The following is a 57,671-nucleotide window of genomic DNA, read 5'->3' as shown; positions in this document are numbered from 1 at the left end:
GATCCTGGTCAACTCCCGCGGCACCGCGGGCAGCATCGACTGGGTGCGCAGCAACGCCGGCGACCCGGACATCGTGAGGGCGAGCGAGCGCAGCAAGAAGGCCTTCGTGGGCCACGAGGCCATCGGGCGCAAGGCCGGCGTCGTGGGCCTGGGCGCCGTGGGCTCCAAGGTCGCCAACGCCCTCATCAACCTGGGTCTGGACGTCTACGGCTATGACCCCTACCTCTCCGTCGAGCACGCCTGGCAGCTCTCTCGCGAGGTCAAGCGGGTGGACAGCCTCGAGGAGCTCTGCCAGGGGGCCGACTACGTGACGCTGCACGTCCCCTCGAAGGAGGACACCGTCCACATGCTGGGAGAGGAGCAGGTCTCCCTCATGGCGGACGGCGCGATGCTCCTCAACTACGCCCGCGCGGACATCGTGGACGAGGACGGCGTGGCCAGGTCCCTCGAGTCGGGCAAGCTCGGCTGCTTCGTCTGCGACTTCGCGACCCCCAAGACCACCCGGATGCCCCGCACCCTCATCACGCCCCACATGGGGGCCTGCACCGACGAGGCAGAGGAGAACTGCGCCCGCATGGCCGTGGGCGAGATGAAGGCGTACCTCGAGGACGGCACCATCAGGAACTCCGTCAACTACCCCGACTGCGACATGGGCCCCTGCCAGGGCCAGGGGCGCTTCGCGGCGCTCCACGCCAACGTCCCCAACATGATCGGCCAGCTCACCGCCGCGCTCGCTGGCACGGGCACCAACATCCAGCGCATGAGCAACGCCTCGCGGGGCGCGCACGCGTACACGTTGGTGGACACCGACTCCCCCCTCGACCGCCAGACCTACGACCGCCTGCGCGCCATCCCCGGCGTGTACCGCATCAGGGTGATCAGGCCGGCCCAGGCCTAGCGGCCCACGCGGGCACCGCCTGACGAGCTGCAAGGAGGAATGCAGATGAGAGCCGAGCCCATGAGCTGCCTGCGGCCCACGCCGGAGCGCGCCGCCAGCTTCGCGAGCCTTCCCTACGACGTCTTCGACCGCAGGTCCGCCGCGGCGTACGTCGAGGCGCACCCCGACTCCTTCCTCGCCATCGACAGGCCCGAGACCGCCTTCCCGCCCGACCAGGACATGTACGCCCCCGAGGTCTACGCCAAGGCGGCCGAGCTCCTCAGGGCGCGCGCGCAGGACGGCACGCTCCTGCGCGACGCGACCCCCTGCTACTACGTCTGGCGCCTGGAGCAGGGCGGGCACGCGCAGACCGGCATAGCCTGCGCGTGCGCCGTGGACGAGTACCTCGATGGGACCATCCGCCGGCACGAGGGCACGACCGCCGCCAAGGAGGCGGACCGCATCGAGCACATCCGCGCGACGGGCGCCCAGACGGGGCCGATCTTCCTCTGCTATCGCGACAACTACGCCATCGACGTCCTCGTCCGCGCCGCCACGCAGGCGAGCCCCCTCTACGACTTCACGGACGGAGAGGGCGTCCGCCAGACCATGTGGCGCATCGCGCGGCCCGCTGCCGTGGAGGCCCTGCGCGCCTGCTTCCAGACCGTGCCCTGCGCCTACATCGCCGACGGCCATCACCGCGCCGCCAGCGCCGTCCATCTGAGCCTCGAGCGCAGGCGCGCCGACGGGCGCCCCGAGGGTGCCTGCGCCAAGGGCGACGAGAGGCCCTACGACCTCTTCCTCTCGGTGCTCTTCCCCGCGAGCCAGCTCAGGGTGCTTCCCTACGACCGCGTCCTGTTCGACACCGCCGGACTCACGCCGGAGGACCTCCTCCGGGGCCTCGACCAGGCCGGCTTCGACCTCATGGGAGAGGGCCCCTCCTTCGCGGTCCCGGGCGCGCGGCACGAGTTCGGCCTCTTCGTGGGAGGCTCCTGGCACGGCCTCAGGCTCAGGGACCCCGAGACGCTCCCGGAGGGTGACCCCGTGGCGCGGCTCGACGCCGGCATACTCCAGGACCGCGTCCTGGGGCCGCTCCTGGGCATCGACGACCCGCGCACGAGCGAACGCATCCGCTTCGTCGGCGGGGTCGAGGGGACGGGCAGGCTCGAGGAGCTCGCCGGCGCGGGTGGGGCGGCCTTCTCGCCCTTCCCCACCTCGGTGGGCGAGCTCATGGCCGTGAGCGACGCGGGACGCCTCATGCCCCCCAAGTCGACCTGGTTCGAGCCCAAGCTCAGGAGCGGGCTCCTCATCCGCCGGATCTAGCCTCCGGCCAGAGCCGCCGCCCCGTATGCACCCTATGCAATCGCCCCAAAACGACCGAATCCGGGGAGAGGCGCGGGCTCTGCGTGTTAGATTGATTGAACATGTAGGGCACCAACGCAGCAGANCCATCCGCCGGCACGAGGGCACGACCGCCGCCAAGGAGGCGGACCGCATCGAGCACATCCGCGCGACGGGCGCCCAGACGGGGCCGATCTTCCTCTGCTATCGCGACAACTACGCCATCGACGTCCTCGTCCGCGCCGCCACGCAGGCGAGCCCCCTCTACGACTTCACGGACGGAGAGGGCGTCCGCCAGACCATGTGGCGCATCGCGCGGCCCGCTGCCGTGGAGGCCCTGCGCGCCTGCTTCCAGACCGTGCCCTGCGCCTACATCGCCGACGGCCATCACCGCGCCGCCAGCGCCGTCCATCTGAGCCTCGAGCGCAGGCGCGCCGACGGGCGCCCCGAGGGTGCCTGCGCCAAGGGCGACGAGAGGCCCTACGACCTCTTCCTCTCGGTGCTCTTCCCCGCGAGCCAGCTCAGGGTGCTTCCCTACGACCGCGTCCTGTTCGACACCGCCGGACTCACGCCGGAGGACCTCCTCCGGGGCCTCGACCAGGCCGGCTTCGACCTCATGGGAGAGGGCCCCTCCTTCGCGGTCCCGGGCGCGCGGCACGAGTTCGGCCTCTTCGTGGGAGGCTCCTGGCACGGCCTCAGGCTCAGGGACCCCGAGACGCTCCCGGAGGGTGACCCCGTGGCGCGGCTCGACGCCGGCATACTCCAGGACCGCGTCCTGGGGCCGCTCCTGGGCATCGACGACCCGCGCACGAGCGAACGCATCCGCTTCGTCGGCGGGGTCGAGGGGACGGGCAGGCTCGAGGAGCTCGCCGGCGCGGGTGGGGCGGCCTTCTCGCTCTTCCCCACCTCGGTGGGCGAGCTCATGGCCGTGAGCGACGCGGGACGCCTCATGCCCCCCAAGTCGACCTGGTTCGAGCCCAAGCTCAGGAGCGGGCTCCTCATCCGCCGGATCTAGCCTCCGGCCAGAGCCGCCGCCCCGTATGCACCCTATGCAATCGCCCCAAAACGACCGAATCCGGGGAGAGGCGCGGGCTCTGCGTGTTAGATTGATTGAACATGTAGGGCACCAACGCAGCAGAACGGAAGCGGTCCCATGAGCAGCACTCCCCACCCCCGCAAGGGAACCACCCGCAGGGACGCGGACNCGCACGCGCCAGGCACGAGTCGAGGGGAGGGGCGACGAGACGCCCCTCCCCGACGGAGGCGACCCCGAGGCCCCCGGCGCCCTCGACCCCCTCGCCTTCCGCACGACACGCGTGCGGAAGGACGGGCAGGTCGTGGCACGTCCCTCGGGCCTCGAGCTCTACCTGGCACGCAGGCTCGAGGAGGCGGGGCTCTTCTCCAAGGACGTCCGCCTCCCACAGGTGGACGTCGCGGTGCTCTCGTCCACCCAGGGCATCTACCTGCGCATCCTAGAGCCGGAGCTTCCCTATCTGGCAAAGCTCCGCGTGCTTGCCATCGAGGCGGCGCTCAACTCCGTCCGCTATGCGGCCAGCTACTTCGACGAGCCGGGCAACGTGAGCGTCGAGGACTGCTACAAGCTCGACCGCGAGCTGGCGAGCTCCATCTGCGCCCAGATGCCGCCCCTCGACCAGCCCGTGCCTCTCCAGGAGGGCGAGCTCCCCGACGGCGAGTGGACGGTGCGCAGGGCCATCTCCTCGGCGATCGAGAACCTCCAGCTCCCCTACCGGCTCGAGGCGGACTTCCGCTGCAACGTCTCCGACGGCAACGTCGCCATCCAGGTCGAGCTCACGCCGGAGTCGGTGTTCCCCTCGTCCATGTTCGTGAGCGGGCTCGGCGTCGTCCCCAGCACCCGCCAGATGCGCCGTCAGGCGGCCTCTGACTATGCCAGGCGCCTTGCCATCCTCCTCGCCGCGGCGGCCTTCCGGAGCTCGTCCAAGGTCCTCCACGTCTGGTTCGCCGGCGTGGTCAACGGCGCGAGCACGCATCGCTGCTACATCTCGGTCGACTTCGACCGCTGGCGCTTCGCGCGGCTCGACCTCGAGCGCCTGGACGACCTCGAGCGCAGCTTCCGTCCCTTCGTCCCCGTCATACGCGTGGAGGACGGCGTCCTCCGTCCCGTGCGGCAGGGGTTCAGCCTCGCCGAGGGGCGCTTCTGCCCTCCCATGCGACACCTCCCGCCTTCGCTCAGCACCCGCAGGCTCAGCAAGCCCGTGGCCCGCGCCCTGGGCTGCGAGCGCGTCTACGGGCTCTCCATCGAGGAGGGGGACAAGCGCAACGTCCTGGCCTTCGACATCATGAGGAGGCTGGTCCCCGCCTCCCAGGACGGCTCGGTCGAGAAGAACGTCAAGACCATCCTCGAGCTGGCGGGCGACGACCCCGACCCGTTGGTGAGGTCCGCGGCGGAGCGCTGTGTCACCAAGNCATCGACCCTCGACTCCCTCCCGCCCTGCTGGACGTAGGGGCGCAGCAGGTCTCCCGCCCAGTCCGTGAAGCGCACGACGGTCTCGTCCGTCGCGTGCGAGGGAAGGAAGAGGTAGCTCCCGCCGTCCAACTGGGTGGAGCGGACCTCATGGCTGCCCCCCTCGCTGCCGACCGATGCCGCGGCGCAGGTGGCCGCCCCATACCAGGCGACCCCCTCGCCATTCCATCCCACGGAGGTCAGGTGGGAGTCCTCGTTCCTGGAAACCGTGAAGTTGTGCGCGCCCGCCTTCGCGCTGGGGTTGTACTCGCGCAGGAGGGGAACGCCGCCCTTCCCTGCCGAATGCCAGCCCACGCCCTCGTAGCGCCAGCCCACGTGCACGAGCGTCCTGCGCTCCTCGTCGCTCAGGGTGTAGTGGTGGTCGCCGACGTTGGGGTTGTAGAGCCTGAACACGTCGAGGCCCGTCCTGGGCGCGATCCAGCCGACGCCCTCGTAGCGCCAGCCCACGTGCACGAGGTTGTCGCGCTCCTTGGGCGAGGTGGTGTAGAAGTGCTCGCCGCTGTTTGGGTTGTAGAGGCGGTGCACGTCGTCGTAGGAAAGGGTCGACTCCTTCCCCTCGGCCAGAGCCTGCTTGGCGGAGGGCTGCGCGACGGGCGCGGTCGGCGCCTTCTTCGCCGACTGCGCCGTGGCCGTTGCCCGCGACGTCGCCTTGGCCTTGCCGGAGTTCGTGGCAGGGGCGGCGAGCTCGCGCGCCATCAGGACGGGCTCCTTGGCCTCCATCGGCTCGGGGGCAGCGGAGGGCCGCGTCTCCACGACGCCCCCCTCGGGAGCTGTCGCCGCCTCGCCCTCGGCCACTTCGGGGGCAGTGCCTTCGGTTGCGTGGCCTTCCCCCTCGTCGGAGGCTGCGTGGCCTTCCCCCTCGTCGGAGGCTGCGGGGCCTTCCTCCTGGACGGGCGCCACGTGGACCACGGCATCCTCCGCCGTGCCCGGCGCACCCGCCCCATCCCATGCCTTCGCGTCCCCCTGGGGGGAAGCGGCCGGCCCCTCAGGCCCGTCGGGCCGGTTGAGCTCGTCCGGAATCGTTGCGCCCCCTTCCTCGTCCGACGTCGTGGGGGCGGACGCCGTGACCTCGCCGAGGCCTCCCGAGGCCGGTGACGCCGCCGGCTCGACGGCACACGCGAGGGACGTGGGCAGCAGCAGCGCCGCAAGAATCGCACCAGAGATGCAGGCAAGCCCCTGAGCACCCTTTAAGCGCATGTGAGGGTCCTTTCGATCAAAAAATTTTCCACACCTCTCCTAGTATAGGCCGTGGCATGAAAATGACAGGAACCATTCAGCCAAACGGCGCGGCCGAGGCAGGACGATTCCCACCCCGGCCGCGCACGCGTGAGGCCACGTCTTGGCCGCGCCTCTAGAACTCGAGCTCCATGAGCCTGGCGATGCTCACGATGTAGATCTCGAGAGCGCGCTTGAACTGCGCCTCCTCGAAGCCCTCGTCGGCGCTGTGCTCGGCCCCGACCCAGTCGGGCATGGGGAAGTGCGGGTCGTTGGGGCCAAAGGCGCCGCCGGCCTTGAAGTGGCGCGCGTAGGTCCCGCCTCCGATGGTGTAGGGCTGGTCGTTGCGGCCCGTGTACTCGTTGTAGGTGCGCACCAGGGTCTGGATGCCCTCGGCGGCGGGGTCGGTGTAGAAGGGCACCATGTCGAGGTCGACGGTCAGGCTGCAGTGGTGTGCCTCGCAGAGGGCGCCCACCTCAGCCGTGATCTTGTCGGAGGTGATGGACTTGGGATAGCGGGAGTCGATGGTCTGCTCGAAGACGCCGTCCTTGGTGCGGATGGTGCCACCGATGCAGGTGAGGGGGTCGAAGAGGTCGTCCGTCGCGGCGATGTTCAGGGTCGAGCCATCCGTGGAGCCAAAGACAAGGCGCTCGAGCTCGAGGAACTCGCGCTCGCCCTCGCCGCAGAGCCCGTTCTGGAGCAGGTAGTCGACNCTGTTAGGGCTCCCCCCCCGCCTCGACCTCTCGAGGCTCGCCCAGGCGCAGGGCATGGGGCTTCAGGGCCTGGCGCTCGTCGGCCTGGGGGGACAGTTCCAGGCGGGCGACCCCGAGGCGCTCCTCGAGGAGAACGACATCCCCCTCGCGCCCACCCCAGAGATGAGCAAGGCGTTCCAGGACTGCGCCCGCGCGTCCGTGGACGCGGAGGTCTTCCCCGTGGCGCGTAGCTTCGTGAGCATCCTCAACCGCTTCGACCCGAGCGACGTGCTGACGGGCATCCTGCGCTCCCTGGAGGACGCTCCCGACGCATAGCCGAGTCCCTTCCCCGAGCGCATCCGTCGACGCAAGCCCCCCGCCCATCCCAAGGGGTGGGCGGGGGCTTCGAGGCCATGCCAAGGGGCCTGCTGCTCGTTGGGCTCCGAAGTGGAGAGCCTAGCGGACGGGGCGCGCCTCCTTGAAGCCAAGCTGGCAATAGTGGCGGTAGTACTGGGAGAGGTCGTTGCCAAAGGCCCGGTCGAGGTCGGGGTTGGCGGCACGGTAGGCCCTCACGTCGAAGTTGCGGCTCGACCTTCTCCCCTCCCTCATGCCGAACTCCGCGAAGTGGGCGAGCGCCGCCTCGGGGCTCCCGCCGAAGGCAGCCCTCAGGTCGGGGTTGGACGCCAGGTAGTACTCGCAGTCGAAGACCATGCCGTAGTCGAAGCCCTGGTACACGAACGGCGCGTTGGGCGAGCCGGCATGGGAGATGCCATCACGCAGCCAGTCATTCCTGTTCCTGACCCAGGTCGTCAGGTAGTCGACGTTCCCGGCCCAGCTGTCAAAGGGCCTCACCGTGTTATCGAAGTGCGTGATACCGAAGACGGTCTCGTTCATCCGCTCTGAGGCGGCAAGCTCACCGCGATAGAAGGCGATGGAGCGCAACTGCCCTTCCCCACCCCGGGCGGAGCCGCCACCCAGCAGGACCTTGTCGACCAGCGGGGAGAGCTGGCCCCCATAGACCTCCCCCATGCGTTTCCGCACGGCCGCGATCCTGGGCACCCAGGCCCCGTTGATCAGGCTGAAGCCCTCATAACGCGAGAACTCCGAGTCATAGTGGTCGGTGCGGGTGCCGCCGCAGCAGTCGAAGTCCCAGACGGGGGCCCAGACGAAGGTCTTGCTCCCGGCGTCGAGATAGCAGTAGGTCGACGTCCCAAATGCGTCGACGTTCTTGAGGAGCTCGTTCAGCAGGTAGGTCTTGGCGAGGGAGTCGAGGTCGAAGGAGTAGCCGTCACTCAGGTTGAAGCGCCCCTTGTCGGCGTTTGCCATGGCCTCGCGCATGGCGGCCGCCACGTGGAGCACCGCCTTCTCCGAGGCCACCTCGGGGTTCTTCAGCACGAAGTGGCCATGCTGGGTCGAGAACCAGCTCTTCTCGCCCTTGTGCCAGGCGTCGTCCAGCTCGAGCAGGTAGCCGCCGCTCAGGTCCTTGGGGTCGCGCACCCCCGGCACGCAGGAATACTCGAGGCCGCCTGCGCCCTTGCGTATGGCGGCAGGGAGGGAGTCGAGGTCAACGCCCTCGTTTGCCTTCTTGTAGTCGTCCTCGAGCTTGTGGATGTCCACGCGGCCGGACCCGACGTCGACCTTCTCGGTGAGGAGGTAGCTGCCGCGGTACTCGCCGTCGTAGTACAGGTCCACCGGGGCGCACTCCACGCCCAGCATGCCCAGCTCACGGGCAAGGTCGTAGGCTATGCTGCTGCGCATGAGCGTGGGGTCGGCGGCGTTTGCGAGGAGCACCCACTTCTTGGACTGGTTCTCCTTGTTGCCCGTCGCGAGCAGGTCCGCCTTCTTGCTGAGCGAGACCTGGTACGGCTTCTTGTTGCCGATGCCCCAGGTCGAGTTGCCCCTGCCCTTCACGGTCGAGAGCTTGCCCTTTGACGCGTCGTCCCTCTCGTATATCACGCCACCACGGGCGTCGACCGCGCTCACGACCACCTTCGCCTTGCGCTCGTGCCTGGGGTCGGCCTCGACGTAGGCACGGCCCCTCGCCTTCGCGTCCTCGCTCGACAGGTAGATGGTCTCGATCCTGGCGGAGCGCATGATCGTCAGGCTCTGGGGGCTCAGCCTGGGCGCCATCCTGAGCGAGAGGGACAGGTCCCCCTGGCCGTTGGCGCTTCCCAGCCTCCTCAGCGCCGCGAGCGTGAGGGGGCCATCGACCCTCGACTCCCTCCCGCCCTGCTGGACGTAGGGGCGCAGCAGGTCTCCCGCCCAGTCCGTGAAGCGCACGACGGTCTCGTCCGTCGCGTGCGAGGGAAGGAAGAGGTAGCTCCCGCCGTCCAACTGGGTGGAGCGGACCTCATGGCTGCCCCCCTCGCTGCCGACCGATGCCGCGGCGCAGGTGGCCGCCCCATACCAGGCGACCCCCTCGCCATTCCATCCCACGGAGGTCAGGTGGGAGTCCTCGTTCCTGGAAACCGTGAAGTTGTGCGCGCCCGCCTTCGCGCTGGGGTTGTACTCGCGCAGGAGGGGAACGCCGCCCTTCCCTGCCGAATGCCAGCCCACGCCCTCGTAGCGCCAGCCCACGTGCACGAGCGTCCTGCGCTCCTCGTCGCTCAGGGTGTAGTGGTGGTCGCCGACGTTGGGGTTGTAGAGCCTGAACACGTCGAGGCCCGTCCTGGGCGCGATCCAGCCGACGCCCTCGTAGCGCCAGCCCACGTGCACGAGGTTGTCGCGCTCCTTGGGCGAGGTGGTGTAGAAGTGCTCGCCGCTGTTTGGGTTGTAGAGGCGGTGCACGTCGTCGTAGGAAAGGGTCGACTCCTTCCCCTCGGCCAGAGCCTGCTTGGCGGAGGGCTGCGCGACGGGCGCGGTCGGCGCCTTCTTCGCCGACTGCGCCGTGGCCGTTGCCCGCGACGTCGCCTTGGCCTTGCCGGAGTTCGTGGCAGGGGCGGCGAGCTCGCGCGCCATCAGGACGGGCTCCTTGGCCTCCATCGGCTCGGGGGCAGCGGAGGGCCGCGTCTCCACGACGCCCCCCTCGGGAGCTGTCGCCGCCTCGCCCTCGGCCACTTCGGGGGCAGTGCCTTCGGTTGCGTGGCCTTCCCCCTCGTCGGAGGCTGCGTGGCCTTCCCCCTCGTCGGAGGCTGCGGGGCCTTCCTCCTGGACGGGCGCCACGTGGACCACGGCATCCTCCGCCGTGCCCGGCGCACCCGCCCCATCCCATGCCTTCGCGTCCCCCTGGGGGGAAGCGGCCGGCCCCTCAGGCCCGTCGGGCCGGTTGAGCTCGTCCGGAATCGTTGCGCCCCCTTCCTCGTCCGACGTCGTGGGGGCGGACGCCGTGACCTCGCCGAGGCCTCCCGAGGCCGGTGACGCCGCCGGCTCGACGGCACACGCGAGGGACGTGGGCAGCAGCAGCGCCGCAAGAATCGCACCAGAGATGCAGGCAAGCCCCTGAGCACCCTTTAAGCGCATGTGAGGGTCCTTTCGATCAAAAAATTTTCCACACCTCTCCTAGTATAGGCCGTNACTGGCGCGCACGACGGCCGCGGCCTCGCCGGCGACGGCGTTGCCCACCGTCCCGCCGTCGAAGTCCACGATCACGTCAGAGACCCTGCCCGAGCGGATGGTGGCGGAGTAGCCACCCTTCTCGCCGCAGATCAGCGGGAAGTCCGCGTCGGGCGTGAAGAGGAACTCGGGCTGCTCGAAGTTCTCGATGTACCACTCGACGTCGCGCATGTCGGTCTCCTCGTTGTTGCCGAGGATGCAGCGCAGGGTGTAGGGCAGCCTCCTGCCCGTGGCGACCACCTTGTCGACGAAGTACTTGGCCGCATAGAGCGAGAGGACCGTGGGGCCCTTGTCGTCGAGGACGCCGCGACCGATGAGGAAGCCGTCCTTGCGGGTGACCTTGAAGGGATCGTAGTGCCAGCCGGTCCCCTCGGGGACGATGTCGGTGTGGCCGATGGTCGCGATCTGCTTGGGCGAGTCCCCCTCGAGGTCCGCATAGCCGATCCGGCCCTCGCAGTCGTGGGCGTCAAGGCCCAGGCGAGAGGCGATCCGGAGCGCCTCGCTCAGCGCTTCGTAGGGTGCGGGGCCATAGGGCATGCCGGGCCTCGCGTTGCCCATGTCCTCGACGGACCTGATGGCCACGAGGGACTCGATGTCCTTGACGACGTCCTCCCAGACGTCCTCGACGTACTGGTGGACCTCCTGCTTCAGCTCTTCGTCGCCCATCCTGTCTCCTTTCGCATAGAGACGCCTCGTTATTGCAAACACTGCAAGGGTAGCATTGACGGCCGGCATGTCCTGGCGACCTCGCGCGCGGTACGGCAAGCGGGGGCCATTGCGCCCGTCGGCGCGACCCCTTGGCGAAGCTGCCGCTACAATGGGTCGCACGCCCACGCGACAGGACGTCGCGCAAGAATCCGAGAGGAGCCCCATGGCACCGCAGGAACTCTGGCCTCCCCGCTTCTCCGTGGCGATATTCGACTTTGACGGGACCCTAAGCGACACGGCAGGCATCTGGCGACAGGTCGACGAGGTCTTCCTGAGCTCGCGCGGGCTTCCCTACGAGGAGGACTACCCCCAGGCCATGAACGCGCTGGGGTTTGCGGCGGGGGCAGCCTACACCATCCAGCGCTTTGGCCTGGAAGAGACGGTGGAGGACATCTGCGACGAGTGGAACCGCCTGGGCCGGGCGCTCTACGAGACGCAGGCGAGCCTGAGGCCCGGCGCCCTACGCTACCTGCGGGAGCTGAGGTCCCGGGGGATCCCCCTGGGGCTCGCCACGACCAACGACCCCGAGGTGCTCCTGAGCATGCAGAGGGTCGACCTCCGGTCCCTCTTCGACGTGCTGGTCACGAACCGCGAGGTCGAGGTGCCCAAGAGTGAGCCCGACATCTACCTCGCCTGCGCGGACGAGCTCGGCGGGGAGCCGCGGGAGACCATCGTCTTCGAGGACATCGTGCCCGGCACGCGCGCCGCGCGCGAGGCTGGCTTCCTCACCTGCGGGGTGCGCTGCGACGACCCGACCCAGGAGGTCGAGGCGCTCAGGGAGTCTGCGGAGCTCTGGCTGGACGATTGGCGCGACATCGAACTGTAGGCGACCCTCCCGCACGCCCAAGCGCACGGGAGGGTCGCAATGAGGCAGGCTCGTCCGGGAATGCCGGCTTCGGCTAGTCGAGCTGCATGAGTCTCCAGATGGCAAGGACGTAGACCTTGAGCGCACGGCGCAGGCTCTCTTCGCTCACGCCCTCGTCGGCCCCGTGCTCGGGTCCCACCCAGTCGGGGACCTCCTCCTTGGGCTCGTGGGGACCGAAGGCGCATGCCCTCTCGAAGAGGCGCGCGTAGGTGCCTCCCCCGATCACGAAGGCCTCGCTCCTGCCGCCCGCGTAGTCGTCGTAGCTCCTGAGGAGGCACTGGACCTCGGGGCTCTGGGGGTCGATGTAGAAGGGCACCTTGTCCTGGTCGACGGCGAAGCTGGCACCATGGGCTTCAGCGAGGGCACCCAGGCGCTCGCGGATGGCATCGCCGTCGATGCTCGTGGGATACCGGCTGTCCACGGTCTGGACGAGACGGCCACCCACCGCGCGCACGGTCCCGCCGATGGCGGTGAGGGGGCCGAACTTCTCGTCCGAGGTCTTGATGCCCAGCACGGCGCCATCGTGCCCCGAGGCGCAGAGGGCGTGCTGGAGCTCGAGGAAGCCCCTCTCGCCCGCGCTGCAGATTCCGTTGTCGAGCAGGTAGCCCACGAGCAGACCGATGGCGTTGAGCGTCCCCTCGGGAAGCGACGCGTGCCCTCCCCTGCCCGTGGCGACGATGCGGACGAGGCCCGAGGGCTCCTCCCTGAGCTCGATGCCCTCGGCCACCGGAAGGGCGGGGGCGTCGGCACGCACGAGCGCCTCGGCACGACCGGGGATGGCGTTGGCGACGGTGCCGCCATCCATCCAGGCGATGCGGCTCTCCCCCTCGCCCCCAAAGGCCTCCGCGGAGGTGAAGTGGCCATGGAAGACGCCCTTCTCGCCGCAGATCAGGGGGAAGTCGGCATCCGGCGAGAAGCAGAAGTCGGGCCCGTCGTAGTGGGCGAGGTACCACTTGAGGTCGCCCATCGTGGTCTCCTCCGCGTTGCCCACGATGCAGCGAAGGGTGCGGGGCAGCCTCTTGCCCGTGCGATCGGCAAGGCGCTTGAAGAAGTGCGCGGCATAGAGCGAGAGGACCAGGGGGCCCTTGTCGTCGAGGACGCCGCGGCCGATGAGGTAGCCATCCCTTCGGGTCACGTCGAAGGGGTCGACGGTCCAGCCCAGACCCTCGGGCACGACGTCGGTGTGCGCGATGGTGGCGATCTGTCGCCTCGAGTCGCCCGGCAAGTCCGCATAACCGATGTAGCCCTCGCACTCGTGGGCCTCCAGGCCCAGGCGCTCGGCGATCTTGAGGCCCTGCACCAGGGCGTCGTGGCTGGCCGGCCCCCAGGGCATGCCTGGCGCGGCCGCCTCGAGGTCCTCGACGGAGCGAATCCTCACGAGCGAGCGGATGTCCTCGACGGCATCCTCCCAGACCTCGTCCACATATGCGTCAAGCCGTTCCTTGAGCTCCTCTTCGGTCATACGTCCTCCAAAGTCGACGTTTGCTCAGCGACCTGAGTCTACCCTCTGGCAAGCGACGCGTGGCACGCCGCGCCAGTCGTCGGCCGCACAAGGGCCAAGGTCCAATTCTGGACAAGGAACGGGGACATGGCATTGCACGCCCTCCGTTGGCCGCGTGCGACGATACAACCCCGGCACGGGCTCGTCTAGACTGTTTGGGACCGTAGACTTCGAACGGAGAGCCCCACATGCCCAAGGCGTCCATAGCCATACCCTGCTACAACGCGGTGCGGCACATCGAGCAGACGGTGGCCTCCGCGCTGGCCCAGACCATGGGGGACTTCGAGCTCGTCCTGGTCAACGNTCGGGAAGCGACGCGTGCCCTCCCCTGCCCGTGGCGACGATGCGGACGAGGCCCGAGGGCTCCTCCCTGAGCTCGATGCCCTCGGCCACCGGAAGGGCGGGGGCGTCGGCACGCACGAGCGCCTCGGCACGACCGGGGATGGCGTTGGCGACGGTGCCGCCATCCATCCAGGCGATGCGGCTCTCCCCCTCGCCCCCAAAGGCCTCCGCGGAGGTGAAGTGGCCATGGAAGACGCCCTTCTCGCCGCAGATCAGGGGGAAGTCGGCATCCGGCGAGAAGCAGAAGTCGGGCCCGTCGTAGTGGGCGAGGTACCACTTGAGGTCGCCCATCGTGGTCTCCTCCGCGTTGCCCACGATGCAGCGAAGGGTGCGGGGCAGCCTCTTGCCCGTGCGATCGGCAAGGCGCTTGAAGAAGTGCGCGGCATAGAGCGAGAGGACCAGGGGGCCCTTGTCGTCGAGGACGCCGCGGCCGATGAGGTAGCCATCCCTTCGGGTCACGTCGAAGGGGTCGACGGTCCAGCCCAGACCCTCGGGCACGACGTCGGTGTGCGCGATGGTGGCGATCTGTCGCCTCGAGTCGCCCGGCAAGTCCGCATAACCGATGTAGCCCTCGCACTCGTGGGCCTCCAGGCCCAGGCGCTCGGCGATCTTGAGGCCCTGCACCAGGGCGTCGTGGCTGGCCGGCCCCCAGGGCATGCCTGGCGCGGCCGCCTCGAGGTCCTCGACGGAGCGAATCCTCACGAGCGAGCGGATGTCCTCGACGGCATCCTCCCAGACCTCGTCCACATATGCGTCAAGCCGTTCCTTGAGCTCCTCTTCGGTCATACGTCCTCCAAAGTCGACGTTTGCTCAGCGACCTGAGTCTACCCTCTGGCAAGCGACGCGTGGCACGCCGCGCCAGTCGTCGGCCGCACAAGGGCCAAGGTCCAATTCTGGACAAGGAACGGGGACATGGCATTGCACGCCCTCCGTTGGCCGCGTGCGACGATACAACCCCGGCACGGGCTCGTCTAGACTGTTTGGGACCGTAGACTTCGAACGGAGAGCCCCACATGCCCAAGGCGTCCATAGCCATACCCTGCTACAACGCGGTGCGGCACATCGAGCAGACGGTGGCCTCCGCGCTGGCCCAGACCATGGGGGACTTCGAGCTCGTCCTGGTCAACGACGGCTCCACCGACGGCACCCTCGAGCTACTCGAGCGCCTCGCCTCCACCGACCCGCGCATCCGTGTCATAGACCAGCCCAACGGCGGCGAGGGCGTGGCCCGCGACGCCGGTCGCGCCGCCTGCAGGGGAGAATGGCTCTACTTCCTCGACTCGGACGACCTCATGGAGCCCACCCTCCTCGAAGAGGCCATCGCCCGCGGGGAGGAGACCGACGCAGACCTGGTCGTCTTCCGAACGCAGGAGCTCGACGACCAGACGGGCGAGCTCAGGTACTTCCACTGGTGCTTCGACGTCGACTGGATAGGCGCGGACGTGTTCGACCCTCACGAGCACCCCCAGCGCATACTCAACTCCTTCCAGAACTGGGTGCACAACAAGCTCTGGCGAGCGAGCTTCGTGCAAGGGCGCGGGCTCCGCTTCCAGCACGTCCACCGCACGGCCGACCTGCTCTTCACCTGCAGGGCCCTGACCGAGGCGCACCGGATAGCACTCCTTGACCGCCCCCTCCACCGCTACCGGGTGAACAACCCCGGAAGCGCCCTCTTCACGAGCGACTCGTACCCCCTCGACTTCTACGACGCCTTCGTCGAGCTCAGGGACCAGATTGACGGGGAGGGTACCTGGGAGCTGTACGGACAGTCCTTCGTGAACTGGGTCACGGAGGGCGTCGCGATGAACCTCCAGCGCGCACGCTCCCTCGAGGGCTTCTCCGCGATCTACCAGAAGATGCACGACGAGGGCTTGCGCGAGCTGCGCTTCGACCAGCTGGCACGCGAGGACGCCATCAACCCCGACCGCTGGGACCGCTGCGAGGCGATTCTCGAGCTGCCCCTGGACGAGCTCCTCTTCCGCTACTTCGCCCTCGAGAAGGAGGAGGTCCGGCGCTCGCAGACCGACCTCTCGTTCGCCAGGCTGGGCCTTGACGCCCTGGCGGGCGAGCTGGAGTGCGTGACCGGGTCGCCCTCCTTCAAGATAGGCAGGGCGATCACCTCTCCCCTGCGAGCGTTCAGGGACGCCACGGGCGGGGCGGGGCGCTAGGCGCGCCCGGGCGGGGCGGCACCCTCGGGGCGGCACCCTATGCCTCGTCGTGCCTCAGCTGGAAGTAGTCGCTGAAGCTGTCCAGGTTGGGGTCGACGGCAGAATCCCCCTTCGCGAAGAAGCCAGGGTGCTTCCGTACGACGAGGGCCTTCTCGCTTAGGTAGCGCTGACGCATGCCCACGTCCACGGACTCGCGCCCGCGTGACGAGAACTCCCGGTGGCGCAGGCGGGCATACGGCGTGTACGCGACCACGTAGCCCGCCTCGCGCGCCCGCAGGCAGAAGTCGCCGTCGTTGAAGCCCACTGCCAGCTCCTCGTCGTAGCCCCCCAGCTCGTCGAAGACCTCGTGCCTCACCGCCTGGCAGGCGCCCGTCACCATGGAGAAGTCGCCGGGCAGGCCGGCGGAGTAGCCGTATCCCAGCGCGTCGGCCGCCAGGTTCTGGTTGACGTGGGCGAAGTCGCAGTTGGCATTGGCCACCATGCCCGCATGCTGCACGAGGTCGTCCTCGTAGAGGAGCTTGGCCCCCACGACTCCCACCTCGGGCCTCCCGAGCTCCCCCACCAGCTCCGACATCCAGGAGGGGTCGATGACCTCCGTGTCGTTGTTGAGGAAGAGGAGCACGTCTCCCAGGGCGTGCGAGGCCCCCAGGTTGACGATGGCGGAGTAGTTGAACTCGCCCTCGTGGCGCGGCTGCCAGCTCACGACGCGCACGCGCGGGTCCTGCCGAAGGCTCTCGTAGAGGTCGAACGTCTCCTGGTCGCAACTCCCGTTCTCCACCACCACCAGCTCGAGGCGCGGGTAGTCGGTGCGGTCGAGCAGGCTCCTGGCACAGCGCCCCAGAAGCCCCGCGTGGTCGCGGTTGGGCACGATGACGCTCACCAGGGGCGGCTCCTCGCCCAAGTCGTAGCGGACGCGATAGGTGTAGGGCAGGGGCCCGTCGCCCACGCTCGCGACGAGACCGCGGCGGGCAAGGTGACGCTCGAGCGCGATCCTGCCTGCCACGTGGGCGTAGGGCTTCTGGTCGCCACCTCCCGCCGTGGAGCCTCCGTGCTCCCTCCAGTGGTAGAGCACCCGCGGGACCCGCACGACGTCTCGCGCGACCTCGAAGGCCTTGAGGGTGAGGTCGAAGTCCTGCGCGCCCGCCACGTCCGCGCCAGAGCGCTCCGTGAGGTCGAGGACCCTCCTGCTCACCATGAGGAGGTGCGTCACGTAGTTGTGGCCGTGCAACTTGGTCAGGCTGGGAGGAGACTTGAAGGCAGGCCCGTGCAGGTGCCCGTCCCTGAGCCTGTCCTCGTCGCAATAGAGGAGGTCGACCTCGGGGTTGCTGGCGACCTCCTGGGCATAGCACCAGAGGCAGTCTCCCTCCAGCACGTCGTCATGGTCCATGAAGCCGACGTAGTCGCCCGTTGCGGCAGCTATACCTGCATTCGTGTTCTCCGCGATCGAGCGGTTCTCCACTTCCACGACCTTTATGCGGGGGTCGTCGATCGCACCCAGGACCTGGTCGACGGAGCCGCAGGGACCGCTGGCGTTGACCAGCACGAGCTCCCAGTTGGGATATGACTGCGCGAGGACCGAGCCCACGGCCTCGCTCAGGAAGCTGGCAGGCGTCCTGTACACGGGCATCACGAGCGAGACGAGTGGCGCGTCCGGGCCAAGGGAGTCCCTCCAGCCCCGGCGCTGGCGGCCAAGCTCTGCGTCGCTCGCGCGGTGGGCCTCGAACCAGCGCTCGTAGGCGGGATCGGCGTACGCCGCGCCCAGGCGCTCGTTCGTCCTGGCCCAGTGGGAGGCGGCGACGTTGGGGTGCATGCCCGCGAAGCAGCTCCTCTCCCCCACGCGGACGACCACGCAGAAGTGGTCGAGGCTGCGAGGAAGCTCCAGGGAGAAGCTCATGACGCGGTGGGAACCCACCACATCCCTCACCAGCTGGTCCTCGAGCAGGTGCCATCTGGCATGCACCTGCCGAGAGGCGTCGGACGAGAGGACCTCGAGCTCGGGCCCACTCGCACCCTCCCCGGGGAAGGTCGCGCCCAGCCGCCACACGGCGACGTCATTCCCCTTGGACCAGACCTCCCTGACGCTGAGGGAAGCGGTCGCCCCCGAAGCCCTGCGCTCGATCCCGCGAAGGGCCGACGCCACCTGGGGATGGCGCATGGTGAGGAGGCGGGACTGCAGCTTGGAGCCGCAGACGGAGAACCTCAGGCGACCCTTCTCCCCAGAGGGAGACTCGAGCGCAATGTCGCAGTCCGTGGAGAGGAGGGGGAGCACTACGACCCATACGCAACCTGCGGCGGCATGGTGGCAGAGCGTCTCGCGCACGCCCGGCCCGACGGGAAGGCAGCGAGAGGGGACCTCGTCACCAGCATGGGTGGATACCCTGGCCTCCAGCATCCCAGCCGGACGGTCGAGGAGGACGCAGGCGTAGCCCACGCCCAGGCCCCTGCACATCGCAACACATCTCACGCTTCGCTCCCAGTCTGCCGTCGCCGCTCAAGAAGAAGTATATCCGCCCCAAGCGAGGTGTCCCCCTCCCGGCAGAGGTCGGAGGTCGGAGCTCGGGCGGGCAGAGGCCGGCGGCGTCCGACGCGTCTCTCGATGTAACGACTACGTCCGACGCACCTCTTGGCGTGACGACGACGTCCGGCGCGTCTATCGACATGCCGACAACGTCAAACGCGTCCCCCGAAACGGCGAAAGCGTCCGACGCGTCTGAGGCCACCGCGTTTGCCCAGTTGGCGCGATTGTCTCAGACGCGTTCGACGCTTTGGGGCAAGAAACGCACGCGTTGGGCGCTTCGGGACGAAATTGGCACGCGTTGGGCGCTTTGGGATGCAACTATCACGCATTCGACGTTTTGAGACGAGAGGCGCGCGCGTTCGACGTCACAGGTTTGCGAGAGTCGAACGCATTCGACGTCGTGAGCGTCGCCTAGCCGACGGATGGACGGAATCACGACGCAAGAAAGTGCCCCAACCCGCCGTGATGGGCGAATTGGGGCACGAAAGCTTTATGCAAGCCTTCTACCTGCTGTTTTGCAGGGCACTTACATCTTGTGAACGTTGGAAGCCTGGAGCTTGCCGTTCTGGCCGGTGGTGATGTCAAACTCGACAGCCTGGCCCTCGTCCAGAGTCTTGAAGCCGTCCATCTGGATCTCGGAGTAGTGGACGAACAGGTCGTCGCCATCCTCGCGAGAGATGAAGCCATAGCCCTTGTCGGGGTTGAACCACTTAACAGTACCCTGTGCCATGTCGTGCCTTTCTTTCTTGCCCCGAGGGGCGAAGCGCTGCGCTGTCGCGCGATACATTGTGACGCCTAGTCACAAGAGCTAGTGTACCCCATTGCCATGAGGTTCTGGGCAACAATCGTGCGGGCCCAAGAAAATGGGGCATTCCCATGGAATGCCCCACAAATCAGCCCCCTGGGAAGCGAACCCTACCTGCCGTCGTACATCCTCGCGTAGTACTCCTGGTAAGAGCCGCTGGTCACGTGGTCGACCCACTCGGGATTGTCCAGGTACCAGCGGATGGTCTTCACGATGCCCTCCTCGTAGGGGGTCTCGGGGTACCAGCCCAGCTCCTCGCGGATCTTGTCCGGCGCCATGCCGTAGCGGCGGTCGTGCCCGGCGCGGTCGGTGACGTGGCGGATGAGCCCCTCGTTCACGGCTTCGTCGCCCGTGACCTTGGCCACCTCGGCGATAATCGTCTTCACGATGTAGATGTTGGCGCGCTCGTTGTGTCCGCCCACGTTGTAGACCTCGCCCAGGCGGCCTCCCGTGGCGACCATGTCGATGGCCTTGCAGTGGTCGTCCACGTAGAGCCAGTCGCGCACGTTGAGCCCATCACCATACACGGGAAGCTCCCTGTGGTTCAGCGCGTTGTGGATCATGAGGGGGATGAGCTTCTCGGGGAACTGGAAGGGCCCGTAGTTGTTGGAGCAGCGCGTGATGACCGCAGGGAAGCCGTAGGTGTCGTGATAGGCCTTGACGAAGAGGTCGGCAGAGGTCTTGGACGCGCTGTAGGGGCTGTGCGGGTTGAGCGGCGTGGTCTCGCGGAAGTAGTCGGTATGCTCGGGGTCGGCGGGGCTCCCGTCAGGGTTGATCTTCTCCGGGATGGCCAGGGTGCCGTACACCTCGTCGGTGCCCACCTGCAGGTAGCGGTGGTCGCCGAAGCCGCCCTTGCCGTCGTCCCAGGCGGCGCGGCAGCAGTTGAGCAGGTTCACGGTGCCCATCACGTTGGTGTCGGCGAAGATGCCGGGGTCCGCGATGGAGCGGTCCACGTGGCTCTCGGCGGCGAAGTTGATCACGTAGTCGGGCTGGTAAGTGGCGAGGGCGTCGCTCATGGCCTTCTCGTCGCGGATGTCCGCGTGCAGGAAGACGTGGCGGTCGTCGCCCTCGATGGAGGCGAGGTTCTCGAGGTTGCCCGCATAGGTGAGGGCGTCCACGTTGACGATGCGGATGTCGTCGTGCTTGCGCAGCATGTACAGCACGAAGTTCGATCCGATGAATCCGGCGCCGCCGGTGACGAGGTAGGTCTTCAAGGGGGTTCCTCCAAGCGTTGATCGGGAAGCTGGCCAACTTCGGGCGGTCTCTCTTCCCTAGATTCTACGGACGCAGGCCATCACGTGCAGAGACGAACACAAACGCCATGCTCGTCCTGCGTCCGCACCTCTCCAGGCCATCATGCGTCCCGCGATCGTGCGCCACGCCCATGGGCTTATCCGGCAAGTTCGTCGAAGTTCTGGCGATAGGAGCGCAGCGCCTCCCTCCATGGCCTCATCTGATTGCCAATGGTCGCCTCCAGACGGGCGTTCCTGAGCGCCGAGAAGCGGGGACGATCTGCGGAGGCGGGGTTGGCCCGCTTGTATTCCTCGCTCGTGCAGCGGACGACATCGCAACCCTTGCCAAACTCCTCGAAGGTCGCCTGGGCGAAGTCGGCCCAGGAGCAGGTGCCCTCGTTGGTGCAGTGGTAGATGCCGTAATCCCCAGTCACCGCAAGCGAGAGGATCTCGTGCGCAAGGTCGTTCGCGCTGGTGGGGTTGCCCATCTGGTCGTCGACGACGGTCACCCGGTCGTGCGTCTCGGCGAGGCGCAGCATGGTCTTCACGAAGTTCTTCCCCACGTAGCCATAGAGCCAGGCCGTGCGGAGCACGAAGGTCCTGGGGTTGGCAGCGAGGGCAAGGCCCTCCCCCGCCAGCTTCGAGCGCCCATAGGCGCTGATGGGCGCCGGGACGTCGGACTCGAGGCGCTCGCCCTCGACGTTGCCGGGAAACACGTAGTCCGTGGAGACCTGGACGAGCGTCGCCCCCTGTCGCGAGCAGGCGCGGGCGAGGTTCATGGGACCCAGGGCGTTCGCCGCGAAGGCGGTCGGGAAGTTGGCCTCGCAGCCGTCGACGTTGGTCATCGCGGCACAGTTGATGGCGAGGTCGTATGGCCCATGGGCGTCAAACCAGGAGTCGACGGCCGCCGCATCGGATATGTCCAGGTCCTCGATGTCTATGTAGTCGACGTCCGCGCCCGCGTAGGCCTCGGGAATGGGCCCGATCTCGGAATGGCCCTCCTTGATGAGGCGGCGCAGCTCGTTGCCCAGCTGGCCGTGGGAGCCGGTTACCAGAATCTTCATGGGCGTTCCTTCCCTCGCTAGCGGGCGATGCCGCGGGCAGAGCAGTAGTCGGAGAAGCTGGGATGCCTGGTGTCCTTCTCGGACAGGTTGACCTCGACGCCCTCGACCAGGGGCCACTCGACCCCTATCGTCGGGTCGTCCCACATGAGGCCGCCCTCGTCGTTGGGATGGTAGACGTCGTCGCACTTGTAGCAGAATACCGCCGTCTCGCTCAGCACGTAGAAGCCGTGCGCGAAGCCGCGGGGGACGAAGAACTGGCGGTGGTTCTGGGCCGAGAGGACCACGCCCTCCCACTTGCCGAAGGTCGGGCTGCCCTCGCGCAGGTCGACGGCGACGTCGAAGACCTCCCCCTCCACGACGCGGACCAGCTTGCTCTGGGGGTGGTCGATCTGGAAGTGGAGGCCACGCAGCACGCCCTGGGTGGAGGAGCTCTGGTTGTCCTGGACGAAGTCGGCGTCGATCCCGCCCGCCACGAAGTCGAAGCGCTTGTAGGTCTCCATGAAGTAGCCGCGGGCGTCACCATAGGACTTGCAGTCGACGACGGTCACTCCCTCGATGGACGTGGGAGTGAAGGTGAAGTTTCCGGAGCTGACTGTCTCTTGCATGAGCACCTCTCAAGTATGGGGCGGGATGGTTGCGCCCCAAGAGTGTAGGACAAGGCACCGCGTGCTGGCCAAACGGGCACGAAGGCACCAGAACGGCAGGACGAACGTCAGGGCCTCGACGTCACGAACTCGCTATACCTGCGGGCGATGAAGCAGTCCTCGTACTCCCCCAGCCCCGCGATGGGCTCGCCGAGATGTGCCCTCAGGTGGTTGGCGACGCAGTCGTACGCGGCCATGCAACTGAACTTCACGCCGCCCGAGAAGCGCGGGTTGCACTCGAGGAAGCGGTATGCCCCCTCCGCCTCCTCTATGAACTCGAAGTTGACGCAGCCCACCACGCCAAGCTCGTCCGCCAACCCCTGGCAGGCGGCAACGAGCGCGTCGTCGTGAAACATGCGCACCGACGTTCCCGCCCCGTTGGGCGTGCGCAGGAGCTCCCTTCGCGGGACGGCGACGACGGCCGATCCGCACTGGTCGCGGACGACGTCCACGGTGACGACCGGCCCCTCGACGAGGGGCTGCACGATGTAGCGCTCGGGGTCGGGAGGGCAGACCGCACGCCAGTCCTCCGGCCCCCTCACGCGCGTGAGACCCTGGCTGCTCCTGCCGTCGAGCGGCTTCACCACCACGGGATGCCCTGGATAGCGCCCGTCCAGGGGTGCGAGGGGGACGGTGGGGATGCCCCGCACGCCGGACTTCGACCCCTTGAGGAACTCCGCCATCGCACGCTTGTCGCGGCAGAGGGCGAGCGCGGACGCCGGGGAGATGAGCACCTTCGTGCCCAAGTCAGCCAGCAGGTCGCGATGGGCGTTGAAGAAGTCCACCTCGACGTCCGTCAGGGGGAGAAGGAGCCCCACCCCCTCGCTGGCGCAGACCTCCCGCACGAAGGCGGAGTACTTCGCCTCGGACGAGGCGAAGGGGGCCTGGCGGAAGGAGTCCACGAAGAGGCTCTGCGCCACCCACTCCCGTGGGTAGACGTCCACGCCCACCACCCTGACGCCCTGGTCGTGCAGCCCCTGGACCACTGCCTCGGCCGAAAAGGACCCTATTGCCGTGACGAGCGCGACCCTCTGCTCCATGGGTGCCCCTATTCGAAGAAGTCGAGCACGGCGCGGATGACCACGTCGCGGTCCGTGGCGGACATGCCAAAGTAGAGGGGAAGCCGCACCAGGCGCTCGCTCTCGCTCGTAGTGTGCAGGTCCTCGCCGTCGAAGCGACCGAAGCGCAGGCCAGCAGGCGAGCTGTGCAGGGGGATATAGTGGAAGACGGCCATGACCCCACGCTTCTTGAGGTGGGCGATGAGCTCCTGACGCTGCCCGAGGTCGCGGCACTTGAGATAGAACATGTGGGCGTTGTGGACGCAGCCCTCGGGGACGACGGGAAGCTCCACGAGCCCCCCCTCGGCCAGGGGCGCGAACGCGTCCCGGTAGGCATGCCAGGTGGCAAGGCGGTCGTCGTTGATCTGGTCCGCCGCCTGGAGCTGGCCCCACAGGTAGGCCGCGTTGAGGTCGCTCTGGAGGTAGGAGCTGCCGCGGTCCACCCAGGTGTACTTGTCCACCTGCCCGCGGAAGAAGCGCTGCCGGTTGGTGCCCTTCTCGCGTATGATCTCGGCCCTCTCGATGTAGGCGGGGTCGTTGATCACGATGGCGCCGCCCTCGCCCATGGAGTAGTTCTTGGTCTCGTGGAAGGAGTAGCAGCCAAAGGTGCCGATGGTCCCGAGCGCCCGCCCGTGGTAGCTGCTCATGACGCCCTGGGCGGCGTCCTCGACGACGAGGAGGCCATGCCTGCGGGCGATGTCCATGATGCGGTCCATCTCACAGGAGACTCCGGCGTAGTGCACGGGCACGATCACGCGGGTGCGCTCGGTGATGGCGGACTCGACCCTCTCCTCGTCCATGTTCATGGTGTCGGGTCGGATGTCCACGAACACGAGGGTCGCGCCCACGGCCTGGAAGGCCGTGGCGGTGGACGAGAAAGTGAAGCTCGGCAGGATCACCTCGTCACCCGGCTCGAGGTCGCAGAGGACGGCAGCCATCTCGAGGGCGGAGGTCCCGCTGGTGGTGAGGAGGACCTTCTCCGCGCCGAAGCGCTCCTCCATCCACTTGTGGCACTTGAGCGAGAAGGGGCCGTCACCGCAGATCTTGTGGTTCCTCTCCGCCGCCTCCCTCACGTATTGCATCTCGGTTCCCACGTAGGGGGGTACGTTGAAGTCAATCATCCTGTGAACTCCTGGTGTCTTCGTGAACTGGGCGAGAGGGGACGCATCGTGGGGCCGGCAGCCTAGGCGGTGCCCTCCGGGACCTTCCGCCGGTTCCTGAGGAGGAGCTCCCTCCCCTGCCCGTCGGTCATGCTCGCGCTCTGGAAGAGCTCGTCGGTCCTGCGGTCGAGCTCCCCGCGGTCTGGGGAGCAGAGGTACACGCGGGCGGCATAGGGCTTGTCGCCCACCTGGTGCGAGATGATCTCCCCGGGCCGGTAGTAGACGATCGTCTCCTTGACGAGGGGGTCGGACTCGTCGGGGAGCCCGCCCACGGAGACGACGCGGCCGTCCCTTCCGTGGAAGTAGAGGCCCGCCGCGACGTCGGCCAGGTGGGGGTCATGCCCCTCGAGGCGGGACGAGACGGCGACGGGGTCATAGACGTTGTCGAGCAGGAGGTCCTCAACGCAGACGGCCCCGGCGCTCGCGTACTCGAGCAGCTCGTGCTCATAGCCGAAGATGCGTCCCGCGCACTCGCAGACCCTGACGCCCCTGCCGGGAGCCCAGAAGAACTGCATGCACAGGGGGCCATTGAGGAGCCCGACGTAGCCTGCCACCTTCTGGAGCATCTCCGTCGCCTCGCCCAGGACGTCGTCCGTGTGCGCGCTGGGGTAGACGATGCGGCTCACCCAGGGGACCGTCGCCTCGCCGTCGTCGCTCTTCTCCCGGTCGGCGACCTCGAGCACGACGGGACGGCCGTCCACGACCCACGACATGAGGTTGAACTCGAGCCCGTCGTCATACTCCTCGACGAAGATGTAGGGAGCGTCCGAGTAGCCGGCCACCTCGTCGTAGGCGGCCTCCACCTCCCGCGCGTCCCCCAAGACCCTCACGCCATGCGACCCCCAGGCGTCGGTGGGCTTCGTCACGCAGGGGAAGCCCATGCCCTCGAGGTCCTCGCGGACGTGTCCCCTCCTCACCCTGGCGGTCTTGGGATAGGGAATCCCCAGCTCGTCGAACATCCCCTTCATGAGCGACTTGTCACGCAGGTATGCGAGGCGGTCGGGAGGGAGCGGGCAGCCCAGCCCAGCACGCTGTGCGATGTTCGCGCAGCACTCCGCGAGCAGGTCCGAGTACGAGCTCACGATGCCGTCGGCGCCGACCTCGGCGCAGAGGCGCGCCACGGCGTCCGCGTCGCGCGGGTCGACGTCGTACGACTCGTCGGCGATCAGCTTTGCGGGGGTGTTGGGATACCCGTCGCAGACGATCGTGTGCCAGCCGCGCTCCCGGGCCTTCCTCACCAGCGGGACGAACTCGTCCATCGACCCCAGCACGACCAGACGATGTCGGTCTTCTGACACTGCGCGCTCCCATCACCGCATGGACAGTCGGATGGAGAATATGATAGCAGTGATGAATCCGCGTCCCCCTTCCTCAGAGGAGCATCCCATTGAACTGGGCCGACTACACCTTCGAGCTTCCCATCTCCGCCCTCTCGCTCCTCCTCGCGTCGCTCGCGCCGCGCCTCCTCGCGCGGGAGGGGGACGTGTCGGGAAGGCGCGACGCACGCGAGCTGGCTGTCCTCTGCTGCGGGCTCGCGCTGGGCGTCGCCCTGGTGTATGGCGCCATGCTCATGGGCGGCAGGCTCTTCGTGTATGGGGCGGGGGACGCGGGGACGGACACCATAGACCAGTACGTCCCCTTCTACCTCAACCTGATCGGCCGCGTGAGGGAGGGGTCGGCCCTCTCCTTCAACTTCGACTACGGCCTGGGAACGGGCGTCACCTCGTTCCAGTCCTGGCTCTTCGACCCCTTCAACCTCGTCCTCGTGCCCCTTGGCCTCGCGCTTGGGGAGGGAAGGCTCGCCCTCGTGCTGGTCGTGGTGCAGGCCCTCAGGATAGTCTGTGCCGGACTGCTCTTCGACCACCTCCTCGTGGGCTTCTGTGACAGCAGGCTGGCGCGCGTGCTGAGCTCGCTCCTCTATGCCTTCTCCGGCTACCTCGTCCTCTGGGGGCAGCACTACTGGCTGGGATCGGCCTTCGTCGTCTTCACGGCGCTCGTCCTCGTGCTCGAGCTCCTCATGCAGAGGCGGACGTCGGTACGCCTCCTGCTCGTCTCCGCCGTCGTGGCAGTGGCAGTGGGCTGGAGCGCCTACACGGCGTTCATGTCGCTCGTCGCGGCAGCGCTCTATGTGCTCCTTCGCCTCCCCNTCACGATGCCGTCGGCGCCGACCTCGGCGCAGAGGCGCGCCACGGCGTCCGCGTCGCGCGGGTCGACGTCGTACGACTCGTCGGCGATCAGCTTTGCGGGGGTGTTGGGATACCCGTCGCAGACGATCGTGTGCCAGCCGCGCTCCCGGGCCTTCCTCACCAGCGGGACGAACTCGTCCATCGACCCCAGCACGACCAGACGATGTCGGTCTTCTGACACTGCGCGCTCCCATCACCGCATGGACAGTCGGATGGAGAATATGATAGCAGTGATGAATCCGCGTCCCCCTTCCTCAGAGGAGCATCCCATTGAACTGGGCCGACTACACCTTCGAGCTTCCCATCTCCGCCCTCTCGCTCCTCCTCGCGTCGCTCGCGCCGCGCCTCCTCGCGCGGGAGGGGGACGTGTCGGGAAGGCGCGACGCACGCGAGCTGGCTGTCCTCTGCTGCGGGCTCGCGCTGGGCGTCGCCCTGGTGTATGGCGCCATGCTCATGGGCGGCAGGCTCTTCGTGTATGGGGCGGGGGACGCGGGGACGGACACCATAGACCAGTACGTCCCCTTCTACCTCAACCTGATCGGCCGCGTGAGGGAGGGGTCGGCCCTCTCCTTCAACTTCGACTACGGCCTGGGAACGGGCGTCACCTCGTTCCAGTCCTGGCTCTTCGACCCCTTCAACCTCGTCCTCGTGCCCCTTGGCCTCGCGCTTGGGGAGGGAAGGCTCGCCCTCGTGCTGGTCGTGGTGCAGGCCCTCAGGATAGTCTGTGCCGGACTGCTCTTCGACCACCTCCTCGTGGGCTTCTGTGACAGCAGGCTGGCGCGCGTGCTGAGCTCGCTCCTCTATGCCTTCTCCGGCTACCTCGTCCTCTGGGGGCAGCACTACTGGCTGGGATCGGCCTTCGTCGTCTTCACGGCGCTCGTCCTCGTGCTCGAGCTCCTCATGCAGAGGCGGACGTCGGTACGCCTCCTGCTCGTCTCCGCCGTCGTGGCAGTGGCAGTGGGCTGGAGCGCCTACACGGCGTTCATGTCGCTCGTCGCGGCAGCGCTCTATGTGCTCCTTCGCCTCCCCTTCCACGTCAAGTCTCCCGGGGTGGCGGCGTACCTCAAGGGGCTGGCGTGGGTCGCTGCGGCGGTCGCCTGCGGGCTGCTGCTCTCGGGCGCGCTCTTCCTGCCCTACGCCCTCTTCCTCCTCAACGAGACGGGCCGCGTCACGGGAGGCTCCCCCCTGCCCGCGCGCCTCGCGGCCGCCCTCGCGCCGGTGCCCGCGAACTGGCTGCCCTACGTCCTCAGCCGCTTCCTTGGAAGCGGGCTCGTCAACACGGGCGCCGTGGGCTTCACCCCCGACGTGGTCGACCTCGCGAGCACGAACTTCCAGCGTGGCTTCGCCTACGAGTTCCCGGCGCTGGGCTACTCCGCCGGCTGCCTCATGCTCCTCGGGCAGTTCTTCTCCTGGCTCCATGACGAGGGGAGCCGCAGGGAGCGCGTCCTCTGCACGCTCTCTGCGGTCCTCGTCGCCCTCTACCTCTTCGACCAGCTCCTTCCCACGCTGCTCAACGCGATGGCGTACGTGAACTACCGAAGCAGCTTCGTCCTCGCCCTCCCCGTCTGCCTCGCCATGTCCGTGGCGGTGGAGAGGCGCGTGCTTGCCGGGCGCACGTCACGCCCCCTCCTTCTCGCCTCCCTGGCCCTGACCGCTCTCGTCGTCGCCTGGTCGCTCGCGCACACCCTCAACGGCAGGCTCGTCTGCCTGCTCTTCGCCGCGGCGTCGGCGTGCGTCGCCGGAAGCCTGTGGGCGGTGGGGAGGTCCGGCTGGGACGGGGCGGGTCGTCTTGCCCAGACCGCGTTGGTCGCCGCCCTCCTCGCCTCCTCGGTGGGCGACGCCTTCTTCGTGACCAACCTGCGCGGCACGCTGGAGCCAGACGCCATGCCGAGCCTTGGCGCCAAGGACAAGGACACGCTCGACGCCTTGGACAAGCTAAGGGAGGAGGACCCGGGAGTCTGGAGGGTGGACAAGCTGTACGTGGACTGGACGCACTACAACGACTCGCTGGCGCAGTCGTACCCCTCCGCCACCACCTACAACAGCACCATAGACAGCGACCTCAGGGAGTTCCTCGACAGGCTGTGGCCCGAGGCCTACGGCCAGGGCAGCATAATGGAGTACGCCTACAGGCACGCGCCGGACGCCGACGGGGTGCCCGCCCTGCTCAACCTGCGCTACGTGCTCTCGAAGGAGCCGATGCGATCGAGCTGGGCGTCGCTGCGCGAGCGCATAGGCAGCGTCTACGTGTACGAGAACGCCCAGGCGAGCTCCCTGGGCAGCCTGCGCCAGGCGGTCGTGAGCGAGGGAGAGGCCAACGCGCTGCCCGATGCGGGCGAGAGGCGCGCCCTTTTGGAGAGGGCCGTGATCGTCCCGGACGAGGTGGCCTCCACGGAACAGGCAGGCAGGCTTCCCGGAGCCGACGAGGGCGACGGGGCAGCGGACTTCGGGGACTTCACGCGAGCCACGGACGGCTCGCTCGAGGCCAGCGCGTCTGCCAAGACGAATGCGGTCGCCTGCGTCGCCGTGCCCCACGCCGACGGATGGAAGGTGCTGGTCGACGGCAGCGAGGTCGAGAGCTTCAGGGCGAACTACGGCTTCGTCGGCTTCTTCCTGCCCGCAGGCGACCACCACGTCCAGCTCGGCTTCACGCCCGCCGGCCTGGGCGTGGGCTGCCTGATGAGCCTCGCCGGACTGGCATCGTGCCTCGCGCTCTGCCTTGTGGGCAGGCGCAAGGTGGCGAGGTAGTCGACGCCACTCCCACGGACAGACGTGGTACGTCCTCAATAAGGCGTGTAGACACAAGAAACGGGGCTGCCAGGATTCCTCCCGACAGCCCCGCCACCCCCTGCTTCTGACGAGCTAGTAGCTCACCACGCGCGTGCCCCGCGCGCAGTTGTCGTAGATCCACTTGGCATTCTGTATGAGCAGCCTGACACAACCATGCGAGATCTTGCGACCGACCTGGTTCTCCGCAGGCCCAAGGCTCGGGATGGTCGAGTGGAAGCCACAGTCGAGCACGAAGCCCGAGAAGTAGTACAGGTCGTCCTTCTCGTAGTAGTAGCGCCTCCACTCGCCGTTGCCGCTGGCGTTGTAGCTGGCGTTGTCGCCACCGAGGGTGTAGTACTCGCTCTTGGGGGTCCCGTTGCCGTTGTTGTACTTCGTGAGGCCGACCCCAGCCAGCCACTCGAACCTCGGAACCCAACGGCCGGCACTCCCCTGGAAGACGAAGGTCTTGCAGGCGTCAGAGTCCACGACGAGGATGTACTGGGTCGCACTGCCGTAGTTCGCTATGCGACGCCACGCCCGCAGTCCGGCGGCGGAGAGCCAGCCGCTCGTGAGCTTGCCGTCGTTGTCGCCGAAGTAGGCCTCGCCCTTGGGGTTGATGTAGTAGCCACGGACGACGTAGCCGGTGTCTTCCCTGCCGTAGTAGTCGGTCTTGCCGACCTTGAACTTCCCGACACGGGCATACAGGTGGCCGTCCTTGGCCTTTTCGAGGTAATAGCGCTGGGGCTGGCCATCGTAGCGCTTGCTTACGACCATGCCGGGCTTCTCGTAGTTCTCGGCAAGGGAGCCATTGACGTAGTCGGAGACGATCACGCCGTTGCTGGCGCGATACGCGCCACGGGTCACGTAACCCTGGGACGGATGGCCGAAGAACCAGAGCTGGGTCGTGGTCCCCTCGAGGGCAGCCTTGAAGAAGCCCGTCTTCGCGTAGGAGTAGCCGTCTCCCGTGTCCTTTGCCAGGTAGTAGCGCTGGTTGCCTCCGTCGTATACCTTGGTGATGAGCCAGGAGGTCTGGGTGGTCAGCTTGCCTTCGTTGTTGGAGAGGAGGACCTTCGAGCCGACCTTGACCTTGCCGCGAGAGATCTTGCCGTCCGACTTTGCGTAGGCATAGTAGCCAGCACCCTCGCTCGGGGTGACGAAGCGCGAGCGGGCGATGTCGGCGTCGGCGCCGACCCAGTAGCGCTCCCTGCTCCCCCAGGCCGAGGAGACCGCCCAGAAGCCCTTGATTGCCCGCACGTCCTGGTTGGACGCGTTCCAAGCGATCTTCTCGTCGCGCCAGCCCACCTTCACGAGGTGGTCCTTCTCGACGGTGCTGGTTGTGAAGTTGTGCGCGCCGCTCCTCGCGTTGGGGTTGTACTGGCGCCAGACGCTCACGGAGTCCTTGTCGAGGTCGGAGTACCAGCCTATGCCCTCGCTCCTCCAGCCAAGCCTCACGAGCTGGTCTCGCTCGCCCTTGTTGGTGGTGTAGTGGTGGTCTCCCGCGTTGGGGTTGTAGAGGCGATATACGGGTGCCTTGGACGTCTCGGGGGCGACCCAGCCCACGCCCTCCCAACGCCAGCCGAGCTCGAAGAGGTGCCTGGCCTCCCCAAGCGCGGAGGTGTAGAAGTGCTCGCCGGAGTTGGGGTTGTACAGGCGGTACATGTTGGCGTACTTGACCGCCGGCTTCGATGCCTCCTCCTCCTTCTTTTGCGCGGACTCCGCCGCCTTTTTGGGCGCGGGCTCCGTCTTCGCCTTGGCATCCGCCTCCTGGGCCTTCGCGGGCTGCTTCTCCACGGCAAGCTTGGAGAGCTTCAGCGGCGACCTCGCACCATCGGGGGAGCTGGCCGTCGCAATGCCCTTTGCAAGCTGGTCGCCCACGTCCGGCTTTGCGGCGCTCGCCTTGGCGTCGGAGGCGCTCGCATCCGCCTCGGTGGCTGGCGCGACGGCTTCCGCAGCCTTCTTATCGGCGGCTGCCCCATCCGTGGCGGGCTCGCCCGCCGTCTCCTTGGCCGTCTCGTCGCCCGCGGGGTTGGCGGAGGCGTCCACCGTCGCAGGGTCGCCCGCATTGGAGGCATCCTCTGACGAGGGGGAAGGCGTGGCAGCGCTGGCCTGCGCATCATCTGAGACGATCTGCTTGGGCTCATCCCCCTTCCCCTCTTCCACGGGCGTCGACGCATCTTCCGACTTCGCCGCCGTCTCGCTGGCTCCCACTGCGGGAGCTGCCACAAACGAGTCTGCCTCCGATGCGCCTGTCACGGCCGCAGGGGCCTCGCCCACGACGGAGTCGGACGGCGCCGACTCTGTCGCCTGGGAGGTGGCGACGACCTCGGGGCCCTGTGCCGCCGCGACGGCGGGCTCCTCGGCCCGGGCGATCGCGGGAGTGAGCGCGAGGGTGGCGCCCAGAGCGACGGGGGCGATCAGCCCCAGCAGGCTGCGCCTGACTCCAAAGCAGGAATAGCTCATCTAAGACCTCTTTCGCCGAAGACGTAGACCGTCGTCCCCTGGCTGGTTCCGTGATAGGCGTTCTCGTCGCTCGGGGCGACGTTGCGGGCAGCGTTGTCGTAGACCCACTTGGCGTTCTCCCGCAGGAGACCTATGCAGCCGTAGTTGTCGTAGCCCGTTCTCTTGTAGCCCGTCGAGTGGATGGTCTGCCCGTCGTCGTAGCCCTTGCCACCAACATACTGAAGATGACCCGTATCATCGGGCAAGAAGGACTCTATGTAGCAGCTCGCCCAGTCGTTGTAGCCCTTGCCGAAGTAGTCGTGATTCCAGTCGCATTTACGCTTGTGGCTGATGTGCCAGACGCCCTTGAAGGTGTGTCCGCCCATGTTGGAGTTCCAAGTCTTGATGACCTCCCAGCTCCCGTTCTTGCGCTCGAGCACCGTGACGCGGCAGAGATCGTAGTCGCAGGCGAGGAAGTACTCGGTGGGACTGCCTATCTGGTTCGCGAGGGACTTCATGCGGTTGAGATAGGCGCCGTGGTTGGACCACGTAACGTTAGCGACGTACTCGTCCCTCTTCTCCTCGAAGGGGACGTCCACGCGCTTCGCCACGCTGGCGTCCTTGCCAATGGTGACGATCTGCAGGCTGCCCCAGGCGGGACTCTGGACGGAGAACGACTCGATGGGAGCCGCATCCCTGTTGGAGGCACGCCAGGCATAGCCCTCGCCGCTCTCGTCCCTCCAGCCCAGCCCAACCAGGTAGTCGTGCTCCTCGCGGGAGGTGGTGAAGTTGTGGGCGCCGCTCTTCGCGTTGGGGTTGTACTCCCTCAGCATGCCCTTCGAGTTCGAGGACTCCTCCGAGTACCAGCCCACCGGCTCGTTGTTCCAGCCGAGCTCGACGAGGTGGTCGCGCTCCTCCACGCTGGTGGTGTAGTGATGGTCGCCCGCGTTGGGGTTGTACAGGCGATACACGGGAGTGCCGGACGTGGCGGGCGCCACCCAGCCCACGCCCTCCCAGCGCCAGCCCACCTGGAGCAGGTGCTTCGCCTCGGGGAGCTGCACCGTGTAGAAATGCTCCCCGGAGTTGGGGTTGTACATGCGGTACACGTTGTTGTACGAGGCGGCATGCGCCGGGGTGACCAGTACGGCAAGCGAGAGTGCCAACGAGGCCAGCACGGTCGCCGCCAGAATCGGGCTGCGTCGCTTCTTCATGGCGAAGTCCTTTCTCATTGCTGGCAAATAGACCCCCTGCCAGGATGATGCTATCGTTTTATTTTAGACTAAGGTGCCGTGGGATCGGGGGCGGTACCAGAGAGTTCACACGAGCCCTCCTTGATGCCACGCCGCGCGCGAGCCCGTGCGCGACACCGGGGACGGGCAAGGCCTTGGGAGGCGCCCTTGCTCACCAGCGATGACCACAGCTTCGCCGTGCTCGCGTACGGCGAGAGCCCCTACCTCGCCGAGTGCGTGGAGTCCCTCCTGGCGCAGACCGTGCGCACGAGGGTCTTCGTGTCCACCTCCACGCCCAACGAGCACATACGCTCGGTGGCCCGGCGCTACGGGCTCGAGCTCCGCGCAAACGAGGCCGAGCCGGGCATCGCGAGCGACTGGAACTTCGCCGTAAGCCAGTCGCAGACCCCGCTCTTGACCCTCGCGCACCAGGACGACACCTACGAGCCCGGCTACGCCGAGCACATGCTCGGCGGCATGGCCGCGGTGGAGCGGCCGCTGATCTTCTTCACGAACTACGGCGAGCTGCGCGAGGGACGGAAGGTGGACGACAACCGCCTGCTCCGCGTGAAGCGCCGGCTCCTCTCCCCCATCGGGTGGTCGGGGTCCGCGGACGACCTGCGCACGAAGCGGAGGGTCCTCTCGCTTGGTTCGGCGATCTGCTGCCCCTCGGTGACCCTCAACCTCCCCCTACTTCCCAACCCGCCCTTCCGGACCGACATGAGGAGCAACCTGGACTGGGACGCGTGGGAGCGCTTCTCCCGCCTCGAGGGCAGCTTCGTCTACGACCGCGAGGTGCTCATGCACCACAGGATCCACGAGGGCTCGGAGACGAGCGCGCTCATACGGGACAACACGCGCACCGAGGAGGACCTCAGGATGCTCGAGAGGTTCTGGCCCACGCCCGTTGCGCGCGCCATCAACCTCGTCTACTCGCGTGCGCAGGCGAGCAACTCCAAGGCCTAGGCAGCGGCGGGCTAGAGGTTGATGCTGCGCCCCCTGAGCACCCTCGCGAGCAGCCCGGCATACCAGCGCGGCTGGGCGAGGACCAGCGAGAGGGGGCTCCTCTCCCGGAGCGCGTCGCGGAGCACCTCGCCCATGCGCTCGACCCTCCTGGAGCCGTGGCTCCACTTGAAGCGCAGGCGATAGCAGGTCAGGCGCGCCCAGGACTGGGCCTCCTCGTCCCCGTAGCGCAGGGCGTAGTCGAGGAGCGCCTTGCCGTAGAGGACCTCGTTCCTCGCGAAGGCCGCGTCCTTCTGCCTGGTGGCCGAGTAGCTCGAGCCGCCCTTCCTCACGTGGCGGTAGGCGCTCCAGCGCTCCTGGACGCAACGCACCTTGCCCATGGTGAGGAAGAGGAAGGCGTTGCGGCGGTCGCCGGGGTAGAAGTCGTACCCCTTGAGCTCGTTGAATCGGTCACGAGCCGCGAAGTACTCCTCCCTGCGGCACATGAGGGTCCCGCTCTGTCCGGGGAGGCAGTAGTAGAAGTTCTCGCGGTAGCTGTACTCGTCGTCGACGCACTCGGGATAGCGCTCGCCGTTGGGTCGCGACAGCGCGTCCACGACGAGGCAGTTGGTGTACACGGCGGAGTGGTCGGGATGCCCCTCGAGGAAGCGCAGCTGCTCGGCGAGCTTGCCGTCGTAGGTGAAGAAGTCGTCGCCCTCGAAGTCGACGAGGTAGCGGCCCCTCGCGCGCGCGTACAGGTCCTCGCCGTTTGCCACGGCCCCCATGTTGTGCTCGCGATAGAGGATGGTGAAGCAGTCGGGCAGCTCGGGCTCGAGCCTTCGCAGCACCTCCCTGCTGTCATCGGTGGAGCAGTCCTCCCCCACCAGCACCTCGAAGGGGAAGTCGACCTTCTGGGAGGCGATGCTGCGCAGGCATTCCTCGATGTAGCCGCCGTGGTTGTAGACCGATACCACGACGCTCAGCAGCGGGCTCTGCTCCATCTACCCCACCCTCACGGAGAGGACGACGTCGCAGATGCGGTCGACGTCCTCCAGGGCGAGGTCCGCATAGAGCGGGAGGGTGAGGACGCGGCTCGAGACCCTCTGGGCCACGGGCGTGAGCGACGAGTCGAAGCGCCCCGCGTAGCAGGCGTAGTCGCTGATGAGGGGGAAGAAGTACTTGCGCGTGTGCACGTCGCGTGCCATGAGGGCCTCGTACGCGTCGTCGCGCGTGGCCCCGAAGGCCTCGGGGTCGAAGAGGACGGGGAGGTAGGCGTAGTTGGGGGTAACGCCCGGCTGTCCCGCGCAGAGCGTCAGGCCGCCGATTTCAGAGAGGCGCTCGCGGTAGCGTCCCACGACGCGCGCGCGCTTCGCGATCTCCTCCCCGAGGTGGCGGAGGTTGCAGATGCCCATGGCGGCGCAGAACTCGTTCATCTTCGCGTTGCCGCCCACGTACTCCACGGACTCCGTGCCGGTGATGCCGAAGTTCTTCCACTGCTCGAGGAGGGGCTTGAGGCTCGGGTCACGGAAGCAGATGGCGCCGCCCTCGATGGTGTTGAACACCTTCGTAGCATGGAACGAGAACATCGAGGCGTCGCCGAACGACGCGGAAGAGACCCCGTCCCTGCTCACGCCCAGGGCGTGCGCGGCGTCGTAGATGACCTTGAGGCCATGGCGGTCCGCCACCTCCTGGATGGCGTCGACGTCGCAGAGGTTGCCGTAGACGTGGACCGGCAGGATGGCGCAGGTCTCGTCGTCGACGAGTGCCTCTAGCTTCGAGGCGTCGAGGGTGTAGTCGTCCGGCCTGATGTCGCAGAAGACGGGCGTGAGGCCCTTGCGCACCAGGGCATGGGTGGTGGAGGCGAAGCTGAACGGCGTCGTGATCACCTTGCCGTGCAGGTCCATGGCCTCGAGCACGCACTCCAGGGCCGAGTGGCCGTTCGTGAAGAGGGCCACGTTGGGCACGCCCAGGAAGGACTCGAGCTCAGCCTCGAGCTGCTGGTGCTTCTCGCCCATGTTGGTCAGCCAGTGCGACTCCCAGAGCGGCGCGATCTCGCGCACGTACTCGTCCAGCGGCGGCATCGACGAGCGCGTCACCAATATCGTCTTAGCAGACATGCGAATTCTCCAAACCTTGCGTGCACTTTGACGAACCCGGGCGCTGGCATGGCCGCGCCCATCAGCCGGCCCTTCCCATCCTAAGCTCTCGCAGCGTGTCAAGGAGATAGAAAAACTCCTCCACGCGGAAGAGGGCGGAGAGGCCGACGTACGCGACGAGCATGGCCACGCCCTGGAGGAGGATCGTGGGCAGGTCGCCGAGGCCCAGGAGAGAGACGGGCCAGGCGACGAGCGCGGCCGCGAGGGCGAGCAGGAAGGCGGGGCAGATGTCGCGCACCTGTTCGAGGTAGGCATAGCCGATGACCCGCTTGTTGGGCGAGGCGTTGATGAAGGTGCAGAGGAGGGCGACCACGATGTACCCGCTCACGATGGCGTGGAGGTCCCTGAGCACGAAGGTGGTGAAGGAGAGGACCGCGATGCCCACCACCTTCTTGACGACCTCGAGCCTGAGGAAGAGGTCGCTCCTCCCCATGCCGTTGAGCACCTGCAGGTTGGTGGTGTGGATGGGGAGCATGGCGTACACGACGCAGTAGAGCTGGACGAAGGGGACGCTGGGGAGCCACGCCTCGCCCAGCACGATGCGCACGACCGGCGTCGCGGCGACGGCGAAGAGCGTCATGGCGGGGACGATGAGGTAGGTGGAGGTCTTGAGGGCCCTGCGGGCGAGGCGCTTGACCCGCGCGGCATCGTCCTGCACGTGGGCCACGGCCGAGAGCATGACGGGCTGGATGGCGCCGTCGAGCATCGCGCCCAGGGCGAAGGGGTACTTCTTGCCCTGCGAGACGTAGCCGAGCTCGGAGCTGGAGAAGACCTTGCCTATGAGGAGGTCGGAGAGGCTCTGGTAGCCCTGCTCGAGAATCCCCGAGGCGAGGAGCTTCCAACCGAAGCGGAACAGGAGCAGGGCACGGTCGCGCTCGAAGCGCAGCCTCGGCTTCCAGGGGATCTGGAGGGCGAGCACCAGGCACTTGCAGGCCTGCTGCAGCAGCTGCTGCACGACGAGAGCCCAGATGCCGCCACCCAAAAGGGCGACGAGCACGCCAGAGGCACCCGAGACGACGCCCGCGGTGACCGTGGCGCGGAAGGTCTTCTGGAACTCGAGCCTGCGGGCCACGATGGCCTCCTGGATCGAGTTGTACGCGTTGACCACGAGGACCAGGACGAGCACGCGCAGCGGGGTCACGGCCTGGGGCATGCCGTAGAAGGAGGACACGGCCGGGGCGAGGCAGAAGACCGCCACGTAGAGCACGACCGAGATGGCGAGGCTCATCCAGAAGACCGTGTCGAAGTCCGCCTCGCTGGCGTCGGGCACCTGGATGATGGCCGTGTTGAGACCGCTCTGGACTATGACGTTGCCCACGTTGACGAAGACGAGCATGATCGCCAGGACGCCGAACTCCGCCGGGGAGAGCAGCCGGGCCATGACGACCTGGACCACGAGGGTGACCACGGCGGTGCCACCCTGCTCGAAGAGCTTCCAGAAGAGCGAGCTGAGCGTTGTGGACTTCAGGTCCTTCGCGGGCAAGGGTGCCCCTTCCTGGGTCAGGGCTCGCGTCGCGATGGAGCCGTCGGATGCGCGCCGCACTCGTCGGCGGACGCCTCATTGTATGATACCTAGAGTTCATAGGCCCAAACGTCGGGGAAGTTGACAGATGAGAGACAGAATGAAGAGTACGCTACCCAAACTCGAGGACCTCCTCGCGGACGGTTTCACGAAGAGGATGGCCGCGAGCTACCTCGGCATCCTCGAGACCGAGCGCGCCAGCGGGCTCTTCGACGCCGACTACCTCGAGTGGGCGCACGCGCACGGCTTCTGCGCCGAGTCCGCCTACGCCTACGGGCTGAGCGACGCCAACCTCGGAAGCTACCTCTCTGACTACGACTATTGGAGGCTCTGGCCGCTCAACGACTGGCAGCGCATCTGGATCAACGACAAGCTCACCCTCAACGCGCTGCTCAGCGACTCCGAGCTCGCGCAGTACCTGCCGCGCTACCACTACTACAGCTCCCGCGGGCACCTGCTGCCCCTGGGAGAGGGCGACGGAGCGGGAACGGAGGGCTTCCTCGCCTGCCTACGACGGGAGGGGGAGCTGGCCTGCAAGCCCTGCAACGGCAGCGAGGCCAACGGCTTCTTCAAGCTCGCGTTCGAGGACGGGAGCTACCTCCTCAACGGCAGGCCCGTGGGGACGGAGGGCGTGGGGCGCTTCGTCGCCGAGAACCCCAACTACGTGTTCACCGAGTTCATCCACCCCAATGCCCAGCTGGCGGCCATCGACCCGCTCATTCACACCATGCGCGTCCTCGTGCTCAACCCCACGGGCATCGACCCCGTGCCCGCCGCCTCCTACCTCCGCTTCGCCGTGGGCGTGGACGAGACCGGGAGCTCCGCGAACTACCAGGCCCCCACGACGGCGGACATCTGCTCGTACAACGTGGGCGTGGACCTCTCGTGCGGGCGCTACGGAGGAGGCAAGGTGGTGTACGCCGCCAAGGTGGTCGACTCCCCCAAGCACCCGACGAGCGGCACCCTCGCCGAGGGGCAGATCGACTGCTGGCCCCAGATGCTCGAGATGATGCGTCGCATATCCCTCAAGGTGCGCGCCTGCGAGTACCTGGGCTTCGACGCCTGCGTGACGGACAAGGGGCCGCGCATCATGGAGATAAACTCCCACTCCGGCGTGAAGTACCTCCAGCTCTTCACCCCCATCATGGAGGACGCCCGCCTGAGCGAGTACTTCTCGTCCAAGATAGCCGCCATCGACGTCCTGGACGAGGCCGACAGGGCGGCCCGCAACGGGATCGTCCGCTAGCGTGGGCGCCACGGGACGGGGCGGGACGCCCCGGGTCATAGCGATCGTCCCCGCCTACAACGAGCAGGAATGCCTGGCGCGGACCATAGGGGAGCTCGTCTCGACCTGCCCTGACATCGACTACCTGGTGGTCAACGACGGCTCGAGCGACGACACGCCCAAGATCTGCGACGAGCTGCGCCTGAACCACATCGACCTGCCCGTCAACTGTGGCCTCTCCGCCGCCTTCGGGGCGGGCATGCGCTACGCGCTCGAGCACGGCTACGACGCGGCCGTCCAGTTCGACTCCGACGGGCAGCACGTGCCCAGCTACATACCCTCCATGGTCCAGGCGATGGCCGAGCGCGACGCTGACATCGTGATCGCCTCGCGCGTCGTGGCGGGGGGCAGCGCCGTGGGCCTGCGTGGGTTTGGCGCGAAGCTCATCACCCTGCTCATACGGCTCACGACCGGCCAGGTCATCGGGGACCCGACCTCGGGCATGAGGCTCTACTCAAGGTCGATGATCGAGCGCTTCTCGCGCAGCTTCGACCTCTCGCCGGAGCCCGACACCATCGCCTACCTCATCCGCAGGGGTGCGAAGGTGGTGGAGGTCCCCACCGTAATGCGGGACAGGCAGGGTGGCACGAGCTACCTCAGGCTCTCCAGCTCGCTCTCGTACATGGCGCGCACCTGCCTGTCGCTTCTTCTATTCCAATGGTTCAGGTGAGGAGAGACATGCCGCTCACCCTTCGCATCAGCCTCGTCGTCGGGACGCTCCTCGCCCTGGCCCTCGTCCTGCGTCGCATCAGCAAGAGGAAGATCCGCGTCGCGGACGCCGTCTACTGGGTGGTCTCGATGCTCGTCCTGGTGCTCCTCGCCCTGTTCCCAGGCGTGGCCATCCTCGTCTCGGGCTGGCTGGGGTTCCTCTCTCCCAGCAACTTCGTCTTCGTGACGATCATCGCCCTCATGCTGCTCAAGCTCTTCGGCCTCGCCTCTGACGTCTCGAGGCTCACCGACAAGGTCGAGCGCCTCTCGCAGGAGATCGCCCTCATGAACGGGGATGCAGGCGAGGGGCAGGGCCGCCAGGGCGAGCGGTCCTAGCGACCCTGCCGGCCCTCACGCGAGGGGGAGGCCGCCTCACACGAGGACGAGACCGCCTCGCGGACGATGAACTGCGGGGAGCTGTTGAGCGACAGGACGATGTCCCCCAGGTACTCGCCAATGATGCCCAGGGCGAGGAGCACCATGCCAAAGAAGAACAGCATGACGCAGATGAGCGACGTCCAGCCCATGGGCACCCCGGGGTCGAGGAGCCTGTGCACGAGCGAAACGATGCCAAACAGGAAGCCCGCCAGGGCGGTGGCGGCGCCAAGCGTGGACATGACCCGCAGGGGCAGCACCGTGTAGTTGAAGTACGAGAGCCAGAGCCTCACGAGCTTCCCGAGTGTGTAGTTCGACGCGCCATGCTCGCGCTCGTGGTGCTCGATCGTCACGTTGCCGATGCGGTTGGTCATGCGGCCGAAGAGCGCCTCGACGTAGGGGTTGTAGTTCTTGTACTTGATGACCTGGTCGCACACCGCGCGGCTGATGAGCCAGAAGTTGCTCGTCTCCAGCCCCTTGGGACGAGAGAGCAGGACCTGCGCCGACGTCTTGTTGAGCCAGCTGCTGAGGTTCTTGAGCGGCCCGTTCGCGGACTCCCGGTACACGCCGTAGACGATGTCGTAGCCTTCCTCCATCTTTTTGAGGATGACGGGAATCTGCGAGGGATGGGTCTGCAGGTCGTCGTCCATGCCCATGACGAGGTCGCCATGGGCGTAGTTCATCCCGCACATGAGGGCGTTGTGCTGGCCGAAGTTGCGCATGAGGGTGAGCGCGAGGACGTCGTCCCTCTCGCGCGCGAGCTGCGAGATGACCGAGAAGGTGTCGTCGGGGGAGCAGTCGTCCACCAGCACGAACTCGCAGTCGTAGCCCGCGAGCCCTTCGAACACCTCGGAGCAGAGCCCCACGACGGCACGGATGCTCTGGCTCGAGCGATAGCAGGGTATGACTATGGAGACCAGCATGACGCTCCAAACTGCCCAGGGGGCTCAGGTGGGTTGGGGGCCGTCACAGTCTAGACCCAAGCGGACCTCCGGTCTACGAGAGGCCTAGGGAGTAGATGACGATGCCCAGGACGATCAGGGCGAGCGCCAGCCCCTTCTTGGGCGTGATGCGCTCGTGGAAGATGGTGACCCCGAAGAGGGTGACGTACACGTAGCCGGTGGCGTCCAGGATAGAGCCCATGGAGAGCGGGATGCCCCGATACGCGAGCACCGAGAGCAGCGTCGCGCCCACGAAGAGGGCGTACGCGACCACGACGAGCGGGTTGAGGTACTCGCGCAGCGCGCTCTCGTGCCCCCTCAGGGCGCTCTTCTTGAGAAGGACCTGCGAGACGGAGCTCACGAACACCCCGAGGAGACTGAGCCCGGCGTATGCCATGACCGAGCCGCTCACGAGGCCTCGCCCCCTTGCTCCCCCTCGCCGTCAGGCGAGGTCGCGAAGAGAGCCACGCCGACGAGGACGACGAGGGCGCCGACGACCTTCTGCGGGCTCAGCCGCTCGCCGAAGAGGAGGACGCCCCAGACGATGCCCCAGACGACCGTGATGGCCCGATTGGCATAGGCGGTGGTGAGCGGCAGGCGCTTGATTACCTGCTGCCACCCCAGGGCGTAGAGTCCCAGCACGAGGATCATCCCGCCGTAGTAGAGGACGAACCCCAGGCTCATGAACTCCTGTCCGGCGGCGAGCTTGCCGAAGATGCTGCACAGGGAGTAGAGGACGAGGAGGAGGTGCAGGAGGAGGTAGGTGGCGCCCCTCCCCCTTCCGGAGCTAGTCGATCCCAAGGTAGCCCCTCCAGAACCCCTGCGTCACGAAGCGCCTGCCCGCCTCCGCGTACTCCTCGCGCAGGCGGTCGCCGTTGCGCTCGATCTCCTTGGCGTCGCGCTTGTAGCGCTCCCAGACGGCCCTGAAGCGCTGGCGGTCCATGTGGCGGATCACCCCACGCCGGTTCTCGAGGTCCACCGCGACGATGGTGTCCTTGCGCCTTATCTGGTCTGCGGGGTACAGCCATCCCGCCACGTCGATGATGGCGGAGCTCCCCCTCTGGACGTAGCCGAGGTCGAGGCGCTGGCCGTTGAAGGTGGCGAAGTCCTCCAGGCGCTGACGGAGGCTGCGCCTCTCCACCACGTTGCTGTCCTTCTGGGCGTCCACTTGTGCGATAAGGGAGAGGTCTATGCCCTCCTCCTCGGCCTGGCGCCTCAGCTCCGGGAAGGGCAGGAGCCTCTCCGCCCGGCGGTTCGCCTCCATGAAGGCCCTCTCGGTTCGCCCGCGCTCCTCGAGGAAGGCGGGCCCCTTGAGGAAGTCCTCGAGGGCGTCGAGGACGAGCTCGGCGTTGGTGTAGTTGAACTTCTTGAGCTCCAGCTGCACCAGGTGGTAGGCCTTGCGCAGGAAGTCGGACTGGGGGGCGACCCCGGTGGCGTACTGGGCGACGAGGGAGTTGCGCGTCACCTGGTAGCGCTCGACGGCCGCGCTGTAGCGCCTCACGAAGGAGGGATGCCAGAGGCAGATGCCGTTCATGGTCATGAAGCGGGCGCGGCAGCGCAGCGCGTACTCGATGTCGTCGTAGCGGACGAAGAGGGGAAGCGGCAGGCCATGGCACTCGATGGCGGTGACGGGGATGACGCAGTACCACCACCCCCCGTACTGCTGGGACTGGTCCTCGCTGCCCGAGAGCTCCGGGTGGGCGCCCATGGCCTCGTTGGCCACGACGGAGTGGAGCTGCCCCATGCGCAGGGCGGGCTTGAGGGGGACGCAGTCGCCCGAGAAGGTGACGAAGCCGGTGTCCTCCCAGCGCACGTCCGGCTCGAAGAGGTCCATCATCGCGCCGGAGACGAAGTCCTGGGCGTGGTCGTCGCTCACGATGCGTAGGAGGTTGTAGGTCCTCAGGATGCTCTCGGGAGAGATGAGCACGTCGTCGTCCATGAGGATGACGTGCGTCGCCTTGGGCCTCTGGCCGAGCGCCTCGATCATGCCGCGCGCGTAGCCGCCCGACCCGCCCACGTTGTCGTTGGGATGGACGCGCACGCGCTCCGCCTGAAGGCGCTCGGCGTCGAGGCTGCGGCCGTTGTCGACGATGTGCATGGTGAAGTGCGTGGCGATAGGCTCGTCCGAGGCCAGTATGCGCGTCTTGGCAAGCTCGACGTTGCGTTCGACGTACTCCTCCTTGCGGAAGGTCGTCGTGCACAGCGCGAGCTCCACGTCGCGCAGGCCGTCAGCGGGGACGCTGGCGAAGTAGTGGGCGTTGCGAATGAAGACCGGCCCTTCGCCCTCCTGCACGATGACGAACGACTCGATCACGTCCTCGTCAGAGTTCTCCATCCGGAGCTCGATGCTGTGCCACTCGTCCGACGCGGGGACGTCGAGCTCGCTTCCCCCCACCAGCTCGACGTCCCAGCTGAAGACGTCGGCGCGAGACTGGAGCAGCCTGAAGGCCGCCCCCTTGGCCTCGAGGTGGAGGAAGAACTCCTTGGCGACCGTGTAGCTGCGCCACTTGGAGACCGAGAGGGCGTTGAAGAACGTCGTGAAGTCATGGGTCCCCGGGCCCTCCAGGGCCCATGCCTCGGGGCCCTCCCCCTCCGCACGCCGCACGAGCGCGGTGGAACGGTGGAGGAGGGTGGGCTCCTGCAGGAACTGGACGCTCTCGTCCAGGAGTACGTTCGCTAGCTTCACGTTGGCCACTTCAGCCATGGGCGGCTCCTCGGATGGTGGGTCTCATGCACCTACTCTAGCCCCTCTCGTCACGTCCCTGCCACGCGCATGGCCCCGCCCATACAGTCATCAGACGTCGGTCCCCGGCCCATCCTTCGGCAGCTTCGCGGCGAGGTAGCCCGAGAGCCCCTCCTCGAACTGCTTCGCTCGATCCTCGTCCAGCTCCGAGACGACCCCTCCCCTCGTGCTCAGGGTGGCGTTCACGTCATAGAAGGTCGTGTCGTAGAGGTTCCCATCCTTCTCGAACAGGCTCGTCCCGAGGAAGAAGTTGGGAGCGGAAAGCCCAAGGTAGTCCATCAACGTGGGCGCGAGGTCGAGCGAGTTCCTGCCGCCGGCGTCTATGGCCCTCCTTACCACCCCCTTGTGATAGATGAAGAAGGGGATGTCAGAGATGGCCTCCGCCCGGTACGACGACTCGGGGAAGGCGGTGACGAACCCCCGCTCGGCGAACGATGCGTGGCCTGCGGTGAACACCACGATCGTGTCGTCTGCCATCCCGCTGGCGAGGAAGCACTCCATGAAGCGCCCGAAGTGGTGGTCCGCGTCATGGAACTTGTTGAGCACGGCGTCGCCGCCGTCGCCGAAGCGCCTGTCGACCGAGTCGAGGGACGCATGGGTGCCAAAGGTGTATATGGCCGCGAAGAAGGGCTCGTCCCCGCCCTCGAGCTCCTCGGCAAGGTCAAAGAGGCGCTCGTACGCCTCGCCGTCCGACATGCTTGCCGCCATGCCCGAATACGTCCCAGGCTCGCCGACCACCTCGTCGAAGCCCAGAGTGCCGAGGTAGTCAGTGAACTGCTCGTTATTGGGCTCCGTGTTGATGAAGCGCGTGACGTAGTCCAGGCCCGAGAGCGCCTGAGGAAGCGACACCAGCGCGTTCGCGTCGTAGTTATCGTACTGGTATCCCGAGAAGAGCTGGCCGGAGAGGCCGCGATAGGTCGCGAAGCTGTGGTTGTAGCAGTTCTCGAACGAGACGGACTGGCCCTGGAAGCTCCGGACGTTGGACATCACGTCACGCTCGTCGTCGATGACCTCCTGAGAGAGACCCTCAGTGAAGATGAGGATGACGTTGGGCCTCTTGGGGAGGTTGTCTTCCCTGCTCACATGGCTGTCCAGCCCGGGGCGAAAGTACCTTGACGAGGTGTCGGACATCCTCGAGAGGCGCTCGACGTACGCCGCCCTCTCCCTTGCCTGCGAGACGAGGCTCGCGCAGCCGAGCAGCGGCGAGCCACCTGGCCCCATGGCCGTGACGGCAGCGGCCTCTGCGAGCAGGAGGGCGAGGAGGGAGAGTCCCAGGGGCCTGCGTGGGGCGCGCGGGGCGACGGGAAGCAGGCAGATGGCTATCGCCGCGACGGCAGCCGCAAGGTATGGCCCCGCGTTGCCCGCGAGGTCCTCGATCGAGTCGACGTTGGTGAGCATGACCATCGTCACGTACGAGCCAGCGAAGTGCAGCACCGCGAGCTGGACGACGACGAGCAGGACCATGGCGTCGTTGAGCAGCTGGGCGACCATCCGGAGGCGCCCCCGTCCCATGAGCGCGAGCGTGAGCGCAAATATGACGAGGACCTCCAGCATGCCGACCAGCCCCTGAGCCATGTGCCCGTCCACGAGGGTCAGGAGGCAGAGGGACGCGCAGCACGCGAGCTTGAGGAGCGTCGAGACAAGGAGGAGCCTCCCCTTTTCGGGGGAGGCTCCGTGTCCGCCCTCGCGCGCGAGGTGCCTACTCTCCACCCGGGACGATCCTTCCCTCCGCCACGTCACGCAGGTGGCGGCCGTAGTCGCTCTTCCCGTAGCGCTCGGCGCACTCGAGCAGGCGCTCGCGGCTCACCCAGCCATTCTCGAAGGCGATCTCCTCGGGGACGGAGACGGGCAGGTCCTGGGCGGTCTCGACCGTACGCACGAACTGCGAGGCCTCGAAGAGCGAACCCATGGTTCCGGTGTCGAGCCAGGCGAAGCCACGACCCAGGGTGATGACGTCGAGCGACCCGTCCTCGAGGTACATGCGGTTGAGGTCCGTGATCTCGTACTCGCCGCGAGCGGAGGGCTTCACCTGGGCGGCCAGGTCGCTGACGCGCTCGTCGTAGAAGTAGAGGCCCGTGACGGCGTAGTTGCTCTTGGGCTCGGAGGGCTTCTCCTCGATGGAGACGGCGTTGTAGCCCTCGTCGAACTCGACGACGCCGAAGCGCTCGGGATCGTCCACGCGATAGCCGAACACGGTGGCGCGCCCCTCGGCCGCCGAGCGGGCCGCCTTGCGGAGGCGCTGGGTGAGGCCGTTGCCGTAGAAGATGTTGTCTCCCAGGACCAAGGCGCAGGGACCCCCGTCCACGAACTCCCGCCCGATGACGAAGGCCTGGGCGAGCCCGTTGGGCACCTCCTGCTCCGCATACGAGAGCGAGATGCCGAAGTCGGAGCCGTCCCCCAGGAGGTTCTTGAAGTTCGGCAGGTCGCGCGGGGTCGAGATGACGAGGATGTCCCTGATTCCCGCAAGCATCAGCGTGGACAGCGGGTAGTAGATCATGGGCTTGTCGTACACGGGCAGAAGTTGCTTGGACGTGACCGTCGTGAGCGGGTACAGGCGCGTCCCGCTCCCTCCCGCAAGGATGATGCCCTTCATGGCGGCTCCTCTCGAAACTTTGGCCAGTTGTTTGGAGACTATATTAGAAAGTTTAGCTTTCGGTACTTTCCGTCCTTGGCGATGTAGGGACTCAGCATGGGATCGCCCTCGACGAAGTAGCTCGGCCACCGCCTGAGGAGGTTCGCCCTCTCCGCGCAGTGCCGAACCGCCTTCTCGCCGCCCAGGTCCGACCCCCTGGAGACCGACTCGTAGTGCGTCAGGACGGACTCCGCACAATAGACGACATGGTAGCCAAGCTCCCCGAGCCGCAGGCAGTAGTCGACGTCGTTGTACGCGACCGTGAAGTCGGTCTCGTCGAAGCCGCCCAGCCTGTCGAACAGCTCCCGCCTGGTGAGGAGGCACGCCCCCGTCACCGCGGTGACGTCCTGGGTGAAGTTCAGCAGGTTGAAGTAGTTTGACGACATGTCCGGCATGAGCTGTCCGAGGTGGTCCGGGAAGGTGAGGTGGAACGAGACCCCGGCATGCTGGATGGTGCCGTCAGGGTACAGGAGCTTGGCCCCGACGGCGCCGACGTCGTCACGGAGGCACCTCCCGACCATCTGCGTCAGCCATCCAGGGGAGACGACCTCGGTGTCGTTGTTCAGCAGGAGGATGAGGTCCCCCTTTGACCTCCTCGCGCCGAAGTTGACCAGCTTGGAGAAGTTGAACTCGTCGCCCTGCAGGGGGTAGGTGACCACGGAGACGCGCTCGTGCTCGCGCGCCAGGGAGTCATACAGAGCAAACGTCTCGGGCTCGCGAGAGCCGTTCTCCACGATGACGACCTCGAAGTTCTTGTAGGACGAGCGGTAGAGGGAGTCGACGCAACGTCCCAGCATTCCGGACTCGTCGCGGCTGGGGATGACGATCGAGACCAGCGGCTCCTCCTCGAGCTCGAAGTCGAGCTGGAAGATGTTGTCGAACTTGGGCCGGATGACGGCCTTAGCGGGAATGTGGCAGCGGTCGAGATGCCCTTGGACGGACAGCTGGCCGGCATTGGAGGTGAAGCTCTTCGCGTCGGGAGAACCGGCGGTGGAGCCGGGGTGGATCCTCCAGTGATAGAGCACCTTCCGCACATGGTGGACGTGCCGCGCGAGCTCGCTTATGCGGAAGGTCATGTTGTGGTCCTGGGCGCCGTCGAACTCCCTGCCCGGCAGCTCGAGCTCGTCCAGGACGGACTTCCTCACCGCCAGGAGGTGGGTGACGTAGTTGCAGGAGCAGAGGAGGTCGGGGTTCCAGTCCGGCTTGAAGAAGGGGCTGACGAGGGTCCCCTCCTGCAACTTGTCCTCGTCACAGTACAGCAGGTCGGTGTCCGGGCGCTGGTTCACCGCCTCGGCGTACGAGAAGAGCAGGTCCGGCTCGATGACGTCGTCATGGTCCAGGAAGCAGACGAAGTCCCCGCTGGCAGCGAGGATCCCCTGGTTCGTGTTGAGCGTGATTCCCAGATTCTCGTCGAGGGTCAGCTCCCTGACGCGCCGGTCCGCATTGACGTAGCGGGCTATGCGGTCGGCGAGCTCCCGGTTGTCCGGACTGGCATTGACGAGCAGGAGCTCGAAGTCCTCATAGGACTGGCCGAGCACCGAGCCCACCATGTCGTCCAAGAAGGGGATCGGCGTGTTGAAGACGGGGACGACGATCGAGAAGCGCGGCTGGATGGCCAGCCTCGTGCGCCTCTGGATCTCGAGGAGGCTCCGGGATGCCTTGTGAGAGCGGAACCACTCGGGGTATGCCTCGTCGAAGTCTGCGCTCAGGGTGTCGAAATGCCACCTGTCACGCCAGGCCTGGAGCTCGAAGTCCTGGATTGTGACGAAGGAGTCCTCCCCATCCCGCGGCCTGACCCAGACCACGAACGACCATAGGTCGCGGGCGATGCGTACGGAGTAGGTGACGTGACGCCTCGAGTAGTAGCCCCTCTCTTCGATGCGGTCGCTCAGGACGATGGGCTCGGCGATGCCATCTTGGACCTCCCTGCCGTTGGAGTCGAGCAGGACGAGCCCCGGGACCTCCCCCCAGTCATGGCGGGGCGGGGCGAGGCTGACGACGCTGATGTGCACGATGTCGTTGTTGTCCCAGGCGTTGAAGCAGACCCTGTCGATGGTGATCTCTGACTTGTTCAGCCGATTCTTGCTGTCGATGTTCCTGATCGACTCCGCCTCCTCGTTCTTGAGGGCGGTGTTGATCCTCGACCTGTTCTTCGCCCAGCCGGGGCTGACGTTATGCGAATCGAGGAGGCTGCGGCCACCGTCGGCGGAGACGGAGAACAGCTCGACGCATTGGGGCAGGTCGAGCACCGGAACGACGATGACGAACTCTTCCTCTCCCAGCCTGTGGATGGAGGAGGGGACGACGTTTCCCTCGCTCGTGGTCGAGCGGACCTCGAGAGACCCGAGGGCCGAGCCCTTCCCCTCCACGGTCAGCCTCTGGAAGATCTTCCCCTGGCCCCTGGTCACCTGGCGGTATCTCAGTCTCACTGACGTTCCCTTCCGTCACTCTCCCCTTGCCTTAAGGCGAGGCGCCTGGCAGATTGAGAGGGTTTGGCCACAGCGTTTTATCCCATCATATTATGGCCGCTCGTCTCCCTTGCGCCGGGCGACGCGACGGCATGCGGGCGAGAGGAACAAGCCATGGAGGCATGGGCTAGTAGACCACATCGCCCAGTCGGTCACGAAAGCTCCGCATCGAGGCTCGCGAACTCCTCGGGGACGGCGCCGGGCTCGCAGCCAAAGCTCTCCTCGACGGCGCGCGCCTGGGCGAGGCGCAGCTCGGCGAGCGCGGCCCTGCCCATGTCCGCATAGGCTCCCGAGAGCCTCCTCAGGGTGTAGGCGACGTAGCCGGCGAGCGAGTCCGCCACGCCGGAGAGCAGCATCATGGTCACCAGCGAGTCTGGCGAGAGCTGCAGGGCGACCTCGGGGTCGAGGTCGAGGAGTCCCGCGATGGCGTCTTCCGCCTGCCCCGCGGACTTCACGTCCCCGTCCATGACGGCGCCCCTCAGGGCCGCCGTCGCGACGTCGACGAACTGGCTGATTATCTCGAGCAGGTAGTCGTGCTGGAGCATGTCGGTCTCCCAACGTCGGGCTGCGGTCAACAGAGGACAGTCTATTACCTAGGCAGCCCGACTTGCAGACGAGACGTGGCGGGCATCGGCCCACCGAACGCGAGGGTGGGACGCAGGTGTCAGCGGGGACCTGCGGGCGGGACGACGCCGAGGTGCTCGAAGGCGAGCTCCGTCGCCTGCCTCCCCTGGGGCGTCCTAATGATGAGGCCACGTTGGAGCAGGTAGGGCTCGTAGACGTCCTCGAGGGTGGAGGGGTCCTCCCCCACGGCGGATGCGATGGTGGTCAGGCCCACGGGGCGACCCCTGAACGTGCGCGTGAGCGCGTCGAGGATCTTGATGTCCATCCAGTCGAGGCCCATCTCGTCTATCTCGAAGAAGGTGAGCGCCTCGGCGGCGACGTCCCAGCTTATGCTCCCCTCGGCCTTAACCTGCGCGTAGTCGCGCACGCGCTTGAGGAGGCGGTTCGCCAGGCGTGGGGTGCCGCGCGAGCGAGAGGCTATCTCGGCCGCGCCCTGCGCGTCTATCCGCACGCCCAGGATCTGCGCCGAGCGGACGACTATGCCCGCAAGCTCCTCGATGCTGTAGTAGTCGAGGCGGTAGCTGATGCCAAAGCGGTCGCGCAGGGGGCCGGTGAGGAGGCCCGTGCGCGTCGTCGCCCCGACCAGGGTGAAGTGCGGGACGTCCAGGCGGATGGAACGGGCTGCGGGGCCCTTCCCGATCACGATGTCAAGGAAGAAGTCCTCCATGGCGGGATAGAGGACCTCCTCGACCTGGTGGTTCAGGCGGTGGATCTCATCCACGAAGAGGACGTCGCCCTCCTCGAGGTTGGTGAGGATGGCGGCGAGGTCGCCGGTGCGCGCGATGGCGGGACCGGAAGTGGTCTTGATCTTGGCGCCCATCTCATGGGCCACCACGTTTGCGAGCGTGGTCTTGCCAAGGCCCGGGGGGCCCGAGAAGAGCACGTGGTCGAGGGTCTCGTGACGGTCCTTCGCCGCCGCGATGAGCACACGCAGGTTCTGGCGCACGCGCTCCTGGCCGCAGTACTCGTCGAGCGTCACGGGGCGCAGGCTGCGCTCGACGTCCAGGTCGTCCTCGGTGAGCTCGCCGCTCACCGACCGGGGGCCGCCCGCCCTTCGCTCGAGGTCCGCCACGTCGTCGAAGAGGTCGTCTCGCCCGTTCTCCCACATCAGGCAGCACCCCCCAGCCTCTTGAGGGCGTAGGCGACGGCCTTCTCGATCGTGGTGACGCCAGCCTCGCCAAGCCCCTGGAGGGCAAGCTCCGCCTCCTGGGGGGTGAAGCCCATGGCCAGCAGGGCAGAGCCGGCCTCGTCCCTGACGGACTCGCTCGTCTGGGGCAGCGGGACGTCGGAGGCAGGCGCTTCGGACATGCCCACGAGCCCTCTGAGCTCCGCATCCTTCGCGAATACGTCCTGCAGCTCCATGAGCAGGCGCTGTGCCTTCTTCTTGCCCACGCCGGGCACCTGCGCCATGCGCGTGGCGTCCTGGGTGGCGACGATGGTGGCGAGCGATGCGGCGGAATAGGTGGAGAGGACCGCCAGCGCGAGNTGCTTGATCTGCATGGGGGTGTACTCCCCCACCTCGAGCCCCGCCCGGGCGCAGGCGACGATCGCCGCCCCGCGTGCGTGGGCCGTGGCGATGGCGGAGCGGCTGTTCTCTCCGAAGAAGATCTTCTCTATGGCGAGCTGGGACGGCTGGTAGGCCTGTATGGCGTCGGATATCTCCGCATAAATCCTGCCCAGGCGACGGTCGAGCTGCTCCGAGGCGGGGGTGCTTATGCAGCCGTACGCGCGGGCGCGGCACACCGGGCCCCGCGTCTCGACGATGCCCCAGCCGGTGTTCGCGAGCCCGGGGTCGATGCCCATTATCACCATCCGCACTCCAATCTAGAACGTGCGTTCTATGATAGCAGAGCGGGCGCGGCCTCCCGGCCCAGAGCTCAGTTGTCCGAGAAGGGGCCGGACCACTCGCGTCTCCCGTCGGCACGTCNCCAGCGAGAGGCCCGTCTTGTCAAGGAAGCCCACGGGCAACAGCCCCCCTTCCTGGGCATATGCGGCAAGCTGCGCGAAGGGCAGCAGGCGAGGGAGGGTTCCTTCCCGGCCGCGGCCGGCCATGCCGGGCAGCTCGACGAGGTCGACCCCGAGCTCACGGGCGAGCCTCCTGCACGAGCGCTCGCGCGCCTCTCCCCCAAGGGAGGGCAGGAGGGCGTGGACGTTCTGGGGGCCGAGCGCGTCGCTCGAGAGGGTGGCGAGCAGCCTCGAGCCCAGGCTGCCGTCCAGGACGAGGGCGACCCCCGGAAGCCCCAGCTTGCGCACGTAGTCACGGAGTCCGAGGCAGAGGGCCTGCCACATGAAGAGGGTCTCGTCGAAGAGCTCGGGCTCGACCGGGCTCCGCAGGACCACCTCGTCCCCCCGTGCGGGCAGCTCCGCCACGAGGAGCTGCTCCTCGAAGGAGGGGGCGAGGGCGGCGAGCTCGCCCTCGGGGGTCATGACGAAGCTCCCGCCCGTGTAGACCTGCTCGCCGTAGCCCCCGAGCCCACCCACGGCGACGACCCAGGCGCCCGTGGCGGCGGCGTCGGCGGCGAAGCGCCCTCCCAGGACGTTTGCGCCAAGGGGGGAGCTGGGGTCGTCGGCCGCATAGGGATAGGGCGAGAGGAACACCACCGCGTCCAGGTCGCGGTCATGGTCGTCGTAGTCGTCCAGGTCCTCGTAGCTCAGGGCGAGCCCCAGACGGAGGCCGGAGAGCTCGAGCACCGGAGGCGCCGCCGACGTCGACGCCTCCTCCGACGCGCCACCTGGCACCCCAAGCGAGGCGTCGCCCGACCAGGCGAGCGCCCCGAGCGGCACCACGCGGCCCCGCTCGAGGAGGAAGGCCTCGGCCTGGGAGACGTCGCCGAGGCTCATGACGGCGGGCACCACGCAGGGACAGGCGACCTCGCAGGAGAGGTCGGAGAGCGCCAGCAGAAGGCTTGAGGCGAAGGGCTCCTGGTCGGCGGGGGCGGTCGTGCCCTCCGGACCCGAGAGCAGGGGCAGGGGGAAGAGCAGGAGGTCGACGCCCCTTGCCGCGGCACGCTCGGAAAGGGCCGCCACCCTGCCCGGAGTGCCCAGCAGGTCGCCCGGTCTGCTTCCCATCTGGGCGATTCCCATCCTCATCCGACCTACCTCCGATCACGTTCCCGGCCGCCTGGGGCCGGGCGGCGAAAAGGAGGCGCGGCGACCCCGATGCGAGGCCGCCGCGCCGACGTTGCAGCTGCCAGAGCCTGGCCTACGCCTCGGCCTTCCAGAGGCCGTGGAGGTTGCAGTACTCATAGGCGGTGAAGGCGCCGGCGGGCTTCGCGAAGGTCGCCTGGGGCTTCATGCCGGGCTTCAGGTACTTGACGGTGACGCCGTCCTCGGTGGCCAGCGCGATGAACTGGATGTAGTGCTCCTCGAGCATGGGGTGCTCGACGGAGCCGACGGTGACGACGACCTGGTCGCCCTCGACGCTGACCTGGGGGACGTGCTTCTCGGTGGCGGCGTCGGTGGAGCCGGCGACGAGCTCCTCCATGGGGGAGCCGCAGCAGCTGAGGGTGCCACCGCCCCTCCTGATGAGGGCGACGATGTTCCCACAGGTGTTGCAGCGATAGAACTTGGCCTCAGGCATGGCTCATCCTCTCTTCTCTGCCCACGCTCGTCGAGCAGGTGGCCCCTACCACCTCGGGCATCGCTTCCATTATGCCCCCGCGCGCACGCAGCTATGCGCAAGAAATGTCAGTAATCTCATAACATTATTGGCATGGCCCCCTAGGCGACGCGCACTCCCCCGCCCGAGCCCACCAGGTCCTCGACCTCGGCCATGAGCACCATGTTGCGCGCGTCGACGCGGGCGGGAAGCTCCATGCGCATCAGGTCACCTCCCACCGCCTCGACCAGGAGCTCCACCCTATCCATCCCGGAATAGCGGGCGAGGATGGCCTGGAGCTGCTCCATGCGCGCCATCGAGAGCATCCGCGAGCTCATGCTGACCTCGATCACCTTGGGCCGGTTGGTCTTCTCGCTGAGCTCCATCGACACGATGGAGCTCGCGATGATCTGGTTGCCGCGGTCCCCACGCTCGAGCTTGCCCGTGACCTTGATGAAGACGTCGCCCATACGCTCGCCGGTCTCGGGGTCCACGTCCCCCTCCAGCGCCGCGGCGCACTCCTTGTAGGTCTTGGGGAAGACGACGAGGGATATCTCGCCCTCCATGTCCTCGAGCGTGACGATGGCCATCTGGTCGCCGTTCTTGGTGACCTTCTTGGCTACGCCGCCCGTGGGCACCATCCCCGCGAGCCGGATGGGCTTGCCCTCGGGGACTCGGAAGCGGGTGGAGCTGCCGCCCGTGAAGGGGTCGACCACCTCCTCCGACTCCTCTATCTCGGCGATGGTGTAGTCGCGCGCCTTCGAGAGCGCGTACTCGAAGGGCCTGAGCGGGTGGTCCGAGACGTAGATGCCCAGCACCTCGTGCTCCTGGGCGAGCTTGGTGTGGCGGTCCCACTCGTCACCGTTCGCGGGGGGCACCTCGTCCTCGAAGCCCGAGCCCTCGACGTCGGCGAACATGTCGAAGAGGGAGCTCTGTCCGCAGGCGCGGTCCTTCTGGCGCTTGGCGGCGGCGTCGATGATGTTGCTGGGGTCGTTCTTGTCCACGAAGCTCATCATCTGCTTGCGGGGATAGCCGGTCGAGTCGAAGGCGCCGCTCTTTATGAGCGCCTCGACCACGCGACGGTTGGCCTGGCTCGAGTCGACGCGGTCCACGAAGTCGTGGAGGCTCTTGAAGGGTCCCCCCTGGCTGCGCTCGGCCATGATCGCGTCGCCCACGCCCTCGCCCACGCCGCGGATGCCCGCGAACCCGAAGCGGATGCCCTCGGGCGTCGCCGTGAAGTCCTTGCCCGACTCGTTGATGTCGGGCGGCAGGACCTGGATGCCCTCGTGCCTGCAGGAGCTGACGTAGTGGACGATCTTCTCCGTCTTGCCCATGTAGCTGGTGAGGACCGACGCCATGTACTCGCGGGGGAAGTACGCCTTGAGCCAGGCGGTCTGCATGACCAGGATGGCATAGCCCGCCGAGTGCGACTTGTTGAAGGCGTAGGAGGCGAACTCGAGGACGTCGTCCCAGATGCGCTGGGCGGTCTCCCTCTCGTAGCCATTCTCCACGGCGCCGTTCATCCAGTGGTCGTAGGTCGTCTCGTCCTTGCCGTTGTCCCAGTGGAACACGGTGCTGGTGAGGAGCTTGATCTTCTTCTTCGCCACGGGCTTGCGGATGCGCGAGTCGGACTCGCCGGCGGAGAAGTTGGACATCTTCACCGAGATCTGCATGACCTGTTCCTGGTAGACGATGGTGCCATAGGTCTCGTCCAGGATGTCGGAGAGACGGTCGTCGTAGAAGACGACGGGCTCCTTGCCGTTCATGCGGTTGATGTAGCTCGTGACCATGCCAGCGCCGAGGGGGCCGGGACGGTAGAGGGCGATGAGTGCGACGATCTGCTTGTACTCCTTGGGCTGCATGTTCTTGATCGTCGCCGTCATGCCCGCGGACTCGACCTGGAAGACCCCGGCCGTGTGCCCCGAGCCCAGGAGCTCGTAGATCTTGGGGTCGGAGAAGTCGATCTTGTCCACGTCGATGTCCACGTGGGTCGCCCCGTCCCTCAGGCAGGCGCGGACGGCGTCGGGGATGTCCTCCTCGCTGGCGAGGCCGGGATGGCTGCGCCTGATGTTGGCCAGAGCCTTGTTGATGACGGTGAGGGTCCTCAGGCCGAGGAAGTCCATCTTGAGGAGGCCCATGTCCGCGACCGAGTGTCCCTCGTACTGCGTGATGGTGACGTTGCCCTTGGTGTCGAGCTTCGTGGGCACGTGGTCGGTGACGGGAGTCGGCGCGATGAGCGTCGCACAGGCGTGCACGCCCTCGCCGCGGGTCATGCCCTCGATTGAGAGGGCTGCGTCGATGATGCGGTGGGCGTCCGCGTCCTTCTGGTAGGCCTCCTCGAAGTCCGGCGAGTACTGGTCGGGATGCTTCTCGGTCTTGTGGAGGGCGCAGGGCAGCGACAGCTTTGGGTCGTTGGAGAGCATCTTGGAGAGGCGCTGGCCCACGTAGACGGGAAACCCCAGCACACGCGCCGCGTCGTTGATGGCCTGCTTCGCCTTGATCGTGGAGTAGGTGATGACCTTGCAGACGCGGTCCTCGCCGTACACCTCGCGCACGTGGGCGAGGACGTCCTGGAGGTGCTCGTCGTCGAAGTCCATGTCGATGTCGGGCATCTCGGAGCGCTGGGGAGAGAGGAAGCGCTCGAACATGAGGCCGTTCTCGAGCGGGTCGAAGGAGGTGATGTTCATGGCGTAGGCGACGATGGCCCCGGCGGCGGAGCCGCGGCCCGGGCCCACGCCGATGCCGTTGTCCTTGGCCCACTGCACGTAGTCCTGGACGATGAGGAAGTAGTTGGCGAAGCCCTTGTCGCAGATGATCTTGTACTCGTACTCGAAGCGCTCACGCACGTTGATGCCGCCGATGACCACGTTCTCCCAGTCGTCGCCGTAGCGCTTCGCGAGGCCGCGCTCGCACTCCTCCCTGAAGCGCGCCTCGGCCGTCTCGCCCTCGCGAAGTCCGGGGTATTGGGGCAGGTACATGTTGGCCCAGTCGATCTCGAAGTCGCACTTGGCGGCGACCTCGAGGGTGTTGTCGCAGGCCTCGGGGATCCATGAGAAGAGCTCGCGCATCTCCTCCTCGCTCTTCATGTAGAACTCCGTGCCGTCCATGCGCATGCGGCCGGCGTCGTCGAGCGTGGTGGCCTTGCCGATGCACGAGAGGATGTCCTGGGTGGGGGCGTCCTCGCGAGAGAGGTAGTGGAAGTCGTTGGTGGCGATGACCTTGACGTCCAGCTCGCGCGCCATCTTCACCAGGTACTCGTCGAGCCTGCGGTCGTCCCAGCCGTTGCGGAAGCTCAGGCCGTGGTCCTGGATCTCCATGTAGAAGTCATCGCCGAAGATGTCCTTGAAGGTGCGCGCCCACTCGCGCGCGCCGTCGAAGTCGCCGTCCAGCACGCACTGCTGGATGATCCCCTGGACGCAGGCGCTCTGGCAGATGAGGCCCTCGTGGAACTCCCTCAGCATGGCCAGGGTGGTGCGCGGCTTGTAGTACATCATCTCGTGCCCCGCGGCCTTCGACATGCAGCGGATGAGGTTGACGTAGCCGGTCTCGTTCTTGGCCAGGAGTATGAGGTGGTAGCGACGCTGCTTGGTGCCGCGCTCGATGCAGTCGTCCGTGATGAAGTACGCCTCGCAGCCGAAGATCGGCTTGACCTTCAGCTCGGGGCGGTTCGCCCTCACCGCCGCGATGTCATGGCCCGACTCCTCCCAGACCCTGCAGTCGGACTCCCACTGCGCATGGGGCAGGTCGCAGGCGGCGGCACCGAGCTCGTCCGCCTCGGGCTCCTCGAGCTCCCAACCCTTCTGGAAGCACTCGATGTCGTGCTTCCACTGCCTCATACCCAGGGCGCCGTCGTTGTACTTGCGGCACTCGAGGTCGAGGTTGGGGATCCCGAAGAGGTAGCCGTGGTCCGTGAGGGCGACGGCGGGCATCCCGAAGTCGACGGCGCGCTTCACCATGTCCGGTATGCGGGTGGCGCCGTCGAGGATGGAGAAGTCGGAGTGGTTGTGCAGGTGGACGAACGCCATGGTTGCTGCTCTCCAGACTGCCTCGTGACCAAGGGCGAACGGTGACGGACGCGCGAGGGTCGCGAGGCCTCGGGTAAGGTGCGCCTCTGCTCTGCTTGCCGCCGGAGGCGTCGGCGTGGCTTTTGGCCACCCATGATAGCCGATGGGCCAGGACGGTCGGGCCTAGTTCAGGGGAGAGGGGCCTCCCCCGAACTCGTAGCGCAGGACGAGCGGCTGGCCGCCGCCGGCCTCGAGCTCCACGCAGACGAAGGCGCATCCCACCTCGTCGAAGCCCTCCCCCAGGAGCACGTTGGCATAGAGGCCCGCCTGCATTCTGTGGCGCTCGAGGAGCTCCTGGGAAGGGAGGCCCGCGTCTCCGGTCTTGTAGTCGACCACCAGCGCCCGGGGGCTGCCGGGGTTGAAGCAGAGGAGGTCGATGGCGCCCTCCACGTAGCTCCCGAACCTGGACTCGACCTTCCTGAAGAAGGGCTGCTCCGCCCTGAGGCACGCGTGCGAGAGGGCCTCGCGCCTTATGTCCGACCCCTCCCAGCGCTCGAGCGCTGCCTCGAGCCTGTCGCACTGCCGGGGCGAGAGCCGCCAGTAACGCTCCGTCTGGGCGACGCGCTCGGGCGAGGGGGACGAGGCCGACTCGACCATGGCCTGAGCAAGCTGGTGGAAGGCGGAGCCCAGGCTCGTCGCCCGGTCGGCATCGGCCTCCGCGCCATCGGACGGGCCAGGCTCCTCGCAGTTCCCCTCGACGTCGCAGGAGAGGAGCGCGGTGGCCTCGTCCCGCCCCCCTCCCCCC

Annotated in this window: 44 protein-coding genes and 1 pseudogene (1 of these 45 cut by a window edge); 13 read left to right on the top strand and 32 right to left on the bottom strand. The window is 67.2% G+C overall.

Annotated elements, in window-relative coordinates; genetic code table 11:
• The 3 genes in view from BQ7388_RS00375 to BQ7388_RS00365 are tightly spaced (at most 45 nt apart) and all read left to right on the top strand, a layout consistent with a single transcriptional unit that may run on beyond the window.
• Nucleotides 1–898: the 3' portion of a phosphoglycerate dehydrogenase gene (locus BQ7388_RS00375; RefSeq protein ID WP_072499500.1), read on the top strand. It extends 290 nt beyond the left edge of the window; 898 of the gene's 1,188 nt are visible here — the last part of the coding sequence; its start codon lies off the left edge, out of view; it ends in the stop codon at nucleotides 896–898.
• A 45-nt stretch (nucleotides 899–943) separates the two neighbouring features.
• Nucleotides 944–2,200, top strand: coding sequence for a DUF1015 domain-containing protein (locus BQ7388_RS00370; RefSeq protein ID WP_072499499.1), 1,257 nt, complete (start codon nucleotides 944–946; stop codon nucleotides 2,198–2,200).
• A gap of 25 nt (nucleotides 2,201–2,225) precedes the next feature.
• The gene (locus BQ7388_RS00365; RefSeq protein WP_456319904.1) at nucleotides 2,226–3,233 is read left to right on the top strand and encodes a DUF1015 domain-containing protein; all 1,008 of its coding nucleotides are present in this window, start codon (nucleotides 2,226–2,228) and stop codon (nucleotides 3,231–3,233) included.
• 1,248 nt (nucleotides 3,234–4,481) lie between these two features.
• Here the strand turns inward: BQ7388_RS00365 and BQ7388_RS11700 are convergent.
• On the bottom strand, nucleotides 4,482–5,417 hold the full coding sequence (locus BQ7388_RS11700; protein WP_456319918.1) for a hypothetical protein: 936 nt from the start codon (nucleotides 5,415–5,417) through the stop codon (nucleotides 4,482–4,484).
• A 1,286-nt stretch (nucleotides 5,418–6,703) separates the two neighbouring features.
• Between BQ7388_RS11700 and BQ7388_RS00340 the strand changes: the two genes are divergently transcribed.
• Nucleotides 6,704–6,964: a hypothetical protein gene (locus BQ7388_RS00340; RefSeq protein WP_072499495.1), complete on the top strand. Its 261-nt coding sequence runs from the start codon at nucleotides 6,704–6,706 to the stop codon at nucleotides 6,962–6,964.
• Between the two features lie 120 nt (nucleotides 6,965–7,084).
• Here the strand turns inward: BQ7388_RS00340 and BQ7388_RS00335 are convergent, their stop codons facing one another.
• Together BQ7388_RS00335 and BQ7388_RS00330 are read right to left on the bottom strand one after the other, a co-directional pair.
• Nucleotides 7,085–10,087, bottom strand: coding sequence for a CotH kinase family protein (locus BQ7388_RS00335; protein WP_072499494.1), 3,003 nt, complete (start codon nucleotides 10,085–10,087; stop codon nucleotides 7,085–7,087).
• Between the two features lie 39 nt (nucleotides 10,088–10,126).
• Nucleotides 10,127–10,717, bottom strand: coding sequence for a M20/M25/M40 family metallo-hydrolase (locus BQ7388_RS00330; protein ID WP_456319917.1), 591 nt, complete (start codon nucleotides 10,715–10,717; stop codon nucleotides 10,127–10,129).
• 334 nt (nucleotides 10,718–11,051) lie between these two features.
• Here BQ7388_RS00330 and BQ7388_RS00325 point away from each other — a divergent pair, with 334 nt between their 5' ends.
• Nucleotides 11,052–11,714: an HAD family hydrolase gene (locus BQ7388_RS00325; RefSeq protein WP_072499493.1), complete on the top strand. Its 663-nt coding sequence runs from the start codon at nucleotides 11,052–11,054 to the stop codon at nucleotides 11,712–11,714.
• A 73-nt stretch (nucleotides 11,715–11,787) separates the two neighbouring features.
• Here BQ7388_RS00325 and BQ7388_RS00320 read toward each other — a convergent pair whose 3' ends face one another.
• Entirely contained in the window at nucleotides 11,788–13,215 is a 1,428-nt protein-coding gene (locus BQ7388_RS00320; RefSeq protein ID WP_072499492.1) for a Sapep family Mn(2+)-dependent dipeptidase, read from the bottom strand.
• Between the two features lie 227 nt (nucleotides 13,216–13,442).
• On the opposite strand from BQ7388_RS00320, the gene BQ7388_RS11695 reads away from it, so the two are divergent.
• On the top strand, nucleotides 13,443–13,628 hold the full coding sequence (locus tag BQ7388_RS11695) for a glycosyltransferase (RefSeq protein WP_072499491.1): 186 nt from the start codon (nucleotides 13,443–13,445) through the stop codon (nucleotides 13,626–13,628).
• Here the strand turns inward: BQ7388_RS11695 and BQ7388_RS00310 are convergent.
• Nucleotides 13,552–14,253, bottom strand: a complete 702-nt coding sequence (locus BQ7388_RS00310; RefSeq protein WP_456319916.1) for a M20/M25/M40 family metallo-hydrolase — start codon at nucleotides 14,251–14,253, stop codon at nucleotides 13,552–13,554. The two genes, BQ7388_RS11695 and BQ7388_RS00310, sit on opposite strands and share 77 nt — an antisense overlap.
• 356 nt (nucleotides 14,254–14,609) lie before the next feature.
• Between BQ7388_RS00310 and BQ7388_RS00305 the strand changes: the two genes are divergently transcribed.
• On the top strand, nucleotides 14,610–15,764 hold the full coding sequence (locus BQ7388_RS00305) for a glycosyltransferase family 2 protein (protein ID WP_072499489.1): 1,155 nt from the start codon (nucleotides 14,610–14,612) through the stop codon (nucleotides 15,762–15,764).
• A 37-nt stretch (nucleotides 15,765–15,801) separates the two neighbouring features.
• Here BQ7388_RS00305 and BQ7388_RS00300 read toward each other — a convergent pair whose 3' ends face one another.
• From BQ7388_RS00300 to BQ7388_RS00265, 8 genes are all read right to left on the bottom strand, one after another.
• Nucleotides 15,802–18,228, bottom strand: a complete 2,427-nt coding sequence (locus tag BQ7388_RS00300; protein ID WP_234946715.1) for a glycosyltransferase family 2 protein — start codon at nucleotides 18,226–18,228, stop codon at nucleotides 15,802–15,804.
• 580 nt (nucleotides 18,229–18,808) lie between these two features.
• Nucleotides 18,809–19,012: a cold-shock protein gene (locus BQ7388_RS00295; protein WP_040656760.1), complete on the bottom strand. Its 204-nt coding sequence runs from the start codon at nucleotides 19,010–19,012 to the stop codon at nucleotides 18,809–18,811.
• 185 nt (nucleotides 19,013–19,197) lie between these two features.
• Nucleotides 19,198–20,301 carry a dTDP-glucose 4,6-dehydratase gene (gene rfbB, locus BQ7388_RS00290; RefSeq protein WP_072499487.1) on the bottom strand — a complete coding sequence of 368 codons (1,104 nt, stop codon included), beginning with the start codon at nucleotides 20,299–20,301 and terminating at the stop codon, nucleotides 19,198–19,200.
• Nucleotides 20,302–20,477: 176 nt separating this feature from the next.
• Nucleotides 20,478–21,383 (bottom strand): dTDP-4-dehydrorhamnose reductase, encoded by a 906-nt coding sequence (gene rfbD / locus BQ7388_RS00285; protein ID WP_072499486.1) that lies wholly within the window; start codon nucleotides 21,381–21,383, stop codon nucleotides 20,478–20,480.
• A gap of 17 nt (nucleotides 21,384–21,400) precedes the next feature.
• Nucleotides 21,401–21,988, bottom strand: coding sequence for a dTDP-4-dehydrorhamnose 3,5-epimerase (gene rfbC, locus BQ7388_RS00280; RefSeq protein WP_072499485.1), 588 nt, complete (start codon nucleotides 21,986–21,988; stop codon nucleotides 21,401–21,403).
• Between the two features lie 107 nt (nucleotides 21,989–22,095).
• Nucleotides 22,096–23,067 carry an ATP-grasp domain-containing protein gene (locus BQ7388_RS00275; protein WP_009279015.1) on the bottom strand — a complete coding sequence of 324 codons (972 nt, stop codon included), beginning with the start codon at nucleotides 23,065–23,067 and terminating at the stop codon, nucleotides 22,096–22,098.
• Between the two features lie 8 nt (nucleotides 23,068–23,075).
• Nucleotides 23,076–24,206 (bottom strand): dTDP-4-amino-4,6-dideoxygalactose transaminase, encoded by a 1,131-nt coding sequence (gene rffA / locus BQ7388_RS00270; protein ID WP_072499484.1) that lies wholly within the window; start codon nucleotides 24,204–24,206, stop codon nucleotides 23,076–23,078.
• Between the two features lie 62 nt (nucleotides 24,207–24,268).
• A complete protein-coding gene (locus BQ7388_RS00265; RefSeq protein ID WP_129583117.1) occupies nucleotides 24,269–25,543 on the bottom strand; it encodes an ATP-grasp domain-containing protein in 1,275 nt (424 codons plus the stop codon).
• A 266-nt stretch (nucleotides 25,544–25,809) separates the two neighbouring features.
• Here BQ7388_RS00265 and BQ7388_RS13400 point away from each other — a divergent pair.
• Together BQ7388_RS13400 and BQ7388_RS00255 are read left to right on the top strand one after the other, a co-directional pair.
• A pseudogene (locus tag BQ7388_RS13400) lies at nucleotides 25,810–26,331 on the top strand (YfhO family protein); the annotation flags it as partial.
• 370 nt (nucleotides 26,332–26,701) lie between these two features.
• A complete protein-coding gene (locus BQ7388_RS00255) occupies nucleotides 26,702–29,179 on the top strand; it encodes a YfhO family protein (RefSeq protein ID WP_083558138.1) in 2,478 nt (825 codons plus the stop codon).
• A gap of 114 nt (nucleotides 29,180–29,293) precedes the next feature.
• On the opposite strand, the gene BQ7388_RS00250 is transcribed toward BQ7388_RS00255, so the two are convergent.
• The gene (locus BQ7388_RS00250) at nucleotides 29,294–31,660 is read right to left on the bottom strand and encodes a L,D-transpeptidase family protein (RefSeq protein ID WP_072499481.1); all 2,367 of its coding nucleotides are present in this window, start codon (nucleotides 31,658–31,660) and stop codon (nucleotides 29,294–29,296) included.
• Nucleotides 31,657–32,850: a L,D-transpeptidase family protein gene (locus tag BQ7388_RS12540; RefSeq protein WP_072499480.1), complete on the bottom strand. Its 1,194-nt coding sequence runs from the start codon at nucleotides 32,848–32,850 to the stop codon at nucleotides 31,657–31,659. Before BQ7388_RS12540 ends, BQ7388_RS00250 begins: the two co-directional genes overlap by 4 nt.
• Nucleotides 32,851–33,036: 186 nt before the next feature.
• Between BQ7388_RS12540 and BQ7388_RS00240 the strand changes: the two genes are divergently transcribed.
• Entirely contained in the window at nucleotides 33,037–33,834 is a 798-nt protein-coding gene (locus tag BQ7388_RS00240) for a glycosyltransferase family A protein (RefSeq protein ID WP_072499479.1), read from the top strand.
• A gap of 11 nt (nucleotides 33,835–33,845) precedes the next feature.
• On the opposite strand, the gene BQ7388_RS00235 is transcribed toward BQ7388_RS00240, so the two are convergent.
• The 3 genes from BQ7388_RS00235 to BQ7388_RS00225 form a co-directional block, all read right to left on the bottom strand.
• On the bottom strand, nucleotides 33,846–34,811 hold the full coding sequence (locus tag BQ7388_RS00235; RefSeq protein ID WP_062531370.1) for a glycosyltransferase: 966 nt from the start codon (nucleotides 34,809–34,811) through the stop codon (nucleotides 33,846–33,848).
• A complete protein-coding gene (locus BQ7388_RS00230; RefSeq protein ID WP_072499478.1) occupies nucleotides 34,812–35,927 on the bottom strand; it encodes a DegT/DnrJ/EryC1/StrS family aminotransferase in 1,116 nt (371 codons plus the stop codon).
• 61 nt (nucleotides 35,928–35,988) lie between these two features.
• Nucleotides 35,989–37,449 carry a lipopolysaccharide biosynthesis protein gene (locus BQ7388_RS00225; protein WP_072499477.1) on the bottom strand — a complete coding sequence of 487 codons (1,461 nt, stop codon included), beginning with the start codon at nucleotides 37,447–37,449 and terminating at the stop codon, nucleotides 35,989–35,991.
• 139 nt (nucleotides 37,450–37,588) lie between these two features.
• Here BQ7388_RS00225 and BQ7388_RS00220 point away from each other — a divergent pair, with 139 nt between their 5' ends.
• The 3 genes from BQ7388_RS00220 to BQ7388_RS00210 are packed head-to-tail and all read left to right on the top strand — an operon-like array spanning nucleotide 37,589 to nucleotide 39,817.
• The gene (locus BQ7388_RS00220; protein WP_072499476.1) at nucleotides 37,589–38,734 is read left to right on the top strand and encodes a sugar-transfer associated ATP-grasp domain-containing protein; all 1,146 of its coding nucleotides are present in this window, start codon (nucleotides 37,589–37,591) and stop codon (nucleotides 38,732–38,734) included.
• A 1-nt stretch (nucleotide 38,735) separates the two neighbouring features.
• Nucleotides 38,736–39,443 (top strand): glycosyltransferase family 2 protein, encoded by a 708-nt coding sequence (locus BQ7388_RS00215; RefSeq protein ID WP_072499475.1) that lies wholly within the window; start codon nucleotides 38,736–38,738, stop codon nucleotides 39,441–39,443.
• A gap of 8 nt (nucleotides 39,444–39,451) precedes the next feature.
• Entirely contained in the window at nucleotides 39,452–39,817 is a 366-nt protein-coding gene (locus BQ7388_RS00210; protein ID WP_009279003.1) for a DUF2304 domain-containing protein, read from the top strand.
• On the opposite strand, the gene BQ7388_RS00205 is transcribed toward BQ7388_RS00210, so the two are convergent.
• The 14 genes from BQ7388_RS00205 to BQ7388_RS00140 all read right to left on the bottom strand — a co-directional run.
• Complete coding sequence (locus tag BQ7388_RS00205; protein ID WP_072499474.1) at nucleotides 39,814–40,779, bottom strand: glycosyltransferase family 2 protein; 966 nt, start codon at nucleotides 40,777–40,779, stop codon at nucleotides 39,814–39,816. The genes BQ7388_RS00210 and BQ7388_RS00205 overlap by 4 nt on opposite strands.
• Before the next feature lie 73 nt (nucleotides 40,780–40,852).
• A complete protein-coding gene (locus BQ7388_RS00200; protein WP_197414967.1) occupies nucleotides 40,853–41,209 on the bottom strand; it encodes a DMT family transporter in 357 nt (118 codons plus the stop codon).
• Entirely contained in the window at nucleotides 41,206–41,598 is a 393-nt protein-coding gene (locus BQ7388_RS00195) for an EamA family transporter (RefSeq protein WP_062531377.1), read from the bottom strand. Before BQ7388_RS00195 ends, BQ7388_RS00200 begins: the two co-directional genes overlap by 4 nt.
• On the bottom strand, nucleotides 41,585–43,501 hold the full coding sequence (locus BQ7388_RS00190) for a glycosyltransferase family protein (protein WP_083558132.1): 1,917 nt from the start codon (nucleotides 43,499–43,501) through the stop codon (nucleotides 41,585–41,587). Before BQ7388_RS00190 ends, BQ7388_RS00195 begins: the two co-directional genes overlap by 14 nt.
• A gap of 90 nt (nucleotides 43,502–43,591) precedes the next feature.
• Nucleotides 43,592–45,250 (bottom strand): LTA synthase family protein, encoded by a 1,659-nt coding sequence (locus tag BQ7388_RS00185; protein ID WP_072499473.1) that lies wholly within the window; start codon nucleotides 45,248–45,250, stop codon nucleotides 43,592–43,594.
• Nucleotides 45,240–46,133 carry a glucose-1-phosphate thymidylyltransferase RfbA gene (rfbA, locus tag BQ7388_RS00180; RefSeq protein WP_062531380.1) on the bottom strand — a complete coding sequence of 298 codons (894 nt, stop codon included), beginning with the start codon at nucleotides 46,131–46,133 and terminating at the stop codon, nucleotides 45,240–45,242. Before rfbA ends, BQ7388_RS00185 begins: the two co-directional genes overlap by 11 nt.
• A 38-nt stretch (nucleotides 46,134–46,171) precedes the next feature.
• Entirely contained in the window at nucleotides 46,172–48,601 is a 2,430-nt protein-coding gene (locus BQ7388_RS00175) for a glycosyltransferase family 2 protein (protein ID WP_083558130.1), read from the bottom strand.
• Nucleotides 48,602–48,792: 191 nt separating this feature from the next.
• Nucleotides 48,793–49,185, bottom strand: coding sequence for a hypothetical protein (locus BQ7388_RS00170; protein ID WP_072499471.1), 393 nt, complete (start codon nucleotides 49,183–49,185; stop codon nucleotides 48,793–48,795).
• Between the two features lie 119 nt (nucleotides 49,186–49,304).
• The gene (gene ruvB, locus BQ7388_RS00165; protein WP_009278994.1) at nucleotides 49,305–50,372 is read right to left on the bottom strand and encodes a Holliday junction branch migration DNA helicase RuvB; all 1,068 of its coding nucleotides are present in this window, start codon (nucleotides 50,370–50,372) and stop codon (nucleotides 49,305–49,307) included.
• The gene (locus BQ7388_RS00160) at nucleotides 50,372–51,076 is read right to left on the bottom strand and encodes a crossover junction endodeoxyribonuclease RuvC (protein ID WP_072499470.1); all 705 of its coding nucleotides are present in this window, start codon (nucleotides 51,074–51,076) and stop codon (nucleotides 50,372–50,374) included. The genes ruvB and BQ7388_RS00160 overlap by 1 nt, the downstream gene beginning before the upstream one ends.
• A gap of 12 nt (nucleotides 51,077–51,088) precedes the next feature.
• The gene (locus BQ7388_RS00155; protein ID WP_456319915.1) at nucleotides 51,089–52,105 is read right to left on the bottom strand and encodes a nitrilase-related carbon-nitrogen hydrolase; all 1,017 of its coding nucleotides are present in this window, start codon (nucleotides 52,103–52,105) and stop codon (nucleotides 51,089–51,091) included.
• 361 nt (nucleotides 52,106–52,466) lie between these two features.
• Nucleotides 52,467–52,844, bottom strand: coding sequence for a desulfoferrodoxin family protein (locus BQ7388_RS00150; protein ID WP_072499468.1), 378 nt, complete (start codon nucleotides 52,842–52,844; stop codon nucleotides 52,467–52,469).
• Nucleotides 52,845–52,984: 140 nt separating this feature from the next.
• Nucleotides 52,985–56,887, bottom strand: coding sequence for a DNA polymerase III subunit alpha (dnaE, locus tag BQ7388_RS00145; protein WP_072499467.1), 3,903 nt, complete (start codon nucleotides 56,885–56,887; stop codon nucleotides 52,985–52,987).
• Between the two features lie 162 nt (nucleotides 56,888–57,049).
• Nucleotides 57,050–57,671 (bottom strand): PD-(D/E)XK nuclease family protein (locus BQ7388_RS00140; protein ID WP_200781411.1); only part of this gene is annotated, 622 nt, incomplete at its 5' end.

This window comes from Olsenella phocaeensis, assembly GCF_900120385.1.
Lineage (GTDB): Bacteria > Actinomycetota > Coriobacteriia > Coriobacteriales > Atopobiaceae > Olsenella_I > Olsenella_I phocaeensis.
The sequence above is the reverse complement of the archived record's forward strand: the minus strand, read 5'-3'. Positions and strand labels throughout refer to the sequence as shown.

Coding starts and splice junctions, on each gene's coding strand:
- BQ7388_RS00370 (WP_072499499.1), top strand. CDS start 944: ATGAGAGCCGAGCCCATGAGCTGCCTGCGGCCCACGCCGGAGCGCGCC.
- BQ7388_RS00340 (WP_072499495.1), top strand. CDS start 6,704: ATGGGGCTTCAGGGCCTGGCGCTCGTCGGCCTGGGGGGACAGTTCCAG.
- BQ7388_RS00335 (WP_072499494.1), bottom strand. CDS start 10,087: ATGCGCTTAAAGGGTGCTCAGGGGCTTGCCTGCATCTCTGGTGCGATT.
- BQ7388_RS00325 (WP_072499493.1), top strand. CDS start 11,052: ATGGCACCGCAGGAACTCTGGCCTCCCCGCTTCTCCGTGGCGATATTC.
- BQ7388_RS00320 (WP_072499492.1), bottom strand. CDS start 13,215: ATGACCGAAGAGGAGCTCAAGGAACGGCTTGACGCATATGTGGACGAG.
- BQ7388_RS00305 (WP_072499489.1), top strand. CDS start 14,610: ATGCCCAAGGCGTCCATAGCCATACCCTGCTACAACGCGGTGCGGCAC.
- BQ7388_RS00295 (WP_040656760.1), bottom strand. CDS start 19,012: ATGGCACAGGGTACTGTTAAGTGGTTCAACCCCGACAAGGGCTATGGC.
- rfbD (WP_072499486.1), bottom strand. CDS start 21,383: ATGAAGATTCTGGTAACCGGCTCCCACGGCCAGCTGGGCAACGAGCTG.
- rfbC (WP_072499485.1), bottom strand. CDS start 21,988: ATGCAAGAGACAGTCAGCTCCGGAAACTTCACCTTCACTCCCACGTCC.
- BQ7388_RS00275 (WP_009279015.1), bottom strand. CDS start 23,067: ATGGAGCAGAGGGTCGCGCTCGTCACGGCAATAGGGTCCTTTTCGGCC.
- rffA (WP_072499484.1), bottom strand. CDS start 24,206: ATGATTGACTTCAACGTACCCCCCTACGTGGGAACCGAGATGCAATAC.
- BQ7388_RS00250 (WP_072499481.1), bottom strand. CDS start 31,660: ATGAGCTATTCCTGCTTTGGAGTCAGGCGCAGCCTGCTGGGGCTGATC.
- BQ7388_RS12540 (WP_072499480.1), bottom strand. CDS start 32,850: ATGAAGAAGCGACGCAGCCCGATTCTGGCGGCGACCGTGCTGGCCTCG.
- BQ7388_RS00235 (WP_062531370.1), bottom strand. CDS start 34,811: ATGGAGCAGAGCCCGCTGCTGAGCGTCGTGGTATCGGTCTACAACCAC.
- BQ7388_RS00230 (WP_072499478.1), bottom strand. CDS start 35,927: ATGTCTGCTAAGACGATATTGGTGACGCGCTCGTCGATGCCGCCGCTG.
- BQ7388_RS00220 (WP_072499476.1), top strand. CDS start 37,589: ATGAAGAGTACGCTACCCAAACTCGAGGACCTCCTCGCGGACGGTTTC.
- BQ7388_RS00210 (WP_009279003.1), top strand. CDS start 39,452: ATGCCGCTCACCCTTCGCATCAGCCTCGTCGTCGGGACGCTCCTCGCC.
- BQ7388_RS00205 (WP_072499474.1), bottom strand. CDS start 40,779: ATGCTGGTCTCCATAGTCATACCCTGCTATCGCTCGAGCCAGAGCATC.
- BQ7388_RS00190 (WP_083558132.1), bottom strand. CDS start 43,501: ATGGCTGAAGTGGCCAACGTGAAGCTAGCGAACGTACTCCTGGACGAG.
- rfbA (WP_062531380.1), bottom strand. CDS start 46,133: ATGAAGGGCATCATCCTTGCGGGAGGGAGCGGGACGCGCCTGTACCCG.
- BQ7388_RS00170 (WP_072499471.1), bottom strand. CDS start 49,185: ATGCTCCAGCACGACTACCTGCTCGAGATAATCAGCCAGTTCGTCGAC.
- ruvB (WP_009278994.1), bottom strand. CDS start 50,372: ATGTGGGAGAACGGGCGAGACGACCTCTTCGACGACGTGGCGGACCTC.
- BQ7388_RS00150 (WP_072499468.1), bottom strand. CDS start 52,844: ATGCCTGAGGCCAAGTTCTATCGCTGCAACACCTGTGGGAACATCGTC.
- dnaE (WP_072499467.1), bottom strand. CDS start 56,887: ATGGCGTTCGTCCACCTGCACAACCACTCCGACTTCTCCATCCTCGAC.